The sequence below is a fragment of the Streptomyces sp. YGL11-2 genome (assembly GCF_050054615.1).
GTDB lineage: Bacteria > Actinomycetota > Actinomycetes > Streptomycetales > Streptomycetaceae > Streptomyces.
Map to the genome: position 1 here is coordinate 6,400 of NZ_JBNHIN010000029.1, position 55,532 is coordinate 61,931.

Below are 55,532 nucleotides of genomic sequence, written 5' to 3' on the forward strand. Positions count from 1 at the left end.
GGGGCACCGTCGTCAGCCGCGGCGGCGCGCCGCCTCCCAGAGGACGACACCGGCCGCGACACCGGCGTTCAGCGACTCCGCGCCGCCCGGCATCGGGATCCGCACCCGTACGTCGCAGGTCTCGCCGACCAGCCGCGACAGGCCCTTGCCCTCGCTGCCGACCACGATGACGACCGGGCCGTCCAGCAACTCGACGTCCTGGAGCTCCATCTCGCCGTCGGCGGCGAGACCGACGACGGTCAGGCCCGCCTTCTGGTACGCCTCCAGGGCCCGGGTCAGGTTGGTGGCGCGGGCGACCGGCGTACGGGCCGCGGTGCCCGCTGAGGTCTTCCAGGCGCCGGCCGTCATCCCGGCCGCCCGGCGCTCCGGCACGACCACGCCGTGGCCGCCGAACGCCGAAACGGACCGGACCACCGCGCCCAGGTTGCGCGGGTCGGTGACGCCGTCCAGGGCGACGATCAGGGGGTCCTCGCCCGCGTCGAAGGCGGCGGCCGACAGGTCCTCGGGATGTGCGTAGTCGTACGGGGGGATCTGGGCGACCAGGCCCTGGTGGTTGAGGCCGTTGGTCATCCGGTCCAGCTCGGGGCGCGGCGCCTCCATGAGGTTCAGCCCGCGCTCGGTGGCCAGCTGGATCGCCTCGCGCACCCGCTCGTCGCTGTCGATGAACTGCTGCACGTACAGCGTCGTCGCGGGCACGCCCTCGCGCAGCGCCTCGACGACCGGGTTGCGGCCGACGACCAGCTCCGCGGTGCCCTTGGCGCCGCCGCGCCGCGGCGCCGGCCGGCGGCTCGCGGCCTGCTTCGCCTGGGCGTTGGCGATGCGGTTCTTGACGTGCCCCTTGCGGGCGGAGGCGGGCGGGGTCGGGCCCTTGCCCTCCAGGGACCGGCGCCGCTTACCGCCACTGCCGACCTGAGCGCCCTTCTTGTTCGACGTGCGGCGGTTCCTGCGCTGGCTGTTGCCGGCCATGGGTCACCTGTTTCTTCACTGCTCTCGACGTCTCGCGACGTGGAGTGGGTACGTACGTATGGATTGAGTGTCGCCCGAGGCCGCCGGGAAGGGCGAATCCGGCTGGTGGCCGGGGGTGTGCCGGGTCCCGGCGCGGCGCCCGGGACCCGGTTTCACGACAGCGACCAGCGCGGCCCGGACGGGGTGTCCTCGATGGCGAGACCGGCCTGCTGGAGCTGGTCGCGGATGGCGTCGGCGGTGGCGTAGTCCTTGCGCGCCCGAGCGCCCTGGCGCTGCTCCAGCACGAGGCGGACGAGCGAGTCGACGACCCCGTGCAGGTCTTCACCGCGGTCCGCGGCGCCGCCCGACCAGCGCTCGTCGAGGGGGTCCAGGCCGAGCACCCCGAGCATCGCCCGCAGTTCGGCCAGCCGCGCCACCGCCGCTTCCTTGTCGTCGGCGGTCAGCGCGGAATTGCCCTGCCGGACGGTGGTGTGCACGATCGCCAGCGCCTGCGGGACGCCCAGGTCGTCGTCCATCGCCTCGGCGAACGCCGGCGGCACCTCGGGCGCGGGCTCGACGACCCCGGCCTTCTCGACGACCCGCTGGACGAACCCCTCGATCCGCGCGAACGCCGACTCGGCCTCGCGCAGCGCCTCCTCGCTGTACTCGATCATCGAGCGGTAGTGCGGGGTGCCCAGGTAGTAGCGCAGCACGATCGGCCGCCAGCGCTTGACCATCTCCGAGACGAGCACGGAGTTGCCCAGCGACTTGGACATCTTCTCGCCGCTCATGGTCACCCAGGCGTTGTGCGACCAGTACGCGGCGAAGTCGTCGCCGAACGCCTTGGCCTGGGCGATCTCGTTCTCGTGGTGCGGGAAGACCAGGTCGACGCCGCCGCCGTGGATGTCGAAGGCGGAGCCGAGGTACTTGTGGGCCATCGCCGAGCACTCCAGGTGCCAGCCCGGCCGGCCGCGGCCCCAGGGGGTCTCCCAGCTGGGCTCGCCCTCCTTGGCGGCCTTCCACATGGCGAAGTCGCGCGGGTCGCGCTTGCCGGTCTCGCCCTCGCCGGACGGCTGGAGGAGGTTGTCCAGGTCCTGGTTGGAGAGCTGGAGGTAGCCCGGGAAGGACCGCACGTCGAAGTAGACGTTGCCGTCGGCGGCGTAGGCGTGGCCGCGCTCGATCAGGCCGCGCATCATCTCGATCATCTCGGGGACGTGGCCGGTGGCGCGCGGCTCGTACGTGGGGCGCAGGCAGCCGAGGGTGTCGTAGGCCGTGTTGAAGGCGACCTCGTTCTCGTAGCCGATCGCCCACCACGGGCGGCCCTGCTCGGCCGACTTCTGGATGATCTTGTCGTCGATGTCCGTGACGTTCCGGACGAACGTCACGTCGTAGCCGCGGTGGGCGAACCAGCGGCGCATGATGTCGAAATTGAGTCCGGACCGGATGTGCCCGATGTGCGGAGCGGCCTGCACGGTCGCACCACAGAGGTAGATCGAGACACAGCCCGGCGTGAGCGGGGTGAAGTCGCGAATCTGCCGGGCGCTGGTGTCGTACAGGCGAATCGTCACGGGACAAGGGTAGTCGGAACGCGGCAATGCCCCGTGCCCTATTGAGCACGGGGGCGCAGAAGCGTCGAAGGCGTCCGGTTCGCCCGGTTGTTCCGCGCGGGGCCCGGACCGCGTCCGCCTACCGGGCCGGTGCCAGGGCGCTCAGATGCCGCCGATCACCTTGCGCGGGGTGATCCGGACGACCACCCGCTCATCGTCGTCGACCCCCGCCGGGTTGAACTCGGCGTACGACTTGCCCGTGTACTTCCGCGACAGCTCGTCGATCAGCTGCTGACCGCCCTCGGTCGTGAGCGTGGCCTCGCCGCGGATCTCGGCGTACGTATACGGGGCGTCGAACGGCTGGAGGACGACCGAGACCCGCGGATCGCGCCGGAGGTTCCGCTCCTTGCGGCGGCCGACGGTCGTCGAGAACAGCAGGTCGTCACCGTCCCGCTTCACCCAGACCGGGGAGAGCTGGGGGCTGCCGTCCGGCTGGACGGTCCCCACGGTCACGAAGACCGGGGAGTCGAGGAGATTCTTGAGCGCGTCGGACAGGGTTGCCGTCACGAGGGATCCTTCCCGCAGGCCGTTCCGATGGACACGAGTACCCGGATTCTTCCCCAACACCCTTGCCCCGCCGGGCATTCCCGCACCGCACGCCGCGTCCGGCGGAATGCCCGCCGGCCGCCCGCCTCAGCCGGTCCGCACCACCAGGGCGGTCGCGATCGCGGCCAGCCCCTCGGCGCGGCCGGTCAGCCCCAGCCCGTCCGTGGTCGTGCCGGACACCGAGACCGGCGCCCCGACCGCCTCGGACAGCGCCTTCTGCGCCTCGTCCCGGCGCTTGCCGACCTTCGGCCGTACGCCGATGACCTGCACCGCGACATTGCCGATGGCGAACCCCTCGGCCCGTACGATCCGCGCGGCCTCGGCCAGCAGTGTCACCCCGGAGGCACCGGACCACTCCGGGCGGGAGGTGCCGAAGTGAGCGCCGAGGTCGCCAACGCCGGCCGCGGAGAACAGCGCGTCACAGGCGGCGTGCGCGGCCACATCGCCGTCGCTGTGCCCGGCCAGCCCGTAGCCGCCGCTCTCGGCGGCGTCCCAGAGCAGCCCGGCGCACCACAGCTCGCGGCCCTTCTCGAAGGCGTGCACGTCGGTCCCGATGCCGACCAGCGGGATACCGGGCAGGGGGTGCTCAGACATAGCCATCGGTGGCCCTCCTCCGGGCGAGTACGGCCTCGGCCAGGACGAGGTCCAGCGGCCGGGTCACCTTGAACGCCTCCTCGTGGCCCGGGACGAGCACCACCGGCACCCCGAGCCGCTCCACCAGCCCGGCGTCGTCGGTGGCGCCCTCGCCCTCCACGACGGTGTCGTGCGCCTTGAGCAGCGTCGCCGGGTCGAAGCCCTGCGGGGTCTGCACGGCGCGCAGCAGCGCCCGCTCCGGCGTGCCGACCACCGGCTCCGGGGTGCCCTGGGGCCGCGGCTCGACCTGCTTGACGGTGTCGGCGAGCGGCAGCGCGGGGACCACCGCCGGGGCGCCGGCGCGGACCGCCGCGATCACCGCGTCGACGGTGTCGACCGGGACCAGCGGGCGCGCCGCGTCGTGGACCAGGACGACGTCGATGCCGTCCGGCAGCGCCGCCAGCCCGAGCCGTACGGACTCCTGGCGGGTCGCGCCGCCGCGGACCACGACCAGCTCGGTGCGGTCGGTCAGCGGATGGGCGTCGAGGAGCCGGCGGACTTCCTCGGGTCCGTCGGGCGGGGCGACCACGACGATGTGCGAGACGGCGCGCGAGGCGGCCATCGCACGGACGGCGTGCACCAGCATCGGGGTGCCGCCCAGGGTGCGCAGCGCCTTGGGGGTGCCGGGACCGAGCCGGACGCCGCGGCCGGCGGCGGGGATCACCGCGGCGGTGCGGACCGGGGTGGTGCGGCCCGGGGGGGAAGGATCTGACATCGATGGCTCCGGAGTCCGGGCCGAGCCCGGAATTGGGGCAGACAGGTTTGTTTCCTCCGGCGGGGTGGGTATGGCCAGGAGGAGTGCCGGGCGCGACGCCTTGACCGGAACCCTTCCGTGACAGCGGTCGGGGCAGATTCCGGGCCCGGCACAGATATGCCGCAGCGCCCGGCAACAGACCCTCCGCTCGGGAGGCGGTCGTCACTCGGGCACCGCGGCATTGCTACGTTGTCTCGCGCCGTCACTCTGCGTGGACATCCACACACGCGCCGACGCGCAACGCGGGCGTCGTCAGGACGCGAGGACCTCGTCGAGCAGGGCCTCGGCCTTGTCTTCGTTGGTGTTCTCCGCGAGGGCCAGCTCGCTCACCAGAATCTGGCGCGCCTTGGCGAGCATCCTCTTCTCACCGGCGGAGAGTCCGCGCTCGCGCTCACGCCGCCACAGGTCGCGAACGACCTCGGCGACCTTGATCACGTCGCCAGAAGCGAGCTTCTCAAGATTTGCCTTGTAGCGACGGGACCAGTTCGTCGGCTCCTCGGCATACGGTGCGCGCAGCACCTCGAAGACCCGGTCCAGCCCGTCCTGACCAACCACGTCGCGTACGCCGACGAACTCCGCATTGTCCGCTGGCACACGAACAGTCAAGTCGCCCTGGGCGACCTTCAGCACCAAGTAGGTCTTGTCCACGCCTTTGATCTGGCGAGTTTCGATGGCCTCGATCAGCGCGGCCCCGTGATGGGGATAGACCACGGTGTCGCCAACCTTGAACGTCATGTGACAGGTACCCCTTCCGTGGCTATCCATGCTAACACGGGAACGGGCCGTTCTGAATGGCGTTTTCGCAGGTCAGGGCATATCTCGGGGCTTGACAACAGCGGTCGGAACGTGCTTCGAGGGGCCGCGGGACACGGGAATTCGCAGGTGGGAGGGGCTTCACAGGTGAGCGGAAACCCGGCCGCCGCACACCGGAATGGCAGAGATCGACGAGGCGAACGTCCCGATTTGCACCGATCTGCATGAGCGAGTTCCGCTACTCCGTTCGGCTGCTTGGTGGCCGAACCGGTGCGATTCCCGAAATTGATCAACGGCGCCCCGGCGCCGGGTGTGATCAATTCTGTGTGCCATGTGCATTCCTTGTGAATACCACTTATCACCGGGGGAAACATGGCTGCCGCCACTCGAACAGCCGCTTGCCGAATATGCCGGCTGGATCTTCCGAGATCGGCACGAGATCGGGTTCCGGAAATCCCTTCCGGGTGGCGTTCCGGCCGCCCGCCCGGAGCCCCCGCCGAGGGGATATCGGAGCAGGCGGCGGGCGCGTGATCGCGCAGGGGGCGGGTCGGGTGCATCGGCGCGAGGACGGCTCGGTAACCTAGCGGCGCTGACCCACCCTTAGGGCGGCTTTACGTGTCCGTCGTCACGACGGCTGCGCAGCGCCGCCCCAGCCGTCCATCCGCGACCGGGCACGAACGTTCGGCCGCCGTAGCTCGTCAAGGAGATGCCGCCGCCGTGAGCCGCAGCCTTCGACGCGGCGTCCTCGCCGCCACCGTCCTCTCGCTCTCGATCGCCGCGCTGTCCGCGTGCAGCGCCGGGAACGACGCCCAGACGCTGGAGGTCAAGCCGGACAACGCCGCGACCAGCGTCGGCGACATCAAGATCCAGAACGTGAACGTGATCACCCAGCCCGACGTCAACGCCAAGGGCCCGGCCGCGATCGCCGCGACGGTGTTCAACACCGGCACCAAGGACCAGCAGCTGACCGGGATCTCCGTCAACGGCAGCAGCCAGTCGGCCAAGCTGTCGTCGGCCAAGATCACCGTGCCGGCCGGCGGCTCCGTGGTGCTCGGCGGCCAGGGCAACCCCAGCGCCGTCCTGGAGAGCGGCCGGGAGGCCGTTCAGGACGGCAACCTCCAGCCGCTGACCTTCGACTTCAGCGCCACCGGCCAGGTGACCATCAAGGCGTTCGTCACCCCGGCGAAGAGCAACTTCGAGAGCTACGGCCCGTCGGTGTCGCCGCAGCCGTCCACCTCCGCGAGCGGCAAGCCCTCGGAGTCGGCCTCCCCCTCCGGTATGGCCTCGCCGTCGAGCACCGCCAAGCCCTAGGAGTCGGCGCACGCGGGTCGCTGAACCTCATCCACGTCTAAGGGCGGGAACCTTGGTTATCGGTTCCCGCCCTTCGCGGTTCAGCCTACGGCTCGAACTTCTGGTGCCCCCGACGGGTTCCCGCTTCCCGGCACCGCGCCGAGTCAGACCCGGCCCTACCAGCGCTCCACAGGCGTTTGGCCTCTCCGTCCACCCGACGGCGAGGAATACTCAGCGTATCCACAGGGTCGCTTAGGGTTCGAATTTGTAACCCAGACCGCGGACCGTGACCAGATAGCGCGGCGCGCCCGGGTCCGGCTCGATCTTGGCGCGCAGCCGCTTCACGTGGACGTCGAGGGTCTTGGTGTCGCCCACGTAGTCGGCGCCCCAGACGCGGTCGATGAGCTGCATACGGGTCAGGACCCGGCCGGCGTTGCGCAGCAGCATCTCCAGGAGGTCGAACTCCTTGAGGGGCAGGTCGACCTTGCCGCCGGAGACCGTGACGACGTGGCGGTCCACGTCCATCCGGACCGGGCCGGCCTCCAGGGCCTGCGGGGCGACCTCCTCCGGCTCGCCGCGGCGGCGCAGCACGGCGCGGATCCGGGCGACCAGTTCCCGGGAGGAGAAGGGCTTGGTGACGTAGTCATCGGCCCCTATTTCGAGACCGACGACCTTGTCGATCTCACTGTCCTTGGCGGTCACCATGATGACCGGGACGTTGGAGCGACCGCGCAGCTGGCGGCAGACCTCGGTGCCGGGCAGTCCCGGCAGCATCAGGTCCAGCAGGACGAGATCGGCGCCGTTGCGCTCGAACTCGTCCAGTCCGTCAGGGCCCGTAGCCGCCACGGCGACCTCGAAACCCTCCTTGCGGAGCATGTACGACAGTGCGTCGCTGAACGATTCCTCGTCCTCGACGACAAGCACTCGGGTCACGGAAGGACCTCCGGGGCTGGGTGAGCAGGGAGCGGATCGTTGAAGGTCTCGTACGGGCGGTCCTCGTCGTCGAGGCCCTCCGCGGTGAGGTCCGAAGGCCGTTCGCGGTCGCGGACGGCCCCGGCTTCCGGGAGACGCAGGGTGAAGGTGGAGCCCTGTCCCTCAGCGCTCCACACCGTGACCTCCCCGCCGTGCGAGGCGGCCACGTGCTTGACGATGGCGAGGCCGAGGCCGGTCCCGCCGGTGGCGCGCGAGCGCGCCGGGTCCACGCGGTAGAACCGCTCGAAGATGCGGTCCCGGTCCCTTTCGGATATCCCGATGCCCTGGTCGGTCACCGCGATCTCGATCAGGTCGCCACCGGGCGCGGACACCCGGCGGCCGGAGATCCCGACGCGGGTGCGCGCCGGGGAGTAGTTGACGGCGTTCTCGACGAGGTTGCCGAGGGCCGCCGCGAGCTGGCCGCGGTTGCCCCAGACGTGCAGGTCGCCGCTGCCGCCCGGCCGGCGCCCGCCTCCGGTCCGGGTGGCGGGGCCCCCGGGGCCGCCGATGGAACTGGCCATCGTGATCTGCTTCGTGCCGGCCTGCTGGCGGCAGCGGTCCACCGCCTCGGCGACCAGTTCGTCGACCGGCACCGGCTCGGCGTCCTCCAGCGGGTCGTCGTTCTGCACCCGGGAGAGGTCGATCAGCTCCTGGACCAGGTTGGTCAGGCGGGTGGCCTCGTTCTGCATGCGGCCGGCGAAGCGGGTGACGGCCTCGGGGTCGTCGCTGGCGTCCATCACCGCCTCGGAGAGCAGCGACAGCGCGCCGACCGGGGTCTTGAGCTCATGGCTGACGTTCGCCACGAAGTCGCGCCGGACCGCCTCTATGCGGCGGGCCTCGGTCAGGTCCTCGACCAGCAGCAGCACCAGCCTGGAGCCGAGCGGGGCGACCCGGGCGGAGACCGCGAGGGCGTCCCCGCGGCCGGTGCCGCGGCGCGGCAGGTCCAGCTCCACCTGGCGTATCTCGCCGTCGCGGCGGGTGTCGCGGGCCATCTGGAGCATCGGCTCGACGGCGAGCTTGCCACCGCGGACCAGCCCGAGGGCGTACGCGGCGGAGCTGGCCTTCACGACCGCGTCGGCCTCGTCGAGGACGACCGCGGAGGAACGGAGAACGGACAGGACGGTGTCGACGCCGGGCGGGAGCACGGCGTCGGTGTGCAGGGAGGTGCGGGTGGGCTTGGCCTGATCCCGCTCACTCCAGCGGAACGCCAGCATGGCGAAGACGCCGGTGCACAACCCGGCGATCGCAGCCATTGCGGCGACGGCCGCGTCCACGTTCATGAATCCAGAGTATGTGCCGGGTCCGACACTTCCCCAGCGCTGGGAGCCGCTGCTCGAACAGCCGTCGCCCAGAGTTCACCGAGGCGTCGGGGGTGGTTCACTCAGGCCGCCGGGGCAGCCGGAGGGCCGCCCTCACGGCCGCGGCGGCGACTCCCAGAGTTCACCGTCACGTCAGTGCCGATTCACTCCCGGTGGTCCCGCAGGTCGCGATGCCCCCGCACATTGAGGGTGCGGGGGGACCGCCGGCGGCCGGTCCGTGGGAGCGTAGGCGCACGGCCCCACGCACCACACGCACCATCACTCGGACCCCCCGAGCACACGGAATCCCCTCGAAGCGAGAGAAGGTCACTGATGCGGGACGCGTACCACGAGGAGCTGGACTCGATCGGCGAGGGCCTGGTCGAGATGGCCCGGCTCGTGGGCTCCGCGATCGGGCGCGCCACCACGGCGATTCTCGACGCGGACCTCAAGCTGGCCGAGAACGTCATCGCCGCCGACGAGAAGGTCGACGATCTCCAGCGCGACCTGGAGGCCCGGGCGATCGCCCTGCTGGCCCGGCAGCAGCCGGTCGCCACCGACCTGCGGATCGTCGTCACCTCGCTGCGGATGAGCGCCGACCTGGAGCGCTCCGGCGACCTCGCCCAGCACGTCGCCAAGCTGTCCCGGTTGCGCTTCCCGCAGACGGCCGTGCCGCGCGACCTGCACGCCACCATCCTGGAGATGGGGCAGCTGGCGCAGCGCCTGATGGCCAAGGCCGGCGAGGTCATCATCACCAAGGACGTCGACCTCGCGCTCCAGCTGGAGCAGGACGACGACGCGATGGACATGCTGCACCGCACCCTCTTCCAGCACCTGATGGACGACCGCTGGAAGCACGGCATCGAGACGGCGGTGGACGTCACCCTGCTCGGCCGCTACTACGAGCGCTTCGCGGACCACGCGGTCTCCGTCGCCAAGCGCGTCGTCTACCTCGTGACCGGCGAGCACGCCGACGAGATCGCCCCGCCGACGGCGGTGGAGGGCGCGTAACGTGCCTCCGCGCGCCGTTGACGCGCCTGTGCACCGGGGTTTGCAATGGGCACCAGGTGACCCCTAGGAGGCACATACATGGCACTCATGGCGGACTCCCCGACTCCCGCTTCCCAGAACCCGGCAGCCGACCGGCCGCAACTCCCTCTGCTGAGCGGGTGCTCCTGCGGTCCCGGGTGCAGCTGCGGCTGCCAGAGCGGCGGACCGTGCCAGTGCGGTGGCGGCTGCGGGTGAGCCACCTCTCGGCACGGCGCGCCGGCCCTACGGCCTGACGACGCCGACGGCACGACGACGGCACAGCGCGACGCGGCCCCGACCGGTTCCCGTTCCGGCCGGGGCCGTCGCCGTACCGCGGGACCCTCGCACATCGCGTCCGCGAGGGGCCCAACGACGGCCCCGGCACAGCGACAAGCCCCCTGCCCGGCGACAACGCCGCAGGCAGGGGGCTTCTGCGTACGGGCCTACTTCTTCTTGCCCTGGTTCTTCACGGCCTCGATGGCGGCCTTGGCGGCCTCCGGGTCGAGGTAGGTGCCGCCCGGGTTGACCGGGCGGAAGTCGGCGTCGAGCTCGTAGACGAGCGGGATGCCGGTGGGGATGTTCAGGCCGGCGATGTCCGCGTCGGAGATCTTGTCGAGGTGCTTGACCAGGGCGCGGAGGCTGTTGCCGTGGGCGGCGACCAGCACCGTGCGGCCGGCGACCAGGTCGGGGACGATGCCGTCGTACCAGTACGGCAGCATGCGGACCACGACGTCCTTGAGGCACTCGGTACGCGGACGCAGCTCCGGCGGGATGGCGGCGTAGCGCGGGTCGTCGCTCTGCGAGAACTCGCTGCCGTCCTCCAGCGCGGGCGGCGGGGTGTCGTACGAGCGGCGCCAGAGCATGAACTGCTCCTCGCCGAACTCGGCCAGGGTCTGGGCCTTGTCCTTGCCCTGGAGCGCGCCGTAGTGGCGCTCGTTCAGGCGCCAGCTGCGGTGGACCGGGATCCAGTGGCGGTCGGCGGCCTCCAGTGCCAGCTGCGCGGTGCGGATGGCGCGCTTCTGGAGGGAGGTGTGCAGTACGTCGGGGAGCAGGCCGGCATCCTTGAGCAGCTCTCCGCCGCGGACCGCCTCCTTCTCGCCCTTCTCGTTGAGGTTGACGTCCACCCAGCCGGTGAACAGGTTCTTCGCGTTCCACTCGCTCTCGCCGTGGCGAAGGAGGATCAGCTTGTACGGTGCGTCGGCCATGCCGTCGAGCGTAATCGAAGCCGGGGTAGGGCCTTGCCGGGGAGGGTGGCGGGCGGGAGGCGACGGCGGGCCCGGCGGTGACCTTTGACGTTTCCGATCAATTGGGTGGCGGGTGGAGATGACCGCTGAGTAGGTTGCGATCAGCGTCGGCACCACTTACCCGACGGCCGCCCACCCGCACCCTTCACCGCTCGTCGCCACCCCGGGGGAACTGTCATGTCCGCATCGAAACCACCCGCGCTCTCCCGGCTCCGGCACGCCGCCGCGGCGAGCGTCTCCGGACTCCCCCGGCAGTTCTGGTGGCTGTGGACCAGCACCCTGATCAACCGGCTGGGCTCGTTCGTCGCCACCTTCCTCGCCCTCTACCTCACCGTCGACCGCGGCTACTCCGCCTCGTACGCGGGGCTGGTGGGCGCGCTGTACGGGCTCGGCGGAGTGGTGTCCTCCGTGGCGGGCGGGGTGCTCGCCGACCGGCTCGGGCGGCGGCCCACGATGCTGATCGCGCAGCTGGCGACCGCGGTGTCCGTGGCGCTGCTCGGGTTCATGACGGATCCGGTCGCCATCGCGGCCGTGGCGTTCCTGGTCGGTACCGCGTCCAACGCCTCGCGGCCCGCCGTCCAGGCGATGATGGCCGACATCGTCGCCCCCGAGGACCGCGTGCGCGCGTTCTCCCTCAACTACTGGGCGATCAACCTCGGCTTCGCGGTCTCCTCCACCGCCGCCGGACTCATCGCCGAACACGGCTACTTGACGCTCTTCCTGGGCGAGGCCGCGCTCGTCCTGGCCTGTGCGCTGGTGGTGTTCCGGAAGCTGCCGGAGTCCCGCCCGGAGGCGCCCGGGGCCGCGGCCGGGGCGGACGGCACCGCGGACGCCGGGCCGGCCGCCACGACGGTCTCCATGCTGACCGTGCTGCGCGACGGCCGGTTCATGACCGTCGTCGGGCTGAACCTGCTGCTGGCGCTGCTCTTCCAGCAGGCGTACGTCTCCATGCCGGTGTCGATGGGTCAGGACGGCTTCTCCAGCGCGGACTTCGGGAGCGTCGTCGCGGTCAACGGCGTACTGATCGTCCTGCTCCAGATCCCGGTCACCCGCCTCATCGAGCACCGCAGCCCGACGGCGCTGCTGATCGGTTCGGCGCTGCTCGCGGGCTACGGCTTCGGGTTGACCGCGCTGGCCGGCTCGGTCGCGATGTACGCGGTCGCGGTCGCCGTGTGGACCCTCGGCGAGATCATCAACTCCCCCACCCAGATGGGGCTGGTGGTCCGGCTGTCCCCCGTCCACGGCCGCGGGCGCTACCAGGGCATGTACTCCCTGTCCTGGTCCATCGCCTCCCTGGCGGCCCCGCTGCTCGGCGGTACGGTCATCGACCACTACGGCGCCGATGCGCTCTGGGCCGGCTGCGCGGCGGTCGGCACGGTGGCGGCGATCGGCTACGGGCTGCTGCTGCGGCGCCTGCCGGAGCGGGCCCGGCCGACGGACGTGGTCGCGGCGGCCCGTCCGGACGCCCCGTCGGAGGGCGCGACCGAGCCCGCGTCCCCGTCGTCATCCCCGTCCACGTCCATGTCTCCGTCCTCCTCCTCTTCCGGCACCGCGGCTCCCGCGGCATGACGTCCACGAGCCCGTAGGTGGCGGGCCGGGCACACCCGTCTTCGTGGTGGCCACACCCCGAAGACGGGTGGCCACACGATCGATCGGGGAGCCGGGCCCGGGGATTCTGGTCCGTACGGACGGACGGATGCATACGAGCCGTCCGCATCGCACGGACCGATGTGCGGGAATCCTTCGAGCCGACGGGGAGATCGTGGTGGACAGCGTGGACAGCAGGGTGCGACGGACGTCCCGGCGACGGGCCGCGGGGATCGGGGCGCTGGTGGTCGCCGGGGTGCTGGCGGCGGGCGCGGCGGGATCGGCGGCGAGCGGGGTGCCCGCGCCCGTACCGCCGCACCCGGCGGCCGCCGCCGGGGACCGCGCCGGCGCCCGCCTGACGCTGCCCGCGCCCACCGGGCGCTATCAAGTAGGCACCGTTTCGCTTCACTTGACGGACCGCGGGCGGCACGACCCCTGGGTCGCGGGGCAGCCGCACCGGGAGCTGATGGTGAGCGTCCGCTACCCGGCCACCAAGGACGCCGCGCGGTTTCCGCGGGCGCCGCAGCTGACGCCCGCCGAGGCGGCCGGGTTCGACGCGCTGAACAACCTCTCCGCATACGTACCGAAGGGGAAGGTGGCATGGGGCGCCACCCTCACCCACGCGCACACCGGCGCCCCGGTGGCCCGGCGGCCCGGGAGGCGGCTGCCGGTGGTCCTCTACTCCCCCGGCGCCGGCGATCCCCGCTCGCTCGGCAGCACGCTCTGCGACGAACTGGCCTCCCGCGGCTATGCGGTGGTGACCGTCGACCACACCTACGAGGCGCCCGCGGTGCAGTTCCCCGACGGGCGGGTGGCGCGCGGCGTGATGCCGGCGGAGATGGCGAAGGCGCAGCGCACCGGCCGGATCACGGAGCTGCTGGAGAAGGTCAGCGGGGTGCGGGTGGCCGACACCCGGTTCGTACTCGACGAGCTGGCGCGGACCGGGTCCGGCTCCGTGCTGCCCGAGGGGCTGCGCGGGGCGCTGGACACCGGCACCGTGGGGATGTTCGGGCAGTCGGCGGGCGGGTTCACGGCGGCGCAGACGATGCACGACGACCCGCGGATCAGGGCGGCGGCTGACCTGGACGGGGTGCTGGGCTACACCCAGCGCGATGACGACCCGTCACATCCGTCGACGGTCGGGCGGGACGGGGTGGACCGGCCGCTGCTGCTGATGGGGATGGCCGGGGACACCCATCACACGGTGGCGTCCTGGGCCGCGGTGTGGCGGCACAGCACGCGGCCGGGGGCCTGGCTGCGGGACCTAACGCTGACCGGCGGCCGGCATGCGAGCTACACGGACGCGGAGGTGCTGGTGCCGCAGCTCGCACGGCAGTTGGGGCTGTCCCGGAGGGCGGTCACGGCGATGGTCGGGACCGTCGATCCGCAGCGCGCGATCGCCGCCGAGCGGGCGTATGTCACGGCATTCTTCGACCGGTGGCTGCGCGGGCGGGACACCGGACTGCTGGACGGGCCGTCGGGGCGCTGTCCGGAGGTGCGGTTCGTGCCTTAGCCGGAGGCACGGGGCGGGCCGTGGCGGCGGGGGGGGGCTGCCGCGGGCCGCCCCCGGGTCACGCCTCCGTGCTCCGCTTCGTCAGATGGGCGAACGCCTCCAGATTGCGGGTGGACTCGCCGCGCGACACCCGCCAGGCGTACTCCTTGCGGATGGCCGTGGCGAAGCCCATCTCCAGCAGGGTGTTGAAGCTGCCGTCGGCGTTCTCCAGGACCGTGCCGAGGATCCGGTCGAGTTCGTCGGGGGTGACGGCGGCGAGCGGGAGCTTGCCGACCAGGTAGATGTCGCCGAGCTGGTCGATGGCGTAACTGACGCCGTAGAGGCGGGTGTTGCGCTCCAGGAGCCAGCGGTGCACCGCGTCGTGGTTCTCGTCCGGATGCCGGACGACGAAGGCGTTGATGGACAGCGAGTGGCGGCCGACGATCAGCGAGCAGGTCGTGGAGAGCTTGCGGGTGCCGGGGAGCTTGACGACGTAGTTGCCGTCGGCGGGGGACTCCCATTCGAGGCCGGCGTCCTTGAGGGTGTGCTCGATCACGGCACCGGCGGTCGTCTGTCGTTCCTCACCCATGTCCTCACCCATGGAGGGATCGTAGGTGACGGCGGCGCTCCTGCATCGCGGCGGTGTACACGTCGCCGGTCGCCGCGGCGGCGGTGTCCCAGCCGAAGGACTGCGCGTGCCGGGCCGCGTCGCTGCCCATCCGGGCGGCCAGCGACGGGTCGTCCACGAAGCGGCGCAGCGCGCGGGCGTAGTCGGCCGGGTCGTGGCCGGCGACCAGGAAGCCGCTGACGCCGTCCCGGACGGCGACCGGCAGACCGCCCACGGCCGCCGCGACGACCGGGGTGCCGCACGCCTGGGCCTCGATGGCGACCAGTCCGAACGACTCGCTGTACGACGGCATGACCAGCACGGACGCGGCGCGGTACCAGTCGGCGAGCTGCTCCTGGCCGACCGGCGGGCGGAACTGCACCAGATCGGCGATACCGAGCCGGGCGGCCAGCTTCTGGAGCCCCTCCGGCTTGGCCAGCCCGCTGCCGCTGGGCCCGCCCACCACCGGGACGACCAGCCGGGACCGCAGCGAGGGGTCCTCGGCGACGAGTGCGGCGGCGGCGCGCAGCAGGATGTCCGGGGCCTTCAGCGGCTGTATGCGGCCGGCGAAGAGCGGGATGACCGCGTCCTGGGGCAGCCCGAGGCGGGCCCGGGCGGCGGCCCGGCTCTCCGCGACCACGGCGGAGCCGAGGCCGCCGGTCGGCCGGAAGCGGTCGAGGTTGACGCCGGGGTGGACGACCGCGACCTTGCCGGGGTCGGCGTCGTAGTGCCGGATGAGCTCGTCGGCCTCCTCGGCGGTGTTGGCTATCAGGCGGTCGGCGGCGTCGACCACCTGCGTCTCGCCGATCACGCGGGCCGGCGGCTCGGGGGTGTCGCCGACGGCGAGCGCGGCGTTCTTGACCTTGGCCATGGTGTGCATGGCGTGGACCAGCGGCACCCGCCAGCGGTCGGCGGCCAGCCAGCCGACATGGCCGGAGAGCCAGTAGTGGGAGTGCACCAGGTCGTAGTAGCCGGGGCGGTGACCCGCCCATGCCTGCATCACGCCGTGGGTGAAGGCGCACAACTGGGCCGGCAGCTCCTCCTTGGCCAGGCCCTCGTACGGGCCCGCGTCGACGTGCCGGACCAGCACGCCGGGAGCCAGCTCGACGGCGGGCGGGAGGGAGGCCGTCGTGGCGCGGGTGAAGATCTCCACCTCGATGTTGATCGAGGCGAGTTTCTTGGCCAGCTCGACGATGTAGACGTTCATCCCGCCGGCGTCGCCGGTGCCGGGCTGGTGGAGCGGGGAGGTGTGGACGCTCAGCATCGCGACCCGGCGGGGGCGGCGGGATCCGCCGGGCAGCCGCAACCGCGCCGGGCCGGGGAACGGGCCGTGGGGTCGGCTGCGGAGCCGGGACACGTATTGGCTCACTGCGAGCTACCTCCTTGGCGTGGCGGGCGGCACGCCTCCGACCCCCTGCAACAACGCCGGTCGGCCATCCATTTCCGTCCGGCCCGCCGACTCCCTACTTTGCCAAAGCGTGACCTGGGACCGCCCGCGCCCCGGCACCCCATACCCTCGATGCATGGCCCGCCGCTCCCCCGTCTCCACCGCCGCCCCGGCGCCCGCGCCGTCCCGGCCGGTCGGGAACGCCACCCGCGGCACCACCAACCCCAACCGGCTGCGCCGCATGGACCGCTGGATCGCCGCAGAGCACGGCGCCGTGCTGCGCCGCTCCGCCGACCCGGTCGCCGTCGACCTCGGCTACGGCGCCGCCCCCTGGACGGCGCTGGAGCTGCTGGGGAGGCTGCGTACGGTGCGGCCGGACGCCCAGGTCGTCGGCGTCGAGATCGACCCGGCGCGGGTCGCCGCCGCCCGCCCGTACGCGTGCGCCGGGCTGGACTTCGTCCACGGCGGCTTCGAGGTGCCGCTCCCGGGCGGGCGGGGGCGCGCCCCGGTCCTCATACGGGCCGCGAACGTGCTGCGCCAGTACGACGAGGACGAGGTCGCCGCCGTCTGGCGGCGGCTGTGCGCCCGGCTGGCGCCCGGCGGGCTGCTGGTCGAAGGCACCTGCGACGAGATCGGGCGGCGGCACGTCTGGGTCGCGCTGGGCCCCGAGGGGCCCCGCACGGTCACCTTCGCGACCCGGCTCGGCTCCCTCGACACCCCCTCCGACCTGGCCGAACGGCTCCCCAAGGCACTGATCCACCGCAATGTGCCGGGCGAGCCGGTGCACGCCTTCCTGCGCGACTTCGACCGCGCCTGGGCCACCGCCGCCCCCTTGGGCGCGCTGGGCGCCCGGCAGCGGTGGCGGGCCGCCGTCCAGTCCCTGTCGGCGGACTGGCCGCTGGCCGGCGACCCGCGGCGGCGCCGCCAGGGCGAGGTCACGGTGCGCTGGGAGGCACTGGCTCCGCGGGGCGCCTGACCGGCCGCGTCAGGGCCTGTCCATCGGCGCAGGCTAGGCGGCCCCCGCCGCGAGCGCGGCGCCGCCCACCCGGTCCGCCAGCTCCCGCAGCCGCCGCTCCGTCACCGAGCCCCGGGGGGCCGTGTACGTCACCATCGCCTGATCCGGGTCCGTGCCCAGCCGCATGCTCTCGAACGTGACGGTCAGCTCCCCGACCTCCGGGTGCACGATCCGCTTGGTGCCGCGCAGGCACTCGCGCACCCCCTGCGCTTCCCACAGCCTCCGGAACTCCGGGCTGCGGTCGAGGAGTTCGCCCACCACCTCGCAGATCCGCGGATCGTCCGGGTGCCGCCCGCTGTCGGCGCGCAGGTTGCCGACGACCTCCTCGGCCTTCTTCTCCCATTCCGGGTGCAGCTGCCGTGCGGCCGGGTCGAGGAAGACCAGCAGTGCGGCGTTCCGCCGGTCCGGGGTGAGCGGTGCGAGGTCGAAGGCGACTCGGCCGCCGAGCGCGTTCCAGGCCAGGATGTCCAGGCCGCGGCCCATGACCATGGCCGGGACCACGGTGTCCATCGCGTCCAGCAGCTGCTGGATCTCGGGCCGTACGGTCTGCCGCGGCCCGCCCGGGGAGGGTGCGCACACCGCCTCCGCGCCGCGCCGTCGGGGCGCCGCGACGTTCCGCAGATACGTCACCTCGCCGCCCGACAGCCGCAGCGCGCGGGCGATGGCGTCCAGGACGGAGTCGGAGATGGCGGGCGCCCGGCCCTGCTCGATGCGGGTGTAGTAGTCGACGCTGATCCCGGCGAGCTGGGCGACCTCCTCGCGCCGCAGCCCGCGGACCCGGCGGCGGTTGTGCCCGCCGGGCAGACCCAGTTCGGCCGGGTCGAGCGCGGCACGGCGCGCCTTGAGGAACGAGCTGATCTCGATTTCCGCGTACAGCATCCGTCCAGTATGCGTCGCACCACCGGCTGGGTGGTTCTGCCGGACCCCGGCTGGGACGGGCCTGGTCCGCTCCTCACATGGCGGGGAGGCTTTCGCCCGTACCCGGGGATCCGCCCCGGGAGGCACCGCGACGACAGGAATCACCGGATTCCACAGGGAGCGACTGATGCAGCGCAGGATCCTCGGCGGTACCGGCATCTCGGTCAGCGAGTACGCGCTCGGCGCGATGATGCTCGGCGCCTGGGGCAACCCCGACCACGAGGACGGCGTCCGGATCGTGCACCGCGCGCTGGACGCCGGTATCAACTTCATCGACACCGCGGACATGTACTCCGACGGCGAGAACGAGGAGATCGTCGGGAAGGCTCTCAAGGGGCGCCGCGACGACGTGGTGCTGGCCACCAAGTTCCACAACCCGATGGGCCCGGACGCCAACCACCGCGGAAACTCCCGCCGTTGGCTGGTCCGCGCGGTGGAGGGCAGCCTCCGCCGGCTCGGCACCGACCACATCGACCTCTACCAGGTCCACCGCCCCGACCCGGACACCGACATCGACGAGACCCTCTCCGCACTCTCCGACCTCGTCCGGTCCGGCAAGGTGCGGGCGATCGGCACCTCCACCTTCCCCGCCGAGCAGCTCGTCGAGGCCCAGTGGGTCGCCGACCGCCGCGGCCACATCCGCTTCCGCAGCGAGCAGCCGCCGTACTCGATCCTGGCCCGCGGCGTCGAGAACGCCGTGCTGCCGACCGCCCAGCGCTACGGCATCGGCGTGCTGACCTGGGGGCCGCTCAGCGCCGGCTGGCTCTCCGGCCGCGACCTCTCGGCCAGCTCCCGGGCCGCCCTCGAAAACCGGAAGTTCGACCTCACCGTCCCGGAGAACGCCCGCAAGGCGGAGGCGGTCAGCGCCCTCACCGAACTCGCCGCCGAGGCCGGTCTCACCCTCCCCCACCTGGCGACCGCCTTCGTCCGCGCCCACCCGGCGGTCACCTCCGTCATCATCGGCCCCCGCACCATGGACCAGCTCGACAGCCTCCTGGACGGCACCGGCATCACCCTCTCCGCCGACGTCCTCGACCGCATCGACGCCATCGTCCCGCCCGGCACCGACCTCAACCGCGCCGACAACTACTACGCCGCACCGGCCATCCTGGACGCCTCGCTGCGCCGGCGCTGAGCGCGGACGGCGGACGGCGCGGCCACGTGGTCCACGCCGTCCGTCCGCTCACCGCCCTCGTGCGCTCACAGCCCCCGCCCGCTCACCCGGAGCACGGTGAGCAGCACCCCCACCAACTCCTTGTCCCGGGACTGGGTGAGGACGTCCCGGGCCGCCTCGGGGGTCGTCCACAGCAGGCGGTCCACCTCCTTGTTGGGGAGGAAACCGCCGCCGGTGGCCTCGGCGGACCAGTAGTGGACCACCTTAGGGCGGGTGCCGACCTGGTAGCGGACGGTGGGGAGTTCGGGGCCCAGCTCGCAGGTCATCCCGGTCTCCTCCAGGACCTCGCGCAGCGCGCCCTGCCGCGGGTCCTCCCGCGGCTTCAGCTTGCCCTTGGGATAGGACCAGTCGTCCCACTTGGGCCGGTGGACCAGGGCGAGTTCGATCCCGCCGTGGGAGGGCGAGCGGCGCCACAGCACACATCCCGCGGCGCGGATCGGTGCGGTGTCGGTCACCCGTCCCTCGCCTCCCGCCCGTCCCTTCCGGCTCGTTGTCTTTCCCACTTCTCCCCCTCGGTTTCCCCTCGCTTCGCCTCAGCCGGTGTGCTCGGCCGCTCTCGGCAGCCAGACCCGGCCGAAGACGAAACGGGCCGCCTCGACCTCGTGGCGCTGATCGGCGTGCAGAACCCCGAGAGCGTACGCCGTGGCCGGCGCGATCCGCGGCGTACGGGCGGCGGTGGCGGCTGCGGCGGCCGCCTCGGCGGCGTCCCGGTGCAGCTCCAGCGCCCGGCCGGACTCGGCCAGCCGGGCGTCGGGGCGCTCCGGGGCGACCACTTCCTGGGCGTAGTGGCTCAGCCGGACCAGCAGCCGGACCTGGTGCCAGGGGGCGTCCTGGCGGTGGTCGGCGGCCAGCGCGGCGGCGTTGTACGGGTGGCCGGCGCGGGCCAGCGGCAGCAGGGCGACCGCGTCGGCGAGCAGCCGGTGCGCCTGCTCGGCGAGCGGCGGCAGCTCCTCGGCGGCGGGCACCTCCGCCGCCGTGCGGGCCAGCGGCGCCTCGGAGGCGAGCACCGCGACCGAGTCGGCGACGGCGTGGAAGCGGGAGGAGCCCAGCGCCTGGAGGGCGGCGGAGTGCGCGCGGGTCCGGGCGAGCGTGAGCTGGCGGTCGAGCAGCGCCCCGGCCCGCGCCGCACCGGCGGACAGGGCGCTCTCGTGGTCCGGCTCGACGGCCGTACCGGCGGCCGGCGCCGCGGGGGCGGAAGCGGTGGCCGTACGGCCCCCACGGGCGCCCCGGCCGCCGCGCTCCGCCGGCCGCTCGGCCCGCTCCGCCCGGCCGGTCAGCCGCTGCAACGCCCCCATCAGCCGCTCCCGGCGCGCCTCGCACGCCTGCTCGCGCGCCAGGGTGCCGCTCAACCAGCCCAGCTCGGAACGGAGTTGGTCGGCCCAGACCTCTTCGGTCAGCGGCCGGAAGGTGTGCAGCGTCGCGCTGATCCGGCGCGCCGCGCGGCGCAGCTGCCGGGCCGCCTCGCCGGCGCCCGCCGCGTCCGCGCCGCTCTCCCGGTGCAGCCGCAGACTGCGCAGGAAGTCGGCGGCCTGCCGGTGCAGATAGCCGGCGAGCACGTCCCCGGCGGTCCGGCCGGCGAGCCCGGCGCCCACGCCGCCACCGTCCGGCCCGTACGGCGGCGCCGCCCCCTGCCCCCCGGCCCCCGGCTCGTAACGGGCCTCCCCGTACGCCGAAATCTCCCCGAACACCGCATCCCCCGGCCCGTCCACCACCGCCGCGCGGGCTCCCGGCGCTCCGCCGGGCCCGTATCCGATTCCGATTCCCCTGCCGATGCCGATGAGACCGGGCGACGGCCCCCCGGCCGGCTGGTCATGTCGCTGGGCCACGCCGGCGCCTCCGGGCGTCAATGAGCATTTCCTGTACGTTCCGCAGCGGGGTGCCGTCCGCATCCACCGACCGCCGGGTCCAGTTGCCGTCCGGGCCCAGGTGCCAGGACGAGGTGGAGTCCGAAGTGCCGGTCTCCAGCATCCTGTTGAGGGCCGCGCGGTGGGCCGGGTCGGCGACCCGGACCAGCGTCTCGATCCGCCGGTCGAGATTGCGGTGCATCATGTCGGCGCTGCCCAGCCACACCTCGGGCTCGCCGCCGTTGCCGAAGGCGAAGATCCGGGAGTGCTCCAGGAAGCGGCCGAGGATGCTGCGGACGCGGATGTTGTCGCTCAGGCCGGGGACCCCGGGGCGCAGCGCGCAGATGCCGCGCACCCAGATGTCGACCGGCACACCGGCCTGCGAGGCCCGGTAGAGCGCGTCGATGACGGCCTCGTCGACCATCGAGTTGACCTTGATCCGGACGTAGGCGGGACGCCCGGCCCGGTGGTGCGCGGCTTCCTTGGCGATGCGCTGTATCAGCCCGTCGCGCAGCGACTTGGGCGCGACCAGCAGCCGGCGGTAGGTCTCCCGCCGGGAGTAGCCGCTCAGCCGGTTGAAGAGGTCGGAGAGGTCGGCTCCCACCTGCGGGTCCGCGGTCAGCAGCCCCAGGTCCTCGTACAGCCGGGCCGTCTTGGGGTGGTAGTTGCCCGTCCCCACATGGGAGTACCGGCGCAGTATCTCGCCCTCCTGGCGGACGACGAGCGACAGCTTGCAGTGCGTCTTGAGCCCGACCAGGCCGTAGACGACATGGCAGCCGGACTCCTCCAGCTTGCGGGCCCACTTGATGTTGGCCTGCTCGTCGAAGCGCGCCTTGATCTCCACCAGGACCAGGACCTGCTTGCCGGATTCCGCGGCGTCTATCAGGGCGTCCACGATCGGCGAGTGGTCGGAGGTGCGGTAGAGCGTCTGCTTGATGGCGAGCACGTTCGGGTCGGCCGCGGCCTGCTCCAGGAACGCCTGCACGGAGGTGGAGAAGGAGTCGTACGGGTGGTGCAGCAGCACGTCGCGGGCGCGCAGCGCGGCGAAGACGTCGGGCGCGGAGGCGGACTCCACCTCCGCCAGGTCGCGGTGCGTACCGGCCACGAACTTGGGGTACTTCAGCTCCGGCCGGTCCAGCGCCCCGATCCCGAACAGCCCGGTCAGGTCGAGCGGCCCCGGCAGCGGATAGACCTCGGCCTCGGAGACCTTCAGCTCCTGGACGAGCAGGTCGAGCACGCCCGGGTCGATGGACTCCTCGACCTCCAGCCGGACGGGCGGCCCGAAGCGCCGCCGCATCAGCTCCTTCTCCAGCGCCTGGAGCAGGTTCTCCGCGTCGTCCTCCTCCACTTCCAGGTCTTCGTTGCGGGTCACCCGGAACATGTGGTGCGCCCGCACCTCCATCCCCGGGAACAGCTCCTCCAGGTGCGCGGCGATCACGTCCTCGATGGGGACATAACGCTGCGGGGACGCCTCCAGGAAGCGGGAGAGCAGCGGCGGAACCTTCACTCGCGCAAAGTGATCATGGCCGCTGACCGGGTTCCTGACCACTACGGCCAGATTCAGCGAGAGCCCGGAGATGTACGGGAACGGGTGCGCCGGGTCGACCGCCAGCGGTGTGAGGACCGGGAAGATCTGCTGCCGGAACAGCGTGAACAGCCGGGCCTGCTCCTTGTCGGTCAGATCGGGCCAGCGGATCAGGTGAATGCCCTGCTCGGCCAGCTCGGGGGCGATGTCCTGCTGGTAGCAGGCGGCGTGCCGGGCCATGAGTTCGCGGGACCGCGTCCAGATGAGGTCCAGCACCTCGCGGGGCTGGAGGCCGGACGCGGATCGGGTGGCGACCCCGGTGGCGATCCGGCGCTTGAGGCCGGCGACCCGGACCATGAAGAACTCGTCCAGATTGCTGGCGAAGATCGCCAGGAAGTTTGCCCGTTCGAGCAGCGGGGTGGCCGGGTCCTCGGCCAGCTCCAGCACCCGCTCGTTGAACGCCAGCCAGCTGCGCTCGCGGTCCAGGAAGCGCCCGCTGGGCAGCTCCTCGCCGTTCGCATCCGGAACGCCCCGGTCCTCGTACGCGTCCGGATCGGCGTCCAGGTCGGGCTCCAGCCCGGACAGCGTGCCGCTGACCGCGTGCGGGCGGTGCGCGGCGATCGAGCCCACCGAGGGCTGCACCGAGGGGCCCGCCGCCCTCGGCGTCTCCTGGGACGGCATCTCGGGCTGGGCCGGGGCCTGAGCGCTGCGCTGCTGCTTCATGTCCTCATTCTTCCGCGCCATGGCGGTTCCAGGCGCGTCAGGAGGCGGCGGAGCGACGGAGAGCCGCGGTTTCGGCACGTTCGGCACAGCGGGCTGCATTCAGTGATGCTCGCAAGTGATGTTGAATCGCCGGTAACGCGGACATGGCGGCAAGGCAAGCGGGGAGCTACTCCCGGGTATTTTCCGCGCCGGGACGGCCTCGCCGATCTTCGCTACGGCCAACCCGGAAAACCGGGCTGCACCCCCGGTACCCGCTCCTTACCCTGAGCGCGTGCCCACACCTTCCGCCCCACCCGCCCCGCCGCTCCCGTTCACCCCCGACTACCCGCTCCGCACCGAGCGTCTCGACCTCCGCCCCGTACGCCACGACGACTTCGCCGCGATCCACGCCTATCAGCGCCTCCCCGAGGTCTGCCGTTACCTCTACTGGGGCCCCCTCGACGAGGCCGGCTCCCGCGCCTCCGTCGCCGCGAAGGCGGCCCGTTCGACGCTGCGGGAGTCCGGCGACGTCCTCCAGATCGCCGTCGTCCTGCGCGAGACCGGCACCCTGGTCGGCGACCTCACCTTCGTCTACACCAGCCGCGAGCACCGCCAGGGCGGCATCGGCTATGTCTTCCACCCCGACCACGCGGGCCGCGGCTACGCCACCGAGGCGTCCCGGGCCCTGCTGAAGCTGGGCTTCGAGGACCTGCGACTGCACCGCATCCAGGCGGAGTTGGACGGTCGCAACACCGCCTCCGCCAAGCTCCTGGAGCGGCTGGGCATGCGCCGCGAGGGCCACCTCCGGGAGAACGAGTTCCTCGACGGCGAATGGAGCGACGAGGTGGTCTACGCGATGCTGGCGCGCGAGTGGCGCGCACTGCAGGACCGGCGGCAGCCGCGGCCCTGAGCCCCTGTCCGCCGGGTCCTTGAGGCTCCGTCCGGTGCGTCATGACCGCAGCCGTGGCGGCCGCGACCACGGCCGGACGGCATGCGAAGGGCCGAGGCGGACCGCCCACGGCCCGCCCCGGCCCTTCGCGCGCCACGCCGGATCCCGATACGCCGCATCGCGCCGCATCTGATCCCGCTACACCGGATCAGGTCTCCGACCGGTACATCAGATCCGTCTCGTGCGTGACGAACCCCAGCCGCTCGTAGACGCTCACCGCCGCCAGGTTGTCCGCGTCCACGTACAGCATCACGGTCGCCAGCCCCTGCCCCGCCAGGTGCCGCAGCCCAACCGTGGTCAGCGCCTTGCCCAGCCCGCCGCCCTGCGCGCTCGGCCGCACGCCGACGACATAGACCTCGCCGAGGCCCTCCTCGGCGTGCACCTTGGTCCAGTGGAAGCCGACCAGCCGGCCGTCCTTCTCCGCCAGGAAGAAGCCCTTCGGGTCGAACCACGGCTCGGCCTTGCGGTCGTCCAGATCCCGCTGGGTCAGCGAGCCCTGCTCGGGGTGGTGCGCGAACGCCTCGGCATTCGCGTCCAGCCACGCCGCGTCATCGGTCTCCGGCTGGAAGGTACGGACGGTCACGCCCTCCGGCAGCACCGGCTCCGGCAGGTCCAGGTCCGCGAGCGAGCGCCGCATCTGCCGCAGCTCCCGGAACATCGTCAGCCCCAGGGTCTGCGCGAGATGCCGGGCGGCCGGGTGCCCGCCGTGCGCCCACACCCGCAGCCGGCGCCCGGACTGCTCCATCAGCTCACCGCCCAGTGCCCGGCCGTGCCCCCGGCCGCGGTGCCCCGGATGGACCACCAGCTCGGCGGCCGGCGCCTCCACCGGATCGGTGTCCTCCAGCTGCCCGTACGCGACCAGCTGGCCGCCGTCGTCCCCGGGCACGTACACCAGCACATGCCGGACGCCCGCCCGCTTGCCGCCCCGCAACTGGAGCCGGCCCTGCTCGGACACGGCCGGCTGCCCGTCCGTCCGCGCGGCCCGTTCGATCAGATCGAGGACGGTCGCGGCCTCATCCGGCGCGACCTCGTCGACCACCTGGATCCTGCGGCCGGTCCGGCCCATCTCCTGTGCAGCGTCAGTCATGTGTGAAGCGTACGACGAGGCCGCCGGGCCGCGCGGGTGTCGCGGACGCGGCCGGGTACGGGGCCCCGGGTACCGCCCCGGCCGCCCTCCCGCAACGACCCCGGCCGCCCGCCCGCCGCAGAGGCGAACGGCCGGGGCCGCTGCGCGGCGCACCGCGCTACAGCAGGTGGAAGGCGAGGCCGAAACCGACGATGGCGACGGCGATGCCGATGACGAGCATGACCGGCCCGACCACGTAGTCCCCCCACTTCTTGCCGTCGTAGGCACGACGGAGGGCAAGGGTCATGTAGACGCCGGAACCGGCGATCAGGCACCCGATGACCCCGAGAACCACCAGGAAGAAGCCGGGCCAGTCAGGTGGCACGCCCGGATTGTTGTGCGCGACCCCAGCCAGGATCATGCCGCCGGGCTTACGGAACACAAGTCACTCGCCCCCTTGCTCGGTCTTCTTTTGCAGGTCCTGCATGTCCGACTCGATTCCGGAACCCGCTTCGTAGACAGCCGTGTTGAGGCCGGTGCCGAAGCCGTCGCGGTACAGCGTGTCCTTGTACCGGTGGTGTTCAGCGACTTGCTGACCTCCGAGGCTGTGTCCCTCCTGCTTCCCGAAGTGGGCGTCGCCGGCGGCATTTCCGAGGGCGCCGGTGACGGCGTTCGTCCCTGCGTCCCATGCGATGGTCGCGACGTCCTTCTCGTTCCATACGTCGGCAGTAGCACCGCCCACGATGTTGCCGAGCGCGCCATTGGCGGCATTGCCCGCCCTGCCCTCGCCGCCGAGCACCTTTCCGAGCGCGCCCGTCAGATGGGCGCCCTCCGCCAGCGATGCTCCGCCCGCCGTGAACACAGCCGTACCGAGAGCTTGCTTGCCGGCTGTGGCAAAGTCATCGCCTACTGTCACCGGCTGGCCGGTGAGTGCCTGGTTGATCATCTGGCTGCCCGAGTCGGCGACGAAGTTCGTCGCGAAGCTCTCCGCACCCTTCGCGAGGAACTTGGCGCCGAATCGGGCCAACGTGGAAAGCGCCTCTGCGCCCTTGGCGCTCATCATGCCGAAGCGCTCCAACAGCGCCGCCACCTTCTCCGCCGCCGACGTGAACAACTTGACCAGGTCCACGATCTTGGCGACCTTCGCGGCGACCGCCGTATTGGCGACGAGGTCGGAGAGGAATCCCGTGAAGACCGACAGCGCGGCGCCGAGCACCTCCATCTCCGCGGTCTGGACGCAGATGTCGATGATCTCTTCGTTGATCTTGTCGATCTCGTCCGCGAACTCCCGCAACCCGTCGGCGACATGGTGGAAGTTGTTCGCGATGTCGGTGATGCTCTTCTTCTGGTCCTGCCAGTGCCTCTCGAAGGCGTCACGGGCCGCCCCGTGCCAACCCTGCTTGTCCACAGCGTCGATGGCGGTGTCGATGGCCTTTACGCGATGGGCCAGTTCGGTGCCCATGGTGTCCCAGGCCCGGGCGATCGAGCGGAGCGTGTCACCGTTGCCGCCGGGGAGTTCCACACCGAACGCCTGGAGGATCTCCAGGACCTTGCCGTCGATCCAGCCGTTGATGTTCACGTCACGCCCCCTGGACCCGGGCCGCGGACTGGAGGTGGCCGATGGCGACCTGGTCCGCGTCCTGGTAGTTCGACGCGTTGATCCGCAGCCGGGCGGCGTCGCCGGTGAACACCTCGGGAAGGTGACTCAGCGCCTCCAGCGTGCCGGCCAGCAACTTCTGGTACTTCTCCATCGCGCCATCACAGGCGCCGAGAGCACCGAACGCCTCTCCCACCTCGGCCGATGTCCCCGCGAACGCATGGATCGGGTCGGCCAGATCCTCCGCTTGCAGGTCGAACTTGTCCGCCAGATCCGTTAACGCCGTCGGCTCGACACCGTATTGCCCACTCATCCGACTCCCCCTCGTCGATCGCGTACAAGCCTTCAGCAGTACGCCGGGGAGCGGAGCGCCCGGTAAGGATCTTTAACGGGTTCCGGATACGGGATTGACGGGCACCTGACGTCCATGGACGTGCCCGGGCCTGGACATGTCCCGACCTGGAGACGATCGCTGCCGTCGCGACCGGCTCTGACTGCCGCTTGCTGCTTTCGGCACGTCCGGAGATGCCGATGTCAGGTCACCGCTGCCCCCGATGTGCGAGGCCGCGTCCGCGGCGGCGGAGGTCCGTACCTCCACCCGACCCGTACGTGCTCGGCCTGACCTACCCGCCGTGCCGGTGCCATCGTTGCGGGGCCGGGACGCGAGCCGACCGCAGTCGGCTGACGTAGTCGCCACCCCCCTGTCTGCTGGCCGCCAGGTGCCTCCGCCCCGGCGGCCGGCAGACAACAGCCTGTGCGGCGATCAGGAGATGTCCACTCAGGAGAGGTCCGCTCAGGAAAAGTCCCCCGCGTGGTCCCGGGCCCACCGGGCGAAGGGGCGGGCCGGGTGGCCGGTGAGGCGTTCGACGGCGTCGGAGACGGGGAAGAGGGGGGCGTCGACCGACTGGCCGAAGAGGCGGACGAGTTCGCGGGCGGCTTCGACCGGGAAGTGGGGGCCGGACATGGCCTCGGCGGCCTCGTCCTCCGAGATCTGCTCCACGCGGGTCGGGCGGCCGATCGCCTCGCCGATGGCGGCGACCTGCTGGGCGTTGGTGAGCGACTCCGGCCCGGTCAGCAGGTAGGTCTGGTTCCGGTGGGTGCCGGTGTCGTCCAGGAGGGCGACGGCGGCGACGTCCGCGAGGTCGGCCTCATGGACGGGGACGCCCTGGGCGCCCGGGTGCGGGTCGCGGACCACGCCCGACTCGCGGATGGCCGAGGCCCAATTGAGCGCGTTGGTGGCGTAGTTGCCGCCGCGGAGGAAGGTCCACTCCAGGCCGGAGTCGCGTACCGCGCGCTCCAGCGCGGCGTGGTTGCGGGCGATGAAGTTTGTCTCGTCGGCGGGCGTATCGGTCACCGAGAGGGAGGAGTTGAGGACGATACGGCGGACACCGGCCTTGGCCGCGGCGTCGATCAGCCGGGTCGCGGCCTCGCCGCCGCCGGCCGCGAGGTTGAGGAAGAGGGCGTCGGCGTCGGTGAGCAGCGGGGTGAGGTCGGTCTCCTCGCCGAGGTCGGCGCGGACCACCTCGGCTCTCTCCGGGAGTCCGGCCCGCGCCGGGTCACGGGTCAGCGCGCGGACGGCGGCCCCTTCCTCCAGGAGGCGGCCGACAAGGCTGCGGCCGATGTTGCCGGTTGCTCCGGTTACCACGATCATGGGGACTCCTTCAAAGGATTCAGAGGGGCCGGAGTGGCCTGAGGAATCAGCGGGCAGGGCGTGGCGTGCCACGCCGCCCAGAGGGCTGACGCTAGTTCAGGTGCGTGCCGGAGCGCGGTAAATTTTCGCCAAGGCCGTCCGGACAACTTTCGCGTATCTCACATTCCACGGGTCAGACTTGCGCTCCGGGGTCCCGCTCATGGTGGGATGTGCTGATGCGAACCCCCATACGCATAGCTTCACCCTCGCCGATACCCGCCGGTCAGCAGTCCCTCAATTCCCGTATGCCGGGCGGCCAGGACGACCCGCAGGGCGACACGAGAGAGCTGGAAAAGGTCAATCCGTACGCAGATCTGGCCGCCCTCGCGGATCCGGAGCCGCAGCCGGAGCCCGAACACGCCGCGGAGTACGCGGCGGCGCCCCGCCGGCGGTCGTATCTCAACGAGCGTGACGAGAGCGACGACCCGCTGGGTCTGGGGCTGCGCGTGGATGACGAGGACGAGGAGTGGGCGCCGCCCAACCACCGCCGGACGAAGCGCGGGATCAGCCGGTTCGCGGCCGTACCGCGCACCATCAAGCTGCTGGTCGCGCTGCTGGTGTGCGCCGGAGTCCTCACCCTCGGCGACCGGTTCGCCGTCCTCTACGCGCAGAACAAGGCCGAGGAGGAGGTGAAGAAGGCGCTGCACCTCCAGGCCAGGCCGGAAGTCGACATCAAGGGGTTCCCCTTCCTCACCCAGGTGTGGGACAAGCGGCTGGACCAGGTGGACGTCATCATCCCGAACGTCGCCGCGGACCGCGTCTCGCTGGCGAAGGTCGAGGCGACCGCGAAGGACATCCGGCTGGACGGGGATCTGCCGACCGACATCAAGGGCGCCACCATCGGGGCCATGCACGGCAGTGTGCTGCTGGCCTTCGATGACATGAACCGCGAACTCGGCGCCTCCCAGGTGAAGTTCAGCGGAATGGGCACGAACGGCGTCCGGGCGGTCGGGGAACTGCCCATCGCGGGGCACACCTTGCGCGTTCATGCCGAGGCACGCATCGAGCGCAACGGTGACCGGGGAGTCTCCACCGACATCAGCCAGATGCAGCTCGACATCGGCGATGTCGCCGTCTACCGGCCGGGTACCGGAAAGGACGAGGGGCTGCGGCTGACCCCCAAGGCCGCCGCCGAGGTCAGCCGGCAGGCCGCCAAGGTGAAGGCGATGCTGGGCATTCCGGCCATCGCGGAACGCATCGGCATCCCGAAGGACTACATCGACGCGGCGCTGCGCAGCGATGACAAGCTGCACGAGCTGATCGGGTCGCCGCGCTTCGTCCACCAGCTGATGCAGGTCAACCTCGTCGACGTGGTGACGGATCACCCCTGGCTGCTGCAGAAGGTCGGGATCGACCCGAAGGTGCTCGGTGCGCTGACCGGCCTGACCAAGCCGCAGATCGCCGACCGGCTGTCGCTCTCCTTCCAGCTCCCGAAGACACCGGGCGATGTCCGGCTGCGGAACATCTCCGTGGAACGCGACGGTATCCACGTCGATCTGACGGGGTCGGACCTGCCGTTCGGCGATGCGGCGAAGAAGCCGAAGAAGCCGAAGAAGGCCCAGTAGGCGAAGGAGAAGAAACGCGGAAGGAGTCCCGGCTCGTCCGACGGGTCCCGGATCCGCTACTCCTTCCCCGGCACGCCCGGCGCCTCCCCCGGCTCCTCCCCCGGCTCCTCCCCCGGTGTCGCCGGTGGCGGAGTGGCCGCTCCCGGCATGGTCAGCAGGGCCTCCGTACCGCCGCCCGGTGCGTTGCGCAGGCGTACGCCGCCGCCCGCCTGTTCCGCCGTGCGGGCCACGATGGACAGGCCCAGACCGCTGCCGGGGAGGCTGCGGGCGGAGGGGGAGCGCCAGAAGCGCTCGAAGACGTGCGGGAGTTCGTCCTCGGGGATGCCCGGGCCGTGGTCGCGCACCGTCAGCGCGCCGCTCTTCAGCCGGACCTCGACCGTGCCGCCGGACGGGCTGAACTTGACCGCGTTGTCGAGGAGGTTGACCACCGCGCGCTCCAGGGCGGCCGGTTCGGCGCGTACGAACCAGGGGTCGAGGTCGGCGGTGATGGTCAGCGACGGGCCGCGCAGCCGGGCGCGTTCGAGGGCGGAGCCGACGGTGTCGTGGAGCGCCACGACGCGGACGGCCGCCGAGGGGGCGCCGAAACCGTTCTCGGGCGGGCGGGAGAGCACCTGGAGGTCGCCGATGAGGGCGGCCAGCTCGCCCATCTGGGCCTTGACCGACGTCAGCAGGGCCGCCTTGTCGGCCGCCGGGATCTGCCGGCCGGAGCGTTCGCTGCGCTCCAACAGGTCGATGTTGGTGCGGAGGGAGGTCAGCGGCGTACGGAGTTCGTGACCGGCGTCGGCGATCAGCTGCTGCTGGAGTTCGCGGGAGGCGGCCAGTGCGGCGGTCATGGCGTTGAAGGACCGGGAGAGGCGGGCGATCTCGTCCTCGCCGTCCGTGGGGATGCGGATGGTCAGGTCCTGCGTGCGGGCGACGTGCTCGACGGCGTCGGTCAGCCGGTCCACCGGCTTGAGGCCGGCGCGGGCCACCCACAGGCCCGCGGTGGCGGCGCCCAGCACCCCGACCCCGGCGACGACCAGCAGCACCAGCGCGAGCTGGTAGAGCGGATCGGTGACCTGATCCATCGGCGCGGCCACGGAGATCGCCAGGTGGTTGCCCTGGATGTCGGTGCCCGGCCCGCGGTAGGGCACGGTCGAGACCCGCATCTCGGTGCCGTTCACGTCCTTGGTGGTGTGCACGGCGCTGGCCAGCCGCCCGTCGGCGACCGCCTCGTCCTTGTGCTGGGCGGGGATCTGCCACTTGTCCGGCGAGGTGCAGACATAGCCGGAGGGGGTGACCAGCTGGATGGTGTACGGGGTGGGCTGGAAGCGGACGTTGGGCAGCGTGCCGGTGACGCAGCGGGCGCTGAGCGCCTGGACGTAGTCGGAGTTCACGTCGACGGTGCTGAGCGTCGTGTCGAGCTGCTCGGTGAGCCGGTCGCGGGTGATCAGCCAGCAGGCGGCGGCCGACAGGGCCACCGCGAAGGCGACCGCGACCGCGGTGAGCAGCGCCAGGCGGGAGCGGAGCGGCAGTTGGTGGTAGCGGGTCAGGCCGACCCAGGAACGGCGGGTGTCGGCCGGCCCGTTCGGCTCGCCGGTGGTGCTCATTCCGCGCCGCCGTCCAAGCGGAGGACGTAGCCGACTCCCCGGACGGTGTGGACGAGCCGCGGCTCGCCACCCGCTTCGGTCTTGCGGCGCAGATACATCACGTACACGTCGAGGGAGTTGGAGGTCGGTTCGAAGTCGAAGCCCCATACGGCTTTCAGGATCTGTTCGCGGGTGAGGACCTGGCGCGGATGGGCCAGGAACATCTCCAGGAGGGTGAATTCGGTGCGGGTCAGCTCGACGGGTCGGCTGCCGCGGACGACCTCGCGGGTGCCCAGGTTCATCCGCAGGTCGGCGAAGGTCAGCAGCTCGCTCTCGTCGGGCGGGGTGGCGCCGGCCGCCGCCGCGTACGAGCTGCGGCGGAGCAGCGCGCGGATCCGGGCCAGCAGCTCGTCCAGCTCGAAGGGCTTGACCAGGTAGTCGTCGGCGCCGGCGTCCAGACCGGTGACCCGGTCGCCGACGGTGTCCCGGGCGGTCAGCATCAGGATCGGTACGGTCACCCCGTTCGCCCGCAGCCGGCGGGCGGCCGTGAGCCCGTCCATCCGGGGCATGAGCACGTCCAGCACGATCAGTTCGGGGTCGTACGCGGCGACCTTCTCCACCGCGTCCAGGCCGTCGACCGCCTGCTCCGTGCCGTACCCCTCGAAGGCGAGCGAGCGCTGCAGGGCCTCGCGGACCGCGGGCTCGTCGTCGACGATCAGGATGCGGGCGGGGTGATCACCGTGCTCGGCGGGGCTCATGTGCGTGGTTACCTCGGGGTGCGTCGCGGACCGGCTGGACCTTCCTCACCTTCAGCCTGGCACGGATGCCGCACCGGCGGAGGCGCCTGTGGACAACCGTCGCCCGCGGCGGGGCGCCGGTCAGACCCCGCTGTTGCCGCCGCCGCTGCCGCCGCCGCGCAGGGAGGCCAGGTCGGCCTTGACGGTGTTGATCGGTATGGCGAAGCCGAGGCCGACGCTGCCCGCCTGGCTGCTGTCCGACGAACTCGGGGAGTACATCGCCGAGTTGATGCCGATGATCTGCCCCTGGAGGTTGATCAGGGCACCGCCGGAGTTGCCGGGGTTGAGCGCGGCGTCGGTCTGTATCGCCTTGTACGAGGTCTTGGACGAGCCGGTGTCGCCGTTGTACTGGTTGCCGCCGAACTCGAACGGCCAGCCGCCCCGGCCGCCGCCGAAGCCGCCGCCCTGCCCCTGCCCCTGTCCCTGTCCCTGGCCGCTCTCCTTGGGGACGGTCACATCGCGGTTGAGCGCGGAGACGATGCCGCTGGTCACCGAGCCGGTCAGGCCCTCGGGCGAGCCGATCGCCACCACCGGGTCGCCGACCGCGAGCTTGCCGGAGTCGCCGAGCGTGGCGTGGGTCAGGCCGCTGGCGCCCTGGACCTTGATCAGCGCCAGGTCCTTGGCGGGGTCGGTACCGACGACCGTCGCGGTCTTCCGGCTGCCGTCGCTGAAGGTGACGGTCACCTTGCGGGCGCCGGACACCACGTGGTTGTTGGTGATGATCTCGCCGCTGCCGGTGATGACCACGCCCGAGCCGGTGGACTCGCCGCCCGCCGACCGCGCCTGGATCTCCACGATGGCCGGGCTGACCGCCTTGGCGACCCCGGCGACGCCGCCGCCGGAGTTCTGCCCGGCGTTGACCAGCGGGGTGGAGACGCCGCTGGACTGGGCGCCGTTCTGCGTGGCGCCGGCTATCAGCGCCGCGCTGCCGCCGCCGATGAGACCGGAGGCCAGCGCCACCGCCGCGATCAGCGCGATCGGCCGGCGGGCCCGGCGCCGCGGCTCGGCCGCCCCGACGTCGCCCGCGTCCGAGTACCCCGGGGTGTACGGCGGGGGCGGCGGTACGGCGCCCGGCTCGGCGGCGCCGGCGTACATCCGGCCCTGGTCGGCGCCCTGGGCGCCGCCGGGCGTGCTGCCGTACTCGGTGCCGTATGCGTACGGCCGGTCCTGGGGCATCTCATCGCCGCTGCGGCGGTAGCTCTCGGTCATGGCTACGACTCTGCGGGCGCTGCATGAGAACCGTCTGAGAACGCCCTGAGAGACCCAACAGAAGTCGGTATGCCCGGTATAAGGGCGCCCCCGGTGCGGTCGGCCGTTCGCGTTCGGCGGCGCCCGGCCCGCTCAGCTCCCGCAGCCGCAGGACCGCCGGACGACCAGCCGCGAGGGGAACTGCCGCAGCCGCTCCCGGCGCGAGCCGACCACCCGCAGCCCGTCGTCCAGCACCAGGTCGACCGCCGCCCGCGCCATCGCCTGCCGGTCCGAGGCGACCGTGGTCAGCGGCGGATCGGTGAGCGCGGCCTCCTTCACATCGTCGAAGCCCGCGACCGCCAGCTCGCCCGGTACGTCGATCCGCAGCTCGCGGGCGGCCCGCAGCACGCCGATCGCCTGGTCGTCGGTGGCACACATGATGGCCGGCGGCCGGTCCGGCCCGGCCAGCACCCGCAGCGCGACCTCGTAGGCGTCATAGCGGTTGTACGGGGCCTCGAAGTAGCGGCCCCCCGGCGACTTCCCGGACTCCAGCATGGCCCGCCGCCAGCCCTCCACGTGGTCGGTGACCGGGTCGCCGGACTTCGGCGTCTCCTCCGTACCGCCCAGGAAGGCCACGTACGGATGGCCGTGCTCCAGCAGATGCCGGGTCGCCAGCTGCGCGCCCCAGATGTCGTCCGTCATCACCGCGACGTCGTCGATGGCGTCCGGCCGCCGGTGCAGCAGCACCACCCGGGCGTCCCAGGCGTCGATCTCGGCGGCGGCGTGCTCACTGGGCCCCTGGCTGATCAGGATCAGGCCGGAGACCCGCATCCCGAGGAACGCGCGCAGATAGTGGACCTCGCGCTCGTCGATGTAGTTGGCGTTGCCGACCAGCACCATCTTTCCGCGCTCGGAGGCGGCCTGCTCGACGGCGTGCGCCATCTCCGCGAAGAACGGCTGCCGGGTGTCCGGAACGATCAGACCTATGAGGTCCGTACGCCGGGACGCCATCGCCTGCGCGACCCGGTCGGGCCGGTAGCCGAGCTCCTTGATGGCGGCGAGCACCCGCTCGCGCGTGGCCGGGGCGACCGGCCTTGGTCCGTTGTTGATGACGTAACTGACAACGGCGGTGGATGTCCCCGCCAGTTTTGCTACGTCATCCCGCGTCACCTTGGCCACGCGCGGCAGTCTACGCGGGTGGTCCTACCGGCGGGCAGGCTGTGCGGACCCGGATTCGGTACCCGGCCGTGACGCGCTCGCGGACGCCGTGGGAGCGCCGTCACCAGCGGCGGTCTCCCCGCCGCCGTCCTCGGCCGCCCGCGCGGCGCCGTCCTTGGCCTTGGCCTCGGCCGCCGCCCGCTCCCCCTTCTCCGGCGTGACGAAGCGGTAGCCGACGTTGCGGACCGTGCCGATCAGCGACTCGTGCTCGGGGCCGAGCTTGGCGCGCAGCCGCCGGACGTGCACGTCGACCGTGCGGGTGCCGCCGAAGTAGTCGTAGCCCCAGACCTCCTGGAGGAGCTGGGCGCGGGTGAAGACCCGGCCCGGGTGCTGCGCCAGGTACTTCAGCAGCTCGAACTCCTTGAAGGTCAGGTCCAGCACGCGGCCCTTCAGCTTGGCGCTGTAGGTGGCCTCGTCCACCGAGAGATCGCCGTTGCGGATCTCCGTCGGGCCGTTGTCGGTGGTGATCTGCTGGCGGCCCATCGCCAGCCGCAGCCGCGCCTCCACCTCGGCGGGGCCCGCCGTGTCGAGCATCACGTCGTCGACGCCCCAGTCGGCTGTGACGGCGGCGAGCCCGCCCTCCGTCACCACCAGCACCAGCGGACAGCCCGGGCCCGTGGACCGCAGCAGCTGGCACAGGGACCGCACATGCGGAAGATCGCGGCGGCCGTCGATCAGTATGACGTCGGCCCCGGGGGTGTCGATCAGGGCCGGGCCCTCGGCGGGGGCGACCCGGACGCTGTGCAGCAGCAGGCCGAGCGCCGGAAGCACCTCCGTCGACGGCTGGAGTGCGTTGGTCAGCAGCAGAAGCGAACTCACTTCCGACCACCTACCCGGTTTCCGGCGAGCTTCATCCTGTGCGGCTCAGTGTCCTGCGCGCTTCGCTTGCCCATGACGTCTGGTTCCTCCTCGGTCCCTGCGACGGGGGCACCACCCGGCCCGGCCGGGGGAGTCTGCGGCTCTGCTTCGTACGGGGTGCTTCCGGTCACACGGTTCGCGTGTGTGAAAGCACAAAAGGACCCGGGGGCGACGCTGCCCGGATCCTTCTTGCCCAGCAGAATAGCTCACATGACTTGCGGACCCGAGGCCGATTTTGCACGTTCTTGTGTTCCGTCGATCACTTCGAGTGGTCACCACGCGGCATTGTTGACGGACGACGGCGTGCGGATCGAAGCCGTCCACACCCCCCGAACGGCCCCTGCGGAAGCGCCCCGTGAGCCCGCCGCGGCGCCCGCCGGCGACCTCGCGAGTGTCCTGGCGCACGGCTTCACCGGCTCCCTGGAAAAACCCGCACCGCGTCGCGCCGCGGCCGCTCTTTCCCAGCATGCGGACGTGATCACGTTCTCCTTCCGAGGCCACGGCGGCTCCGACAGACGCTCCAGCGTCGGCGACCGGGAGGTGCTGGACCTGGCCGCCGCGGCCCGCTGGGCCCGCGCCCTGGGCCACCGCCAGGTCGCCACCGTCGGTTCTTGAGTGCAGCGGGCGGGGCGACAGCCCCTCCACGGGGGGCGGTGGTCGGGCGACGGGCGGCGGCTCGGTCGCCCTGCGGCAGGCCGCGCTGTACGGGCGGCAGGGGGCGGTTTCCGGCCAGGGGGAGCACGGGGAGCGCACGGTTGCGCGCCCCGATGCAGTCGTCGCCGTCAGCGCCCCCGCCCGCTGGTACTACCAGGGCACCGCGGCCATGCGCCGGCTCCACTGGGTCGTCACCTTCCCCCAAGCTCTCAAGGAGCAGGGGGCACCCCCGTCTCCGGCCGCCTGGTCTCCCGCCTCGGCCTGCGCACCAGGATCCACCCCGAGGACTGGTACCCGGTCCCGCTCTCCCCCACCGGGGCCGTCCCACTGATCGCGCCCACCCCCTCCTCCTCGTCCACGGCGACCGCGCCCCGTACTTCCCCCTCGACCATCCCCGTATGCTGCCGGCCGCCGCCGACCCCGCCACCGCCGAGCTGTGGATCGAGCGGGGCTTCGGGCACGCGGAGAACGCGGCGGACGCCGCGCTGCTGGGCCGGATCGGCGCCCGGGTGGCGGCGCACACCGGCTGAGCCGGCCCGCGGACCGGGGCGGTGCGTACCGGAATACCGCCCGGCCGGGCCGCCGGATACGGCGATCGCCGCCGACCCGGCGGGGGTCGGCGGCGATCGCACGCACGGCGGGCGGCGGCGCACAGGCCGCCGCGGGTCACTCGGTCTCCGCCACCGCCTCCGCGAACTGCGCCGCGTACAGCCGGGCGTAGGCGCCGTCGGCCGCCAGCAGGGCGTCGTGCGAGCCCTGTTCGACGATCGCGCCGTTCTCCATCACCAGGATGACGTCCGCGTCGCGGATGGTGGAGAGCCGGTGTGCGATGACGAAGCTGGTGCGGCCGGTGCGGAGTTGGGCCATCGCGTGCTGGATGAGGACCTCGGTGCGGGTGTCGACCGAGCTGGTGGCCTCGTCCAGGACGAGGATGGCCGGCTCGGCGAGGAACGCCCGCGCGATGGTGATCAGCTGCTTCTCACCGGCCGAGACGTTGCCGCCCTCCTCGTCGATGACGGTGTCGTAGCCGTCGGGCAGGGTGCGGACGAACCGGTCGACGTGGGTGGCCCGGGCGGCCTCGACGACCTTGTCGCGGGAGGTGCCCTCGGGGGCGCCGTAGGCGATGTTCTCGGCGATGGTGCCACCGAACAGCCAGGTGTCCTGGAGGACCATGCCGATGTTGCCGCGCAGCTCCTCGCGGGACATCCCGGCGACGTCGACGCCGTCCAGGGTGATCCGGCCGCCGCTGACCTCGTAGAACCGCATCAGCAGGTTGACCAGGGTGGTCTTGCCCGCGCCGGTCGGGCCGACGATCGCGACGGTCTGGCCGGGGTGGACGGCCAGTGAGAGGCCGTCGATGAGCGGCTTGTTCTCGTCGTAGCGGAAGGACACGTCCTCGAAGGCGACCCGGCCCCTGACCTCGTCGGGGCGGACCGGCCGCTCCGGGTCCGGGGCCTGCTCCGGGGCGTCGAGGAGTTCGAAGATCCGCTCGGCGGAGGCGACACAGGACTGGACGAGGTTGGCCATCGAGGCGACCTGGGTCAGCGGCTGGCTGAACTGGCGGGAGTACTGGATGAACGCCTGCACGTCACCGATGGACAGCGCGCCGGAGGCGACGCGGAGACCGCCGACCACCGCCACCAGGACGTAGTTGAGGTTCCCGATGAACATCATCGCGGGCTGGATGATCCCGGAGATGAACTGGGCCTTGAACCCGGCCGCGTAGAGCGCCTCGTTCTGCTCGCGGAACAGCTCGGCGGACTCCCGCTGGCGGCCGAAGACCTTGACCAGCGAGTGGCCGGTGTACATCTCCTCGATGTGCGCGTTGAGCTTGCCGGTCGTCATCCACTGCTGGACGAACTGCGGCTGCGCCCGCTTGCCGATCTTGGCGGCAACCACGACCGAGACCGGCACGGTCACCAGCGCGACCAGCGCCAGCAGCGGCGAGATCCAGAACATCATGACCAGCACGCCCAGGATCGTCAGCACCGACACCACGATCTGGCTGAGGGTCTGCTGGAGCGTCTGCTGCACGTTGTCGATATCGTTGGTCGCGCGGGAGAGCACCTCGCCGCGCTGCTGCTTGTCGAAGTAGCTCAGCGGCAGCCGGGCCAGCTTCTCCTCGACCTGCTCGCGCAGCCGGAAGACGGTGCGCTGCGCGAGTAGGGCGGCGATCCGGGCCTGGACGAAGCCGAAGGCGGACGAGCCGACGTAGATCAGCGTGACCCAGAGCAGGACCGTGCCGACGGTGCCGAAGTCGATGCCGTGGCCGGGGACCACCGGCATCGTGCCGAGCATGTCGGCGAGCCCGCCCTGACCGTGCGCCCGCAGCTGGTCGACGGCCTGCGCCTTGGTGATGCCGGCCGGCAGCTGGCGGCCCACGATGCCCGCCATGATCAGGTCGGTGGCCCGGCCGAGGACCTTGGGCCCGACGACCGTCAGCGCCACGCTCAGGACGCCCAGCAGCAGCGCGACGGTGATGAGGCCGCGCTCCGGCCGCATCTGGGCCAGCAGCCGCTTGCCGGAGCCCTTGAAGTTGAGGGACTTGTCGATCGGGCCGCCCATCATGCGGGCCATCGGGCCCCCGCCGGGGGCCGGGCCGCGCCGGGGGGCCGACGCCGGGGCCTCGGGCGCCGCCGCGGGAGCCCTCTCCGCGGCCGTCTCCGTACCGGCCGCTCTCTTGTCCGCGGTGGTCACGCCGCCTCCTGCTCGGTGAGCTGGGAGAGCACGATCTCCCGGTAGGTCTCGTTGCCGGCCATCAGCTCGGCGTGGGTGCCGGTGCCGACGATCCGGCCCTCGTCGAGGACCACGATCCGGTCGGCGCCGCGGATCGTCGCGACGCGCTGGGCGACGATCACCACGGTGGCCCGGTCCGTCTCACGGGACAGCGCGGCGCGCAGGGCGGCGTCCGTGGCGTAGTCCAGCGCGGAGAAGGAGTCGTCGAAGAGGTAGATCTCCGGCTTGCGGACCAGTGCCCGTGCGATGGCCAGTCGCTGCCGCTGGCCGCCGGAGACGTTGGAGCCGCCCTGTGCGATGGCCGCGTCCAGCCCGCCGTCCATCCGCTCGACGAAGTCGCGGGCCTGGGCGGTCTCCAGCGCGTGCCACAGCTCGTCGTCGGTGGCCTCCGGATTGCCGTACCGCAGATTGCTCGCGACCGTCCCGGAGAAGAGGTACGGCTTCTGCGGGACCAGGCCGATGAGGTCGGCCAGCGTCTCCTGGTCCAGGGTCCGGACGTCCTCGCCGTCGACCAGGACCGTGCCGCCGGTCGCGTCGAACAGCCGCGGCACGAGCCCGAGGAGGGTCGACTTGCCGGAGCCGGTCGAACCGATGACGGCGGTGGTCTCACCGGGGCGGGCGACCAGGGAGACGTCCCTGAGCACCGGCTGCTCGGCGCCGGGGAAGCGGAACTCGACGTTGCGCAGCTCCAGTTCGCCGTGCCGGCGCACCGCGGTGACCGGGTTCGCGGGCGGGATGACGCTGGAGTCGGTGCCCAGCACCTCCTGGATGCGCTCGGCGCAGACCTCCGCGCGCGGCAGCATCATCACCATGAACGTCGCCATCATGATCGACATCAGGATGTACATCAGGTAGCTGAGGAACGCGGTCAGCGCGCCGATGTGCATCTCGCCGCCGTCGATGCGCAGTCCGCCGAACCACACCACGGCCACGCTGGAGAGGTTCACGATCAGCATGACCAACGGGAACATCATCGACATCAGCCGCCCGGCGCGGAGCGACACGTCGTACAGATCGGTGTTGGCGGCGGCGAACCGCTCGCGCTCGTGCCGGTCGCGGACGAAGGCGCGGATGACGCGGATACCGGTGATCTGCTCGCGCAGCACGCGGTTGACGGTGTCGATGCGCGTCTGCACGCCGCGGAACAGCGGACGCATCCGGCGCACGATCAGTGAGACGAGGATTCCGAGGACCGGGACGATGACCAGGAGGAGGGCCGACAGCGGCACGTCCTGGTTGAGCGCCATGAGGATGCCGCCGACGCACATGATCGGCGCCGAGACCATCATCGTGAAGGTCATCAGCACCAGCATCTGCACCTGCTGGACGTCATTGGTGGTGCGGGTGATCAGCGACGGAGCGCCGAACGTGCCCACCTCCCGCGCGGAGAAGGACTGCACCTGGTCGAAGATCGCGGCCCGGACGTCCCGGCCGAGCCCCATGGCCGTACGGGCACCGAAGTAGACCGCCGCGATGGCGCACACGACCTGCAGCGCCGTCACGGCGATCATGAATCCGCCGACGCGGAAGATATAGCCGGTGTCGCCCTTGACGACACCGTTGTCGATGACGTCGGCGTTGAGGGTGGGCAGATAGAGGGTCGCCAGCGTCTGGATCAGCTGGAGCAGGACGATCAGGGATATCGAGCGCCTGTAGGGCCGCAGATGCGCCCGCGCGAGTCGGACCAACACATCCGGGAGCTTATGCGAACACTTGCCCTCGGCAACCGAATTTCTCCGATGCGTGCCGGAAACGCCGCCATCCGCCGACGGCCTTTGCCGGAACTTGCCCGGAACCGGACCGCCCGCCGCGTAGGCCATCATGGAGGCGGCAAGAGCCCCCGACACGAAGAGGCCGCCGTGACAACAACTGGCACCGTGCGCTACTGGGCCGCGGCCAAGGCCGCCGCCGGCACGGCCGAGGAGCCGTATGCGGCGGCGACGCTCGCCGAGGCGCTGGACGCGGCACGGACCGCGCATGCCGCGAACCCGGAGTTCGCGCGCGTACTGCTGCGCTGCTCCTTCCTGGTGGACGGCGTTCAGGTCGGCACCCGCGACCACGCGGACGTGCCGCTGGCCCAGGGCGGCACCGTCGAGGTCCTGCCGCCGTTCGCCGGAGGATGAGCACCCGATCATGAGCGACAACCAGCCGCAGCACCCCGAACAGCACCCCTACGACCCATACGCCCACCCGTCACCCGACCACCACCCCTCAACGCCGCCGTTGCACGGCGACACCTCCCGCTACGCTCCCCCGTCACCCGACCACCACCCCCCAACGCCGCCGCAGCCCGGCGACACCTCCCGCTACGCTCCCCCGTCACCGCACCCCGGGTACGACCCGCAGCGGATCTACGGCGACCCGTACGGGCAGCAGCCGTACGACGCCTACGTCCAGCAGCCGCAGCAGCCGCAGCACCAGCCGCAGCAGCCCTACGGATACGGCAGCCCCGACCCGTACGCGCAGCCGCACCACGCCGCCTACGGGCAGGACGCCTACGCCGCGCAGCTCCCGGCCCAGCACCAGACCACGGCCACCGCCGCCATGCCACCGGCCGGGCCCGCACCGGCCGCCGCCACCGCCCGCGATTCGGCGCCGGTCACCACCGCGCCGCTCAAGCCCAACCAGATCGCCCGCGCCGAGGGCCGCTCGCCGATCATCCCGCCCGGCATCCAGCCGGCCGCGCTGACCGCCCTGCTCGCGCTGCTGATCGCGGTGGCCGCGCCGGTCGCCCGCCCGGTCCTCTGCGTGCCGGTGGTGCTGCTCCAGGCCGTCACCGCCGCCGGCTGGTTCCGGCTGAACGGCATGTGGCCCGCCCGCCAGGGCATCGCACTGGCCTTCCTCGGCGGTGTGACCACCGATATCGCGCTGCTGGCGACGCCCCATGAGGACGCGCCGCTGGTGGCCCTCGGCACGCTCGGCGTGTGGTGCCTGCTGGTGCTCGTCCTCCAGCTGCGCAACCGCGGCAGCGCGGACGAGCGGATGTACGCGCTCACCGCGGGCCTGACCTCGTCCGCGCTGGCGGTGCTCGCCTCCGGCCAGCTGGCCGCCGATGCGGACGCGGTGGTGGTCGGCGCCGCCGCGGTCGCGCTGGCGACCCTCGCCCGGGCGGTGCCGCTGCCCTCCGTGCTGTCCCTCGTCATCGCCCTGCTGGCCGCGGCCGGCGCCGGTATCGCGGCCGGGCAGCTGACCGGGTTGGGGCCGTCCGGCGCCGTGCTGGGCCTGGCGGCCGGCGGCTGCGCCCTGATCGGCCTGCGGGTGGCCAGCTACGACTACCCGTCCCGCTTCGTCCACATGACGGCCGGCGTCGCCCTGCCGCTGGCCCTCGCGGCACCCGCGGTGTACGTCCTGGGGCGCGCCCTGGGGTGACCCCGAGCCGTACGGCGGCCCGTGGGACCCGTGCCCCGCGCACACCCCGGCGGCCGTGCCGAGCGCATGATTCCGCGCTCGGCACGGCCGCCGCTCCCGTTGCCCCGGACGGGTCGTCTAGGGTTCCCGGGAACGCGGGCCGGGGGGGGTCTGCGTATAAGGAGTAGACGCAACGGCCGGGGGCGACACCCGGCCCAACTGTCATATGTGGGGTAGTGGTTCGATGCGCGCACTGAAGGTGCTGCTGGTCCTCGTCGTCATATTCGGGGGGCTGTTCGTGGCCGCCGACCGCCTCGCGGTCAATTTCGCCGAGGGCAAGGCCGCGGACAAGCTCCGCAGCATGCAGGGGATCTCCTCGACCCCCGACGTCTCCATCAAGGGCTTCCCGTTCCTGACCCAGGTCGCGAGCCGCAACCTCCAGGAGGTCGACGCCGACCTCGACCACCTCGCGGCCAAGTCCGAGGGCCGCACGCTGACCCTCAAGCACCTGTCGGCGCAGTTCCACGACGTCACGCTGACCAGTGACTACTCCTCCATCGAGAGCGCCGGCTCGGCCACCGCCACCGCCGAGATCAGCTTCGCGGACCTGACCAACGCGGCGGGCGGCGGCGTCAAGATCGGCTACGGCGGTGAGAAGAACGGCCGCGCCCAGGTCAAGATCTCGCCCAACCTCCCGATCCTCAGCTCGCTGGACGTCACCGGCTCGATCGACATCGTCCACGGCGACTCCGTCCAGGTGCGCGCCGACGGCATCCCGGCGATGTGCCGGGCCATCCCCGGCTGCGAGACGTCGGTCCGCGCACAGACCGACCACGCCTGGAAGCTGGACCAGCTGCCCGGCAACCTGAAGCTCGACAAGGTGACCACGACCGCGCAGGGCATCACGGTCACCGCGTCCGGCAGCAACGTCAAGCTCACCGGCTGACCTGCCCGTACGGGTGGCGGACCGCCCCACCGGACCGCCACCCGTCCACACCCTGAGACACCCCGGTCCGCAGGCCAGACCCCCACCTGCACCGACGCCCCGCGCGGCGGTGCGCGCCCGCGCCCGGGGCGCACGTATCCCACATCGCGGACAATCACGTCTCGCCATTTGACACACCGGTGACATGCCCGGCTCTCCGTCCCTACGATCGGTGGCATGCAGAGCGCATTGAGCGGTCTCCGTCCACGGGGACAAGCGGTACTCACGAAGCGGCGGGCAGTCGACCTGTGCCGTGTCGCCGCCATGCTCTGTCGCCCTGTCTGACGGGCCGTCCGCTCCCGTCGTCAGCCGGACGGCCCGCCCCCTGAGGCCGTCCCCCTCACGAGTTCCCCCGCGCAGTGCCGCGTGCCTTCGGGCACGCCGCGCTCCCTCGGAGTACCCGTGCCCACCCCTCAAACCCGCCCCCCGCAACTGCCCCGGAGGAGAAGAACATGAGCCGTAGCGACGTCCTCGTAGACGCCGACTGGGTCGAGGCCCACATCGACGACCCCAAGGTCGTCATCGTCGAGGTCGACGAGGACACCTCGGCCTACGAGAAGAACCACATCAAGAACGCCGTCCGGATCGACTGGAAGCAGGACCTCCAGGACCCGGTGCGCCGCGACTTCGTGGACCAGGCCGGCTTCGAGAAGCTGCTGTCCGCGAAGGGCATCGCCAACGACGACACCGTCATCCTCTACGGCGGCAACAACAACTGGTTCGCGTCCTACGCCTACTGGTACTTCAAGCTCTACGGCCACGACAGCGTCAAGCTGCTCGACGGCGGACGCAAGAAGTGGGAGCTGGACTCCCGCGACCTGGTCGACGGCGCGCAGGTGCCCAAGCGCCCCGCCACCGAGTACCAGGCCAAGGCCCAGGACACCTCGATCCGCGCCTTCCGTGACGACGTGGTCGCCGCGATCGGCGCCAAGAACCTGGTCGACGTCCGCTCGCCCGACGAGTTCAGCGGCAAGCTGCTCGCCCCCGCCCACCTCCCGCAGGAGCAGTCGCAGCGCCCCGGCCACGTGCCCAGCGCCCGCAACATCCCGTGGTCGAAGAACGCCAACGACGACGGCACCTTCAAGTCCGACGAGGAGCTGAAGGCCCTCTACGAGGAGGAGTCCGTCGACCTCGCGAAGGACACCATCGCCTACTGCCGCATCGGTGAGCGGTCCGCGCTCACCTGGTTCGTGCTGCACGAGCTGCTCGGCCAGAGCAACGTCAAGAACTACGACGGCTCCTGGACCGAGTACGGCTCGCTGGTCGGCGTCCCGATCGAGCTCGGCGCCAACAAGTAACCGAGAGCTTTCTCCCTACCCCTCAAGGAAGTACCCCTATGTGTGGAGCACAGGCCGGCGGCCCCGACGCCTCGACGATCAAGCCCGGTGAGACCACGATCCAGGGCAGCGTGACCCGCGACGGCGAGCCCGTCACCGGTTACGTCCGACTCCTGGACAGCACCGGCGAGTTCACCGCCGAGGTCCCCACCTCCGCGACCGGACAGTTCCGCTTCTACGCGGCCGAGGGCACGTGGACCGTGCGGGCCCTCGTCCCGGGCGGCACCGCGGACCGTAAGGTCGTCGCCCAGAAGGGCGGACTGGCGGAGGTCGCCATCGCCGTCTGACGGCACGCGAGTGCGGATCCGGTCCACGGATCCGCACGGCCGGAGGGCCGCACCCCAGGGGTTTGGACGCCTTGGCTGGGGGTGCGGCCCTCCGCGCCGTCCCGGGACGGGTTCCCGGACGGCTTCGCGGGCTTCCCCGGCTTGCCGGGCTTCCCGGGCTTCATTCCGGGCCGCCGCGGACTTACCGTGGACGTATGTACGCGCATGCGCACCACCCGCTGAGCGCACCGCAGCGCCGCCATCGCAGGTACTTCGTGATGATGGGCGTCTGCCTGGTGCTGTTCGTGCTGGCCTGGAGCGTGGTGCGGCTGTGGTCGGTGCCGGCCGCGGTGGCGATGTGCCTGGTCGCCATGGTCATCCCGCCCGTCGCCGCGGTCGTCGGCAACCGCCGGGAGCCCGGCGAGCGCTGGTGGGACGAGTGCGGCGACGCGGAGTCCGACCGCTGGTGGCGCGAGCTGGACGACCGGGACGACCAGCAGCGCCGGCAGCAGTAGGTGCGGCGGCGCTGGACGCCGGGCCGGGCGCAGGCCCGGCAGACCGGCGACCGGCGACCGGCGACCGGCTCAGTAGACCAGCGCCTGGACGCCATCCGGCATGATCTCGCTGACGAAGACCTGGGCGCCCGAGATCCCCGCCCCCTCGATCAGGTCCTTCTGCTCGATGCCGCGCCGGGCCGCGCACTGCGTGCAGACGGTGATCGCCCCGCCGCCCGCCCGGATCCCGTCGATCAGCTCCGGCAGCGGCGCGGCGTGCGGCAGCTCGAACTCCGCCGCCCTCCCCGGCAGCGCGAACCACACCGACTCCCCGGTCAGCCACAGCGACACCTCGACACCGCTGGCCACCGCCACCGCCGCCACCGTGAACGCCTGCGAGCACCGCTCGGGCGCGTCCGCACCCGCCGTCACCTTGATCACGAGCTTCTTCGCCATGGGGAAAGAGTAGGGGCGAGCCGGTCGCCGGGCCGCACCGCGGCGCGGTGGACCTCACAGCGCCGCCGTCAGCGGCGCCGACTAGACTCGCAGGCGGTCCGTATTACGTCACTCCGCCCAAGGAGCGCGCTCGTGCTTGAGGCAGTCTTCACCACCCTGCTCGTCCTGGTCGCCGTCGGCGTGATCGCCTTCGCCGGCCTGACCTGGAAGAAGCTGTACCAGGGCCAGCGCTGACCGACCGGCCACCCCGCCCTTCATGGGAGCGCCCCGCGCGCTCCTGCCGATCCCCTACTAGATCGCCTGAGCTGATGATCGAGATCCCGTCCGACCTGAACCCGTCCCTCGTGCCGCTGGTCTTCCTCCTCGGTCGCTGGGAGGGCGCAGGCGTCTCCGACTTCCCCGGCGCCGAGAAGTGCAACTTCGGCCAGGAGGTCATCTTCACCCACGACGGCCGCGACTTCCTCGAATACACCTCGCACAGCTGGGTGCTCGACAGCGAGGGCAAGAAGGTCCGCCCCCTGGAGAGCGAGACCGGCTTCTGGCGCATCGACGCGGACCGCAAGGTCGAGGTCGTGATGATCCGCGACCAGGGCGTGGCCGAGGTCTGGTACGGCGAGCTCGCCGACAAGAAGCCGCAGATCGACCTGGCCACCGACGCCGTCGCGCGCACCGCCGCCGCCGGCCCGTACAGCGGCGGCAAGCGGCTCTACGGCTACGTCAACAGCGACCTGATGTGGGTCGGCGAGAAGGCCACCCCGGACGTGCCGCTGCGCCCGTACATGTCCGCGCACCTCAAGAAGGTCACCGGCCTCCAGGAGTGGGCCGAGAGCCTGCCCGACGACCTGCCGGACGGGGTCTCCTTCTTCCGCCCCGACGGCACGCCCTACGAGGGCTGACCGGCACCACCCTGTTTGACGCGCCCCGCGGGGGAAGTCCGGTGAGAATCCGGCGCTGACCCGCAACGGTAAACGGAAGCCCCTTCCGCAAGCCCGATCGCCCGCGGCGGCGCAGGATCCTGACAACTCGCCGTGGACTGCGAGGGGACGCCGCCCCGCCTCGCGCTCCGGGCCGCCGCTCCTTCCCGTACGGGTCTTCCGTACGCACGGCCCGAGCCGGAAGCGTGCGCCCCTTGGCACCACCCGCCCGTACCACCCCTCTGGTGGCCGCCCTCGTCGTCGTCCTCCTCGGCTCCGTCCTCTGCGGGGTCGGCCTCGGCGCGGCCGGCGTCGGCTGGCCGCAGGTCCTGCGCTACCTGGGCGCCGGGCTGACCGGCGGCACCATCCGGCCCGACGAGGTCGCCGCGTACACCATCGTCTGGGAGCTGCGCTTCCCCCGTGCCGTGCTCGCCGCCGTCGTCGGCGCCGGCCTCGCCGCCATCGGCGTCGCCGTCCAGGCACTGGTCCGCAACGCCCTCGCCGACCCCTTCGTCCTCGGCATCTCCTCCGGCGCGGCGGTCGGCGCCAACGCCGTCCTCCTCTTCGGGGCGCTGGCCGCACTCGGCGTCTGGGCGCTGTCCGTGTCGGCCTTCGTCTCCGCGCTGGTCGCCATGGCCCTGGTCTACGCCGCCGCCCGTACGGCCCACGGGCTGACCCCGCTGCGGCTGGTGCTCACCGGCACCGCGATGTACTACGGCTTCTCCGCGATCACCACGCTGATGGTGTTCACCGCCGACCGCGGCGAGGCGGCCCGCTCGGCGATGATGTGGCTGCTCGGCAGCCTGAGCGGGGCCGGCTGGGGCTCGGTGCCGATCGCCGCGGTCGCCCTCGCCGCGGCACTGGCCCACCTCTCGCTCTCCGCGGGCCGGCTGAACGCGCTGGCCATGGGCGACGAGACCGCCGCCGCCCTGGGCGTGGACGCCGGGCGGCTGCGCCGCGAACTGTTCGTGGTGGCCGCCGCGGTCACCGGCGCGGTGGTCGCGGTCAGCGGCGCGATCGGCTTCGTCGGGCTGATGGTGCCGCATGTGGCCCGGATGCTGGTCGGCGCCGACCACCGCCGGGTGCTGGCCGTCGCCCCGCTGCTCGGCGCGGTGCTGCTGGTGTGGGTCGACCTGCTCTCGCGGGTGCTGCTGGCGCCCGTGGAACTGCCCGTCGGCGTCATCACCGCCGTCATCGGCGTGCCCTGCTTCGTGCTGCTGATGCGGCGGCGCGGCTACTCCTTCGGAGGCGGCGCCTGATGCGGATCGACATCACCGGCCTGTCCGTGGAGGTGGCCGGGCGGCGCCTGGTCCACGACATCACGCTCAGCGCCGCCAGCGGCCGGCTCATCGGGCTCGTCGGCCCCAACGGCAGCGGGAAGTCGACCCTGTTGCGCTGCGTCTACCGGGCGCTGCGCCCGACGGCCGGGACCGTACGGCTGGACGGCCGCGATCTGCACGCCATGACCGCCCGCGAGGGCGCCCGGCTGCTGGCCGCGCTCCCCCAAGAGGCAGGCACCGACTTCGACTTCACCGCAGCCGAGGTCGTCGCGATGGGACGGCTGCCGCACCAGCGCGGCTCGGGCCGGGCGAGCGCCGCGGACACCGGGATCTGCGCACGTGCGCTGTCCCGGGTCGGCGCGGCCCACCTGGCGGACCGCGGCTTCCTCAGCCTCTCCGGCGGCGAGAAGCAGCGGGTGCTGATCGCCCGTGCGCTCGCCCAGGAACCGCGGGTGCTCGTCCTCGACGAACCCACCAACCACCTCGACATCGCCCAGCAGTTGGAGATCCTGGCGCTCGTCCGCGGCGGCGGTGGCTCCCCGACCGAGCCCGCGGAACGGCCGACCGTGCTGACCGCGCTGCACGACCTCAACCTGGCCGCCGTGCACTGCGACGAGCTCCACGTCATCGCCGGCGGGCGGATCGCCGCCTCCGGAACGCCGTACGACGTCCTCACGCCGGAGCTGCTGGCCGACGTGTTCGGCGTGCGCGCCCATCGCGTACGCCATCCCGAATCGGGCGCGCTCCAGCTGCTGTTCGACCGCCTGGACACGCCCCCGTCCCCGCCCCCGTCATGAGGAGCGCCATGCACGTCCGCCGCCCCGCCGCCCTGCTCGCCGTCCTCGCCCTCGCGCTCACCGGCTGCGGGGCGCACGTGGCCCCCGACACCGGCGCCGCAACCCACCGCACCTCGGACGACCACCCCGTCACCCTCACCAACTGCGGTACGCGGACGACCTATTCCCGCGCGCCGCGCCGGGTCGTCACCAACGACGTCGGCATCACCGAGATCATGTTCGCGCTCGGCCTGGAGGACCGGATGGCCGGCTACGTCATGCCCGACGACAAGGGCGATCTCAGCGCCGTCCCGTGGAAGGCCGCGTACGACAAGGTCCCCTGGCTGTCCAAGAAGGCCATCACCAAGGAGATGGCCCTGGACGCCAGGGCCGACCTGGTCTTCGCCGGCTGGAACTACGGCTTCGGCGAGGGCAACGGCCTCACCCCCGCCGCCCTCAAGAAGGTCGGCATCGACAGCTACGTCCTGACCGAGTCCTGCCGCAAGGGCCCCGCCGCAAGCGCCCGTGGGGTGCTGCCGCCCCTGGAGGCGCTCTACACCGACCTGGCGGCGCTCGGCAGGCTCTTCCACGTGGAGGACCGCGCCGACGCCCTGATCGCGCGGTACCGGGCGCAGGTCGCCGAGGCCGCCGCGAAGGCCCCCGCCCCCGCCGACCGCCCCTCCGTCTTCCTCTACGACGACGGCCGCGACAAGCCGCTGACCGCCGGCAGGTACGCCGGACCGCACGACATCATCACCAAGGCCGGCGGCGACCACGTCATGAAGGACCTCAACGACTCGTGGACCACCGTCGGCTGGGAGACCGTCGTCGCCCGCGACCCCGACGTCATCGTCGTCAACAACTACGGCGAGACCTCCGCCGCGCAGAAGAAGGCGTTCCTGGAGTCCTACGCCCCGCTCGCGAACGTCTCCGCGATCAGGCACCACCGGATCTACGTCATGGACTACGCCGACCTCGTCGAGAGCCCCCGCAACCCCACCGCCATCAGCGACCTCGCCCGCTATCTGCGGGGCGTGCACACGGACTGACCGCCCTCCTACACTGGCCGTGTGGTGACCACCGACTGGCAGAGCGACCTCCGCAGGCGCGGATACCGCCTGACCCCGCAGCGGCAACTGGTGCTGGAGGCGGTGGACAGACTGGAGCACGCCACCCCCGACGACATCCTCAACGAGGTGCGCAAGACCGCGGGCGGCATCAACATCTCCACCGTCTACCGCACCCTGGAGCTGCTGGAGGAGCTGGACCTGGTCAGCCACGCCCACCTCGGGCACGGCGCGCCGACGTACCACCTCGCCGACCGGCACCACCACATCCACCTGGTGTGCCGGGACTGCACCGACGTCATCGAGGCCGACCTCTCGGTCGCCGAGCCGTTCGCCGCCACGCTCCGCAAGCAGTTCGGCTTCGAGACGGACATGAAGCACTTCGCGATCTTCGGACGGTGCAAGGGCTGCGCGGCCAAGGCGGCCCGGCCCGCCCAGGGTGCCCGGCCGGCGCAGTCCGCCCCGGGGGCCCGGCCCACCCAGGGCGACAGCTAGCGCCCGCACCCCCTGGTCGTAGGCTGGCCCCATGCTGCGACATTCATCCGCCAGCCCGCTGCTGTCGCTGCCCGGCGCCGTCCCCGCCGAGGCCCCCGACGAAGGCGTCGCCGCGCACTACGGCGACCTCTTCCGGGAGCAACGTGCGCTCGCCGACGGCTCCGGCTTCGTGGACCTCTCGCACCGCGGCGTGGTCACCGTCTCCGGCCCCGAGCGGCTGAGCTGGCTGCACCTGCTGCTCACCCAGCACGTCAGCGACCTGCCGGCCGGCCAGGCCACCGAGGCGCTGATCCTCTCCGCGCACGGCCACATCGAGCACGCGCTCTACCTGGTCGACGACGGCGAGACGACCTGGATGCACACCGAGCCCGGCGACCAGGAGGCGCTGCTCGCCTACCTGGAGAGCATGAAGTTCTTCTACCGCGTCGAGATCGCCGACCGCACCGGCGATATCGCCGTGGTGCACCTGCCGGCCGGCTCCATCACCGACGCCCCCGAAGGCACCGTCGTCCGCGAGACCCCGCACGGCCGCGACCTCTTCCTGCCCCGCGAGCAGCTGGAGTCGTTCGCCGCCGCCAACGGCCCGGCGATCGGCATCCTGGCCATGGAGGCGCTGCGCGTCGAGGCCCACCGCCCGCGGCTGGGCCTGGAGACCGACCACCGCACCATCCCGCACGAGCTGGGCTGGATCGGCGTCGCCGTGCACCTCCAGAAGGGCTGCTACCGCGGTCAGGAGACCGTCGCCCGCGTCCAGAACCTCGGCAAGCCGCCGCGCCGGCTGGTCTTCCTCCACCTGGACGGCAGCGAGGTCCATCTCCCGCCGCACGGCACGCCCGTACGGCTGGCCGCGGACGGTGAGGAGGGCCGCCAGCTCGGCTTCATCACCACCTCGGCCCGCCACCACGAACTCGGCCCGATCGCGCTCGCGCTGGTCAAGCGCAACGTACCGACCGACGCCCGGCTGATGGCGGGCGACACCGCGGCGGCCCAGGAGGTCGTCGTCGAGCCGTAGCGGTCGGCGCGCGCGGGTGGGTCCAGGGTCTGTCCGTCCGTCCAGTGCCTGTCCCATGGGGCGGGCACTGGGGTCTGCCCCATGGGACAGGCTCTGGGCTCGGCCCGATGGGCCAGGGTCGGACGGACCCTAGACCTCCAACAGCACTGTGAACGGCCCGTCGTTGGTCAGCGACACCTTCATGTCCGCGCCGAACCGCCCGGTCTCCACCTGTGCCCCGAGCGCCCGCAGCCGCGCCACGACCTCGTCGACCAGCGGTTCGGCGACCGGCCCGGGAGCGGCGGCGTTCCAGGTGGGGCGACGGCCCTTGCGGGCGTCACCGTAGAGAGTGAACTGGCTGATCACCAGTAGCGGCGCCCCATTGTCCGAACACGACTTCTCCCCCTGGAGAATCCGCACCGACCACAGCTTCCGGGCGAGCTGCGCGGCCTTCTCCGGGGTGTCGTCATGAGTGACCCCCACCAGCACGCACAGCCCTTCTCCGACGATCTCCCCGACCGTCTCGCCCGCCACCACGACGCGTGCGCCATCCACTCTCTGCACCACAGCTCGCATACCCGCCATCATGCCGGGCGGCCCGGGGCCTGCGGGACTGGTACCCCCACAAGGGCCGTTCGGGTGCCATGGCCCTGCACATGGACCTCGCAGAGTGGCACGATGCGTGCACGCGGTGCGTTTCACGGACAACATGCCCTGGATGCGGCACCGGACGAGGGGACGGAACGATTCATGAGCACCATCGGCGCCGGACAGACACCCGGCCCCGTACCACCCGCCCGTACGACTCCCGGCGGCCCCACGCCATCCTCCGGCCGTACGGCGCCCGGCGACGCCACCCCGCCGTCCGGCCGTTCGAGACCGACCACCCCGGAGACCCCGACCGCCCCGACCACCACCACGACCCCGGCGCCCGCTCGCGGCGAGCCCGCCCGCACCAAGGATGGCCCCATGCTCCAGGCAGGCCAGGCGAAGACCCCCCGCCCTCCGCAGCAGCGCGACCGCCTCCGGCCGGCCGACACCCCGGAGCTGTCCGGCCTGGGCCTGCCCGAGCTCCGCGTCGTGCGCCGCGACTCCCAGCAGGAGGAGGCCGACCTCAGCTATCTGCGGCGGCTGCTCCAGGGCCGGATCGACATCCTCCGGGCGGAGATCGCCCGCCGTACGGCGCCGCACTCGCCGGTCCTCGACCGGCTCCCGGAGATCCTCACGGACGTCCCGTCGCGGCAGCGCTCGTCCGCCCGGCATGTGACGCTCGGCACCCCGCACAGCGAGGAGTACCGACGGCTGGCGGACGAGATGCTCGGCGAGGTCGAGCTGTCGGACCTCACGGCCCGTACGGACGACGAGCTGCACGACGCCATGGGGCGGCTGATCCGCTACGAGCGGCAGATCTCGCAGCGCCGTCAGTCCCTGCAGCGCACGACCGACGATTGCAGTGCCGAAATCGCCCGCAGGTACCGTGAAGGAGAAGCGCAAGTCGACGACCTGCTGTCCTGACCGGGCCAGAAGCCTCCGGGGCGCGGGTCATGTCCCCGGAAGGCCGCCGATGACCTCGCCCTCGCCCACCCCGATACCCGAGCCGTCGGCCTCGCCGGAGACGGCGCCGGCCGTTTCGTCGGTCCCGTCGGTGCCGGCCGTTTCGTCGATGCCGTCTCCCGTGCTCGCCGAGGTGTTCCGCTCCGGCTTCGTCGAGGGGCGGCACCGCGGCTCTCTGGTGGTGCTGGCGGCCGACGGCAGCGTGGACTGGGCCCTCGGCGATGTCACCGCGCCCGTCTTCCCGCGCTCCACGAACAAGCCCATGCAGGCCGCGGCCATCCTGCGCGCGGGGCTCGACCTCTCCGGTGAGCGGCTCGCGCTGGCCGCCGCGAGCCACTCCGGCGAAACGTTCCATCTCGATCTCGTGCGCACCATGCTGGCCGAGTACGACCTCACCGCCGAGCACCTCCAGACACCGCCGGACCTGCCGCTGGATCCGGAGGAGGCGGAGCGCTACCTCGCGGCCGGGAACGTCCGCGACCGGCTCACGATGAACTGCTCCGGCAAGCACACCGCGATGCTCGCCGCGTGCGCGCTGAACGGCTGGCCACTGGACACGTACCTGGAGCAGGGGCACCCGCTCCAGCAGCTGATCCTCGACGTGGTGCGCACGGCCGGTGGCGAGGATGTCGCGCACATCGGCACCGACGGGTGCGGGGCGCCCCTGATGTCGCTGTCGCTCACCGGTCTGGCGCGCTCGTACCGGTACTTCGTGTGCGCGGAGCCGGGGACGCCGGAGCGCCGGGTCGCCGACGCGATGCGGGCCCACCCCGAGTACGTCGCGGGGACGCGGCGGCCCGACACCTGGCTGATGCGGGCGCTGCCGGGCACCCTCTCCAAGATGGGCGCCGAGGCCGTCCAGGCGCTGGCGCTGCCCGATGGGCGGGCTCTCGCGTTCAAGATCGACGACGGTGCCACGCGCACGCTGGGGCCGGTTCTGGCCCGCGTGCTGCGCCACCTGGGGATCGACGATCCGGTGCTGTCGCGCATCGAGGACGTGCCGCTGCATGGCGGCGGCGTCCGCGTGGGGGAGATTCGCGCGGCGTTCTGAGGTTCGCCGGGGGCTCGCCCTGTGGGTGGGGCGGGCCTCGTTGCGGGTTCTGTCCGGTGGGTGGGGGCTGGCCTCGTTGCGGTTGCTGTCCGGTGGGTGGGGGCCGGAGGGCTGCACCGGAGTTCTCCCCCAGCCTTCGGCCGGGTGGGGCCCCCAGCGGTAGCCGGGGGACCCCCACGGCGCGGGCGCATCTGGTCAGTCAGATGACGAATGCCCCGGCGTTCGCTCCAGGTCCTGCGGGCGCACTCCGGTACCTCCCTCCGGCCCTGCGCCGTTGCCGACCGTCCGACGTGGCTCCGACCGACGGTGCCGGACGGCGTCCGTGTGCTGTGCGCAAACGGCGTTGCGTCACCGCTGCCGCAGCAATGGTGACCTGCATAAAGTGGCGATGAGACAGCGCACCATCCACCACAGCAGGAGGCCGGCGACCATGAGCGACGCGAATACCGAGCCGCAGGGGCCCGAGGCGATCGAGCACGCGCATGACCCCGAGGTGCTGCAACTCGCGGCCAAGGTGTTCGACCTGGTGCGGCACGGTGACACCGATACCGTCGCCGCGTACGTGGACGCGGGCGTGCCCGCCAACCTGACGAACGACAAGGGCGACTCCCTCGTGATGCTCGCCGCGTACCACGGTCACGCCGCCACCCTGGAGGCCCTGTTGCAGCGCGGCGGCGATGCCAACCGGGTCAACGACCGGGGGCAAACCCCCATCGCCGGTGCGGTGTTCAAGGGGGAGGACGAGGTCGTCAAGGTCCTGCTGGCGCACGGTGCGGACCCGGCGGCCGGGACGCCGTCGGCGATCGAGACGGCCCGGATGTTCCAGAAGACGGAGTTGCTGGAGCTGTTCGGCGCGGAGTGAGGGCGGGGCGGGGGTGCCGCACCCCCGCCCTTGACCTCAAGTCCAGTTGGGGTTTTAACGTCTGGGCGTGACGCGGCGACAGCGCCGTGTGCCTCCATCCATCCATGACGAAGGGCCCCGCATGTCCGCGCCCCGCTACACCCTCGCCGTCATCGTCGGCAGCACCCGGGAAGGCCGGTTCGCCCCGGTCATCGCGAACTGGTTCACCCGGCACGCTTCGACCCACCCGGAGATCGACCTCGACGTCATCGACCTGGACGACGTCCGCCCCTACGAACTCCGGCCCGGCAGCGAGGAGTTCGAGACCTTCGCGAAGCGCGTCGAGCTGGCGGACGCCTACGTGGTGATCACCCCGGAGTACAACCACTCCTTCCCGGCGCCGCTCAAGCACGCCATCGACCTGCTGTACGCGCAGTGGCGGGCCAAGCCGGTCGGCTTCGTCTCGTAC

The 55,532-nt window shown here is 72.0% G+C and carries 54 protein-coding genes and 1 pseudogene (1 of these 55 running past the window's edge); 26 read left to right on the plus strand and 29 right to left on the minus strand.

Annotation, left to right across the window (positions count from 1 at the left end):
• Window positions 1-12: 12 nt before the first annotated feature.
• The 6 genes from rlmB to ACO1BR_RS28045 form a co-directional block, all read right to left on the minus strand.
• A complete protein-coding gene (gene rlmB / locus ACO1BR_RS28020; protein WP_426797888.1) occupies window positions 13-966 on the minus strand; it encodes a 23S rRNA (guanosine(2251)-2'-O)-methyltransferase RlmB in 954 nt (317 codons plus the stop codon).
• 152 nt (window positions 967-1,118) lie between these two features.
• On the minus strand, window positions 1,119-2,513 hold the full coding sequence (gene cysS, locus ACO1BR_RS28025; protein WP_426797889.1) for a cysteine--tRNA ligase: 1,395 nt from the start codon (window positions 2,511-2,513) through the stop codon (window positions 1,119-1,121).
• Between the two features lie 141 nt (window positions 2,514-2,654).
• The gene (locus ACO1BR_RS28030) at window positions 2,655-3,059 is read right to left on the minus strand and encodes a PPOX class F420-dependent oxidoreductase (RefSeq protein WP_426797890.1); all 405 of its coding nucleotides are present in this window, start codon (window positions 3,057-3,059) and stop codon (window positions 2,655-2,657) included.
• A 126-nt stretch (window positions 3,060-3,185) separates the two neighbouring features.
• Entirely contained in the window at window positions 3,186-3,698 is a 513-nt protein-coding gene (ispF, locus tag ACO1BR_RS28035; protein WP_426797891.1) for a 2-C-methyl-D-erythritol 2,4-cyclodiphosphate synthase, read from the minus strand.
• Window positions 3,685-4,446 (minus strand): 2-C-methyl-D-erythritol 4-phosphate cytidylyltransferase, encoded by a 762-nt coding sequence (gene ispD, locus ACO1BR_RS28040; protein ID WP_159508611.1) that lies wholly within the window; start codon window positions 4,444-4,446, stop codon window positions 3,685-3,687. The genes ispF and ispD overlap by 14 nt, the downstream gene beginning before the upstream one ends.
• A gap of 291 nt (window positions 4,447-4,737) precedes the next feature.
• Window positions 4,738-5,220, minus strand: a complete 483-nt coding sequence (locus ACO1BR_RS28045; protein ID WP_003953493.1) for a CarD family transcriptional regulator — start codon at window positions 5,218-5,220, stop codon at window positions 4,738-4,740.
• 735 nt (window positions 5,221-5,955) lie between these two features.
• Here ACO1BR_RS28045 and ACO1BR_RS28050 point away from each other — a divergent pair.
• Window positions 5,956-6,549, plus strand: a complete 594-nt coding sequence (locus tag ACO1BR_RS28050; protein ID WP_426797892.1) for a DUF461 domain-containing protein — start codon at window positions 5,956-5,958, stop codon at window positions 6,547-6,549.
• A 231-nt stretch (window positions 6,550-6,780) separates the two neighbouring features.
• On the opposite strand, the gene ACO1BR_RS28055 is transcribed toward ACO1BR_RS28050, so the two are convergent.
• Window positions 6,781-7,461 (minus strand): response regulator transcription factor, encoded by a 681-nt coding sequence (locus ACO1BR_RS28055; protein ID WP_016572018.1) that lies wholly within the window; start codon window positions 7,459-7,461, stop codon window positions 6,781-6,783.
• Complete coding sequence (locus tag ACO1BR_RS28060) at window positions 7,458-8,780, minus strand: sensor histidine kinase (RefSeq protein WP_426797893.1); 1,323 nt, start codon at window positions 8,778-8,780, stop codon at window positions 7,458-7,460. Before ACO1BR_RS28060 ends, ACO1BR_RS28055 begins: the two co-directional genes overlap by 4 nt.
• 351 nt (window positions 8,781-9,131) lie before the next feature.
• Between ACO1BR_RS28060 and phoU the strand changes: the two genes are divergently transcribed.
• Window positions 9,132-9,809: a phosphate signaling complex protein PhoU gene (phoU, locus tag ACO1BR_RS28065; protein ID WP_159508614.1), complete on the plus strand. Its 678-nt coding sequence runs from the start codon at window positions 9,132-9,134 to the stop codon at window positions 9,807-9,809.
• A 461-nt stretch (window positions 9,810-10,270) separates the two neighbouring features.
• On the opposite strand, the gene ACO1BR_RS28070 is transcribed toward phoU, so the two are convergent.
• Window positions 10,271-11,032, minus strand: a complete 762-nt coding sequence (locus ACO1BR_RS28070; RefSeq protein WP_159508616.1) for a phosphoglyceromutase — start codon at window positions 11,030-11,032, stop codon at window positions 10,271-10,273.
• Between the two features lie 216 nt (window positions 11,033-11,248).
• Between ACO1BR_RS28070 and ACO1BR_RS28075 the strand changes: the two genes are divergently transcribed.
• Both ACO1BR_RS28075 and ACO1BR_RS28080 read left to right on the plus strand, forming a co-directional pair.
• Complete coding sequence (locus ACO1BR_RS28075) at window positions 11,249-12,640, plus strand: MDR family MFS transporter (protein ID WP_426797894.1); 1,392 nt, start codon at window positions 11,249-11,251, stop codon at window positions 12,638-12,640.
• Between the two features lie 196 nt (window positions 12,641-12,836).
• On the plus strand, window positions 12,837-14,171 hold the full coding sequence (locus ACO1BR_RS28080; RefSeq protein WP_426797895.1) for an alpha/beta hydrolase family protein: 1,335 nt from the start codon (window positions 12,837-12,839) through the stop codon (window positions 14,169-14,171).
• A gap of 58 nt (window positions 14,172-14,229) precedes the next feature.
• On the opposite strand, the gene ACO1BR_RS28085 is transcribed toward ACO1BR_RS28080, so the two are convergent.
• Together ACO1BR_RS28085 and mshA are read right to left on the minus strand one after the other, a co-directional pair.
• A complete protein-coding gene (locus tag ACO1BR_RS28085; RefSeq protein WP_426797896.1) occupies window positions 14,230-14,751 on the minus strand; it encodes a YbjN domain-containing protein in 522 nt (173 codons plus the stop codon).
• Window positions 14,744-16,126 (minus strand): D-inositol-3-phosphate glycosyltransferase, encoded by a 1,383-nt coding sequence (gene mshA / locus ACO1BR_RS28090; protein WP_426797897.1) that lies wholly within the window; start codon window positions 16,124-16,126, stop codon window positions 14,744-14,746. Before mshA ends, ACO1BR_RS28085 begins: the two co-directional genes overlap by 8 nt.
• A gap of 154 nt (window positions 16,127-16,280) precedes the next feature.
• On the opposite strand from mshA, the gene ACO1BR_RS28095 reads away from it, so the two are divergent.
• Window positions 16,281-17,120, plus strand: coding sequence for a class I SAM-dependent methyltransferase (locus ACO1BR_RS28095; RefSeq protein WP_426797898.1), 840 nt, complete (start codon window positions 16,281-16,283; stop codon window positions 17,118-17,120).
• Window positions 17,121-17,153: 33 nt separating this feature from the next.
• On the opposite strand, the gene ACO1BR_RS28100 is transcribed toward ACO1BR_RS28095, so the two are convergent.
• A complete protein-coding gene (locus tag ACO1BR_RS28100; RefSeq protein ID WP_426797899.1) occupies window positions 17,154-18,038 on the minus strand; it encodes a helix-turn-helix transcriptional regulator in 885 nt (294 codons plus the stop codon).
• Window positions 18,039-18,204: 166 nt separating this feature from the next.
• On the opposite strand from ACO1BR_RS28100, the gene ACO1BR_RS28105 reads away from it, so the two are divergent.
• The gene (locus ACO1BR_RS28105; RefSeq protein ID WP_426797900.1) at window positions 18,205-19,212 is read left to right on the plus strand and encodes an aldo/keto reductase; all 1,008 of its coding nucleotides are present in this window, start codon (window positions 18,205-18,207) and stop codon (window positions 19,210-19,212) included.
• A 65-nt stretch (window positions 19,213-19,277) separates the two neighbouring features.
• Here the strand turns inward: ACO1BR_RS28105 and ACO1BR_RS28110 are convergent, their stop codons facing one another.
• From ACO1BR_RS28110 to ACO1BR_RS28120, 3 genes are all read right to left on the minus strand, one after another.
• On the minus strand, window positions 19,278-19,706 hold the full coding sequence (locus ACO1BR_RS28110) for an NUDIX hydrolase (protein ID WP_426797901.1): 429 nt from the start codon (window positions 19,704-19,706) through the stop codon (window positions 19,278-19,280).
• 78 nt (window positions 19,707-19,784) lie between these two features.
• Complete coding sequence (locus ACO1BR_RS28115; RefSeq protein WP_426797902.1) at window positions 19,785-21,098, minus strand: CHAD domain-containing protein; 1,314 nt, start codon at window positions 21,096-21,098, stop codon at window positions 19,785-19,787.
• Window positions 21,061-23,343: an RNA degradosome polyphosphate kinase gene (locus ACO1BR_RS28120; RefSeq protein ID WP_426797966.1), complete on the minus strand. Its 2,283-nt coding sequence runs from the start codon at window positions 23,341-23,343 to the stop codon at window positions 21,061-21,063. The genes ACO1BR_RS28115 and ACO1BR_RS28120 overlap by 38 nt, the downstream gene beginning before the upstream one ends.
• Window positions 23,344-23,614: 271 nt before the next feature.
• Between ACO1BR_RS28120 and ACO1BR_RS28125 the strand changes: the two genes are divergently transcribed.
• Window positions 23,615-24,232 carry a GNAT family N-acetyltransferase gene (locus ACO1BR_RS28125; RefSeq protein ID WP_426797903.1) on the plus strand — a complete coding sequence of 206 codons (618 nt, stop codon included), beginning with the start codon at window positions 23,615-23,617 and terminating at the stop codon, window positions 24,230-24,232.
• Between the two features lie 187 nt (window positions 24,233-24,419).
• Here the strand turns inward: ACO1BR_RS28125 and mshD are convergent, their stop codons facing one another.
• The 5 genes from mshD to ACO1BR_RS28150 form a co-directional block, all read right to left on the minus strand.
• Entirely contained in the window at window positions 24,420-25,337 is a 918-nt protein-coding gene (gene mshD, locus ACO1BR_RS28130; RefSeq protein WP_426797967.1) for a mycothiol synthase, read from the minus strand.
• Between the two features lie 178 nt (window positions 25,338-25,515).
• Window positions 25,516-25,722 (minus strand): hypothetical protein, encoded by a 207-nt coding sequence (locus ACO1BR_RS28135; protein WP_426797904.1) that lies wholly within the window; start codon window positions 25,720-25,722, stop codon window positions 25,516-25,518.
• A gap of 60 nt (window positions 25,723-25,782) precedes the next feature.
• Window positions 25,783-26,859 (minus strand): WXG100 family type VII secretion target, encoded by a 1,077-nt coding sequence (locus tag ACO1BR_RS28140; protein WP_426797905.1) that lies wholly within the window; start codon window positions 26,857-26,859, stop codon window positions 25,783-25,785.
• A 58-nt stretch (window positions 26,860-26,917) separates the two neighbouring features.
• Entirely contained in the window at window positions 26,918-27,247 is a 330-nt protein-coding gene (locus ACO1BR_RS28145) for a type VII secretion target (RefSeq protein ID WP_426797906.1), read from the minus strand.
• A 480-nt stretch (window positions 27,248-27,727) separates the two neighbouring features.
• Window positions 27,728-28,585: an SDR family oxidoreductase gene (locus ACO1BR_RS28150; protein ID WP_426797907.1), complete on the minus strand. Its 858-nt coding sequence runs from the start codon at window positions 28,583-28,585 to the stop codon at window positions 27,728-27,730.
• Between the two features lie 215 nt (window positions 28,586-28,800).
• Here ACO1BR_RS28150 and ACO1BR_RS28155 point away from each other — a divergent pair, with 215 nt between their 5' ends.
• Complete coding sequence (locus tag ACO1BR_RS28155) at window positions 28,801-30,189, plus strand: DUF2993 domain-containing protein (RefSeq protein WP_426797908.1); 1,389 nt, start codon at window positions 28,801-28,803, stop codon at window positions 30,187-30,189.
• 56 nt (window positions 30,190-30,245) lie between these two features.
• Here the strand turns inward: ACO1BR_RS28155 and ACO1BR_RS28160 are convergent, their stop codons facing one another.
• The 5 genes from ACO1BR_RS28160 to ACO1BR_RS28180 form a co-directional block, all read right to left on the minus strand.
• Window positions 30,246-31,778: a sensor histidine kinase gene (locus ACO1BR_RS28160; RefSeq protein ID WP_426797909.1), complete on the minus strand. Its 1,533-nt coding sequence runs from the start codon at window positions 31,776-31,778 to the stop codon at window positions 30,246-30,248.
• Window positions 31,775-32,515 (minus strand): response regulator transcription factor, encoded by a 741-nt coding sequence (locus ACO1BR_RS28165; RefSeq protein ID WP_159508634.1) that lies wholly within the window; start codon window positions 32,513-32,515, stop codon window positions 31,775-31,777. The genes ACO1BR_RS28160 and ACO1BR_RS28165 overlap by 4 nt, the downstream gene beginning before the upstream one ends.
• A gap of 120 nt (window positions 32,516-32,635) precedes the next feature.
• Window positions 32,636-33,763 carry a S1C family serine protease gene (locus ACO1BR_RS28170; protein ID WP_426797910.1) on the minus strand — a complete coding sequence of 376 codons (1,128 nt, stop codon included), beginning with the start codon at window positions 33,761-33,763 and terminating at the stop codon, window positions 32,636-32,638.
• 132 nt (window positions 33,764-33,895) lie between these two features.
• Entirely contained in the window at window positions 33,896-34,921 is a 1,026-nt protein-coding gene (locus ACO1BR_RS28175) for a LacI family DNA-binding transcriptional regulator (RefSeq protein WP_426797911.1), read from the minus strand.
• 24 nt (window positions 34,922-34,945) lie between these two features.
• Window positions 34,946-35,779: a winged helix-turn-helix domain-containing protein gene (locus tag ACO1BR_RS28180; protein WP_426797912.1), complete on the minus strand. Its 834-nt coding sequence runs from the start codon at window positions 35,777-35,779 to the stop codon at window positions 34,946-34,948.
• A gap of 249 nt (window positions 35,780-36,028) precedes the next feature.
• On the opposite strand from ACO1BR_RS28180, the pseudogene ACO1BR_RS28185 reads away from it, so the two are divergent.
• A pseudogene (locus ACO1BR_RS28185) lies at window positions 36,029-37,002 on the plus strand (alpha/beta fold hydrolase).
• 136 nt (window positions 37,003-37,138) lie between these two features.
• Here ACO1BR_RS28185 and ACO1BR_RS28190 read toward each other — a convergent pair.
• Window positions 37,139-39,169 (minus strand): ABC transporter ATP-binding protein, encoded by a 2,031-nt coding sequence (locus tag ACO1BR_RS28190; protein WP_426797913.1) that lies wholly within the window; start codon window positions 39,167-39,169, stop codon window positions 37,139-37,141.
• Window positions 39,166-40,899, minus strand: a complete 1,734-nt coding sequence (locus ACO1BR_RS28195; RefSeq protein ID WP_426797914.1) for an ABC transporter ATP-binding protein — start codon at window positions 40,897-40,899, stop codon at window positions 39,166-39,168. The genes ACO1BR_RS28190 and ACO1BR_RS28195 overlap by 4 nt, the downstream gene beginning before the upstream one ends.
• A 186-nt stretch (window positions 40,900-41,085) precedes the next feature.
• On the opposite strand from ACO1BR_RS28195, the gene ACO1BR_RS28200 reads away from it, so the two are divergent.
• From ACO1BR_RS28200 to ACO1BR_RS28230, 7 genes are all read left to right on the plus strand, one after another.
• The gene (locus ACO1BR_RS28200) at window positions 41,086-41,331 is read left to right on the plus strand and encodes a MoaD/ThiS family protein (protein WP_159510454.1); all 246 of its coding nucleotides are present in this window, start codon (window positions 41,086-41,088) and stop codon (window positions 41,329-41,331) included.
• Window positions 41,332-41,341: 10 nt separating this feature from the next.
• The gene (locus ACO1BR_RS28205; RefSeq protein WP_426797915.1) at window positions 41,342-42,577 is read left to right on the plus strand and encodes a hypothetical protein; all 1,236 of its coding nucleotides are present in this window, start codon (window positions 41,342-41,344) and stop codon (window positions 42,575-42,577) included.
• Window positions 42,578-42,800: 223 nt separating this feature from the next.
• On the plus strand, window positions 42,801-43,502 hold the full coding sequence (locus ACO1BR_RS28210; protein WP_426797916.1) for a DUF2993 domain-containing protein: 702 nt from the start codon (window positions 42,801-42,803) through the stop codon (window positions 43,500-43,502).
• Between the two features lie 216 nt (window positions 43,503-43,718).
• Window positions 43,719-43,826, plus strand: coding sequence for an Ms5788A family Cys-rich leader peptide (locus tag ACO1BR_RS28215; RefSeq protein WP_363152786.1), 108 nt, complete (start codon window positions 43,719-43,721; stop codon window positions 43,824-43,826).
• Window positions 43,827-43,993: 167 nt separating this feature from the next.
• Window positions 43,994-44,839 (plus strand): sulfurtransferase, encoded by an 846-nt coding sequence (locus ACO1BR_RS28220; RefSeq protein ID WP_159508641.1) that lies wholly within the window; start codon window positions 43,994-43,996, stop codon window positions 44,837-44,839.
• Between the two features lie 38 nt (window positions 44,840-44,877).
• The gene (locus ACO1BR_RS28225; protein WP_426797917.1) at window positions 44,878-45,165 is read left to right on the plus strand and encodes a DUF1416 domain-containing protein; all 288 of its coding nucleotides are present in this window, start codon (window positions 44,878-44,880) and stop codon (window positions 45,163-45,165) included.
• A 194-nt stretch (window positions 45,166-45,359) separates the two neighbouring features.
• The gene (locus ACO1BR_RS28230; protein ID WP_426797918.1) at window positions 45,360-45,659 is read left to right on the plus strand and encodes a DUF3099 domain-containing protein; all 300 of its coding nucleotides are present in this window, start codon (window positions 45,360-45,362) and stop codon (window positions 45,657-45,659) included.
• A gap of 69 nt (window positions 45,660-45,728) precedes the next feature.
• On the opposite strand, the gene ACO1BR_RS28235 is transcribed toward ACO1BR_RS28230, so the two are convergent.
• A complete protein-coding gene (locus ACO1BR_RS28235) occupies window positions 45,729-46,094 on the minus strand; it encodes a DsrE family protein (RefSeq protein WP_426797919.1) in 366 nt (121 codons plus the stop codon).
• A gap of 308 nt (window positions 46,095-46,402) precedes the next feature.
• Between ACO1BR_RS28235 and ACO1BR_RS28240 the strand changes: the two genes are divergently transcribed.
• The 6 genes from ACO1BR_RS28240 (at window position 46,403) to ACO1BR_RS28265 (ending at window position 51,638) form a co-directional block, all read left to right on the plus strand.
• Complete coding sequence (locus ACO1BR_RS28240; RefSeq protein ID WP_159508645.1) at window positions 46,403-46,990, plus strand: FABP family protein; 588 nt, start codon at window positions 46,403-46,405, stop codon at window positions 46,988-46,990.
• A 233-nt stretch (window positions 46,991-47,223) separates the two neighbouring features.
• Complete coding sequence (locus ACO1BR_RS28245) at window positions 47,224-48,267, plus strand: FecCD family ABC transporter permease (protein ID WP_426797920.1); 1,044 nt, start codon at window positions 47,224-47,226, stop codon at window positions 48,265-48,267.
• Window positions 48,267-49,085 (plus strand): ABC transporter ATP-binding protein, encoded by an 819-nt coding sequence (locus tag ACO1BR_RS28250; protein WP_426797921.1) that lies wholly within the window; start codon window positions 48,267-48,269, stop codon window positions 49,083-49,085. The genes ACO1BR_RS28245 and ACO1BR_RS28250 overlap by 1 nt, the downstream gene beginning before the upstream one ends.
• An 8-nt stretch (window positions 49,086-49,093) precedes the next feature.
• Complete coding sequence (locus ACO1BR_RS28255; protein ID WP_426797922.1) at window positions 49,094-50,113, plus strand: ABC transporter substrate-binding protein; 1,020 nt, start codon at window positions 49,094-49,096, stop codon at window positions 50,111-50,113.
• A gap of 21 nt (window positions 50,114-50,134) precedes the next feature.
• Window positions 50,135-50,626: a Fur family transcriptional regulator gene (locus tag ACO1BR_RS28260; protein ID WP_426797923.1), complete on the plus strand. Its 492-nt coding sequence runs from the start codon at window positions 50,135-50,137 to the stop codon at window positions 50,624-50,626.
• 31 nt (window positions 50,627-50,657) lie between these two features.
• Window positions 50,658-51,638 (plus strand): YgfZ/GcvT domain-containing protein, encoded by a 981-nt coding sequence (locus ACO1BR_RS28265; protein WP_426797924.1) that lies wholly within the window; start codon window positions 50,658-50,660, stop codon window positions 51,636-51,638.
• 129 nt (window positions 51,639-51,767) lie between these two features.
• On the opposite strand, the gene dtd is transcribed toward ACO1BR_RS28265, so the two are convergent.
• Window positions 51,768-52,193, minus strand: a complete 426-nt coding sequence (dtd, locus tag ACO1BR_RS28270; protein WP_159508651.1) for a D-aminoacyl-tRNA deacylase — start codon at window positions 52,191-52,193, stop codon at window positions 51,768-51,770.
• A gap of 174 nt (window positions 52,194-52,367) precedes the next feature.
• On the opposite strand from dtd, the gene ACO1BR_RS28275 reads away from it, so the two are divergent.
• From ACO1BR_RS28275 to ACO1BR_RS28290, 4 genes are all read left to right on the plus strand, one after another.
• Window positions 52,368-53,132, plus strand: coding sequence for an ABC transporter substrate-binding protein (locus ACO1BR_RS28275; RefSeq protein ID WP_426797925.1), 765 nt, complete (start codon window positions 52,368-52,370; stop codon window positions 53,130-53,132).
• A 49-nt stretch (window positions 53,133-53,181) separates the two neighbouring features.
• Window positions 53,182-54,222 carry an asparaginase gene (locus ACO1BR_RS28280; RefSeq protein ID WP_426797926.1) on the plus strand — a complete coding sequence of 347 codons (1,041 nt, stop codon included), beginning with the start codon at window positions 53,182-53,184 and terminating at the stop codon, window positions 54,220-54,222.
• A gap of 430 nt (window positions 54,223-54,652) precedes the next feature.
• Window positions 54,653-55,084 carry an ankyrin repeat domain-containing protein gene (locus ACO1BR_RS28285; RefSeq protein WP_426797927.1) on the plus strand — a complete coding sequence of 144 codons (432 nt, stop codon included), beginning with the start codon at window positions 54,653-54,655 and terminating at the stop codon, window positions 55,082-55,084.
• 121 nt (window positions 55,085-55,205) lie between these two features.
• A protein-coding gene (locus ACO1BR_RS28290; RefSeq protein WP_426797928.1) for an NADPH-dependent FMN reductase crosses the window boundary here: on the plus strand, window positions 55,206-55,532 show its 5' portion. It continues 240 nt past the right edge of the window; only the first 327 of its 567 coding nucleotides appear in the window; the start codon lies at window positions 55,206-55,208; its stop codon lies off the right edge, out of view.

What these genes read in the sequence shown, in the direction of transcription:
- ACO1BR_RS28255 (WP_426797922.1), top strand. Translation starts at nt 49,094, where the DNA reads ATGCACGTCCGCCGCCCCGCCGCCCTGCTCGCCGTCCTCGCCCTCGCG.
- ACO1BR_RS28225 (WP_426797917.1), top strand. Translation starts at nt 44,878, where the DNA reads ATGTGTGGAGCACAGGCCGGCGGCCCCGACGCCTCGACGATCAAGCCC.
- ACO1BR_RS28280 (WP_426797926.1), top strand. Translation starts at nt 53,182, where the DNA reads ATGACCTCGCCCTCGCCCACCCCGATACCCGAGCCGTCGGCCTCGCCG.
- ACO1BR_RS28230 (WP_426797918.1), top strand. Translation starts at nt 45,360, where the DNA reads ATGTACGCGCATGCGCACCACCCGCTGAGCGCACCGCAGCGCCGCCAT.
- mshD (WP_426797967.1), bottom strand. Translation starts at nt 25,337, where the DNA reads ATGGGCCGGACCGGCCGCAGGATCCAGGTGGTCGACGAGGTCGCGCCG.
- rlmB (WP_426797888.1), bottom strand. Translation starts at nt 966, where the DNA reads ATGGCCGGCAACAGCCAGCGCAGGAACCGCCGCACGTCGAACAAGAAG.
- ACO1BR_RS28210 (WP_426797916.1), top strand. Translation starts at nt 42,801, where the DNA reads ATGCGCGCACTGAAGGTGCTGCTGGTCCTCGTCGTCATATTCGGGGGG.
- ACO1BR_RS28235 (WP_426797919.1), bottom strand. Translation starts at nt 46,094, where the DNA reads ATGGCGAAGAAGCTCGTGATCAAGGTGACGGCGGGTGCGGACGCGCCC.
- ACO1BR_RS28205 (WP_426797915.1), top strand. Translation starts at nt 41,342, where the DNA reads ATGAGCGACAACCAGCCGCAGCACCCCGAACAGCACCCCTACGACCCA.
- ACO1BR_RS28075 (WP_426797894.1), top strand. Translation starts at nt 11,249, where the DNA reads ATGTCCGCATCGAAACCACCCGCGCTCTCCCGGCTCCGGCACGCCGCC.
- dtd (WP_159508651.1), bottom strand. Translation starts at nt 52,193, where the DNA reads ATGCGAGCTGTGGTGCAGAGAGTGGATGGCGCACGCGTCGTGGTGGCG.
- ispF (WP_426797891.1), bottom strand. Translation starts at nt 3,698, where the DNA reads ATGGCTATGTCTGAGCACCCCCTGCCCGGTATCCCGCTGGTCGGCATC.
- ACO1BR_RS28085 (WP_426797896.1), bottom strand. Translation starts at nt 14,751, where the DNA reads ATGGGTGAGGACATGGGTGAGGAACGACAGACGACCGCCGGTGCCGTG.
- ACO1BR_RS28275 (WP_426797925.1), top strand. Translation starts at nt 52,368, where the DNA reads ATGAGCACCATCGGCGCCGGACAGACACCCGGCCCCGTACCACCCGCC.
- phoU (WP_159508614.1), top strand. Translation starts at nt 9,132, where the DNA reads ATGCGGGACGCGTACCACGAGGAGCTGGACTCGATCGGCGAGGGCCTG.
- ACO1BR_RS28240 (WP_159508645.1), top strand. Translation starts at nt 46,403, where the DNA reads ATGATCGAGATCCCGTCCGACCTGAACCCGTCCCTCGTGCCGCTGGTC.
- ACO1BR_RS28100 (WP_426797899.1), bottom strand. Translation starts at nt 18,038, where the DNA reads ATGCTGTACGCGGAAATCGAGATCAGCTCGTTCCTCAAGGCGCGCCGT.
- ACO1BR_RS28160 (WP_426797909.1), bottom strand. Translation starts at nt 31,778, where the DNA reads ATGAGCACCACCGGCGAGCCGAACGGGCCGGCCGACACCCGCCGTTCC.
- ACO1BR_RS28095 (WP_426797898.1), top strand. Translation starts at nt 16,281, where the DNA reads ATGGCCCGCCGCTCCCCCGTCTCCACCGCCGCCCCGGCGCCCGCGCCG.
- ACO1BR_RS28045 (WP_003953493.1), bottom strand. Translation starts at nt 5,220, where the DNA reads ATGACGTTCAAGGTTGGCGACACCGTGGTCTATCCCCATCACGGGGCC.
- ACO1BR_RS28170 (WP_426797910.1), bottom strand. Translation starts at nt 33,763, where the DNA reads ATGACCGAGAGCTACCGCCGCAGCGGCGATGAGATGCCCCAGGACCGG.
- ACO1BR_RS28265 (WP_426797924.1), top strand. Translation starts at nt 50,658, where the DNA reads ATGCTGCGACATTCATCCGCCAGCCCGCTGCTGTCGCTGCCCGGCGCC.
- ACO1BR_RS28070 (WP_159508616.1), bottom strand. Translation starts at nt 11,032, where the DNA reads ATGGCCGACGCACCGTACAAGCTGATCCTCCTTCGCCACGGCGAGAGC.
- ACO1BR_RS28285 (WP_426797927.1), top strand. Translation starts at nt 54,653, where the DNA reads ATGAGCGACGCGAATACCGAGCCGCAGGGGCCCGAGGCGATCGAGCAC.
- ACO1BR_RS28120 (WP_426797966.1), bottom strand. Translation starts at nt 23,343, where the DNA reads ATGAAGCAGCAGCGCAGCGCTCAGGCCCCGGCCCAGCCCGAGATGCCG.
- ACO1BR_RS28215 (WP_363152786.1), top strand. Translation starts at nt 43,719, where the DNA reads ATGCAGAGCGCATTGAGCGGTCTCCGTCCACGGGGACAAGCGGTACTC.
- ACO1BR_RS28220 (WP_159508641.1), top strand. Translation starts at nt 43,994, where the DNA reads ATGAGCCGTAGCGACGTCCTCGTAGACGCCGACTGGGTCGAGGCCCAC.
- ACO1BR_RS28165 (WP_159508634.1), bottom strand. Translation starts at nt 32,515, where the DNA reads ATGAGCCCCGCCGAGCACGGTGATCACCCCGCCCGCATCCTGATCGTC.
- ACO1BR_RS28155 (WP_426797908.1), top strand. Translation starts at nt 28,801, where the DNA reads ATGCGAACCCCCATACGCATAGCTTCACCCTCGCCGATACCCGCCGGT.
- ACO1BR_RS28105 (WP_426797900.1), top strand. Translation starts at nt 18,205, where the DNA reads ATGCAGCGCAGGATCCTCGGCGGTACCGGCATCTCGGTCAGCGAGTAC.
- ACO1BR_RS28150 (WP_426797907.1), bottom strand. Translation starts at nt 28,585, where the DNA reads ATGATCGTGGTAACCGGAGCAACCGGCAACATCGGCCGCAGCCTTGTC.
- ACO1BR_RS28145 (WP_426797906.1), bottom strand. Translation starts at nt 27,247, where the DNA reads ATGAGTGGGCAATACGGTGTCGAGCCGACGGCGTTAACGGATCTGGCG.
- ispD (WP_159508611.1), bottom strand. Translation starts at nt 4,446, where the DNA reads ATGTCAGATCCTTCCCCCCCGGGCCGCACCACCCCGGTCCGCACCGCC.
- ACO1BR_RS28060 (WP_426797893.1), bottom strand. Translation starts at nt 8,780, where the DNA reads ATGAACGTGGACGCGGCCGTCGCCGCAATGGCTGCGATCGCCGGGTTG.
- ACO1BR_RS28250 (WP_426797921.1), top strand. Translation starts at nt 48,267, where the DNA reads ATGCGGATCGACATCACCGGCCTGTCCGTGGAGGTGGCCGGGCGGCGC.